This is a genomic window from Paenibacillus cellulosilyticus, assembly GCF_003182255.1.
In the GTDB taxonomy this organism is placed as follows: Bacteria; Bacillota; Bacilli; order Paenibacillales; family Paenibacillaceae; genus Paenibacillus_T; species Paenibacillus_T cellulosilyticus.
Genome location: NZ_QGTQ01000042.1, coordinates 1 through 40,662 on the forward strand (window position 1 = coordinate 1; position 40,662 = coordinate 40,662).

General features: G+C 50.6%; 31 protein-coding genes and 3 pseudogenes. 12 read left to right on the forward strand and 22 right to left on the reverse strand.

Translation table 11 applies throughout. The features are described 5' to 3' along the window. Positions 1-579 precede the first annotated feature (579 nt). Complete coding sequence (locus DFQ01_RS28730) at positions 580-4,407, reverse strand: DNA polymerase III subunit alpha (RefSeq protein WP_110047375.1); 3,828 nt, start codon at positions 4,405-4,407, stop codon at positions 580-582. Between the two features lie 318 nt (positions 4,408-4,725). Here DFQ01_RS28730 and DFQ01_RS28735 point away from each other — a divergent pair, with 318 nt between their 5' ends. Both DFQ01_RS28735 and DFQ01_RS28740 read left to right on the forward strand, forming a co-directional pair. Next, positions 4,726-5,055 (forward strand): YtrH family sporulation protein, encoded by a 330-nt coding sequence (locus tag DFQ01_RS28735; protein WP_245946923.1) that lies wholly within the window; start codon positions 4,726-4,728, stop codon positions 5,053-5,055. 1 nt (position 5,056) lies between these two features. Further along, positions 5,057-5,554 carry a sporulation membrane protein YtrI gene (locus tag DFQ01_RS28740; RefSeq protein ID WP_110047376.1) on the forward strand — a complete coding sequence of 166 codons (498 nt, stop codon included), beginning with the start codon at positions 5,057-5,059 and terminating at the stop codon, positions 5,552-5,554. 338 nt (positions 5,555-5,892) lie between these two features. Here DFQ01_RS28740 and fabF read toward each other — a convergent pair whose 3' ends face one another. Further along, positions 5,893-7,131, reverse strand: coding sequence for a beta-ketoacyl-ACP synthase II (fabF, locus tag DFQ01_RS28745; protein WP_110047377.1), 1,239 nt, complete (start codon positions 7,129-7,131; stop codon positions 5,893-5,895). A 175-nt stretch (positions 7,132-7,306) separates the two neighbouring features. Between fabF and DFQ01_RS28750 the strand changes: the two genes are divergently transcribed. Both DFQ01_RS28750 and DFQ01_RS28755 read left to right on the forward strand, forming a co-directional pair. After that, positions 7,307-8,164 (forward strand): helix-turn-helix transcriptional regulator, encoded by an 858-nt coding sequence (locus DFQ01_RS28750; RefSeq protein WP_110047378.1) that lies wholly within the window; start codon positions 7,307-7,309, stop codon positions 8,162-8,164. Between the two features lie 133 nt (positions 8,165-8,297). After that, positions 8,298-8,597 (forward strand): YtpI family protein, encoded by a 300-nt coding sequence (locus tag DFQ01_RS28755; protein ID WP_110047379.1) that lies wholly within the window; start codon positions 8,298-8,300, stop codon positions 8,595-8,597. 343 nt (positions 8,598-8,940) lie between these two features. Here DFQ01_RS28755 and DFQ01_RS28760 read toward each other — a convergent pair whose 3' ends face one another. The 4 genes from DFQ01_RS28760 to DFQ01_RS28775 all read right to left on the reverse strand — a co-directional run bounded on the left by DFQ01_RS28760 (position 8,941) and on the right by DFQ01_RS28775 (position 12,003). Continuing rightward, complete coding sequence (locus DFQ01_RS28760; RefSeq protein ID WP_245946924.1) at positions 8,941-9,714, reverse strand: class I SAM-dependent methyltransferase; 774 nt, start codon at positions 9,712-9,714, stop codon at positions 8,941-8,943. A gap of 64 nt (positions 9,715-9,778) precedes the next feature. Continuing rightward, positions 9,779-11,143 carry a DRTGG domain-containing protein gene (locus tag DFQ01_RS28765; RefSeq protein WP_110047380.1) on the reverse strand — a complete coding sequence of 455 codons (1,365 nt, stop codon included), beginning with the start codon at positions 11,141-11,143 and terminating at the stop codon, positions 9,779-9,781. A gap of 94 nt (positions 11,144-11,237) precedes the next feature. Further along, entirely contained in the window at positions 11,238-11,531 is a 294-nt protein-coding gene (locus tag DFQ01_RS28770; RefSeq protein ID WP_110047381.1) for a hypothetical protein, read from the reverse strand. A gap of 136 nt (positions 11,532-11,667) precedes the next feature. Further along, complete coding sequence (locus tag DFQ01_RS28775; RefSeq protein ID WP_110047382.1) at positions 11,668-12,003, reverse strand: YlbF family regulator; 336 nt, start codon at positions 12,001-12,003, stop codon at positions 11,668-11,670. 429 nt (positions 12,004-12,432) lie between these two features. Between DFQ01_RS28775 and DFQ01_RS28780 the strand changes: the two genes are divergently transcribed. Genes DFQ01_RS28780 through DFQ01_RS28805 form a run of 6 tightly spaced genes read left to right on the forward strand, consistent with a single transcriptional unit; the run spans position 12,433 to position 19,198 of the window. Further along, positions 12,433-13,797, forward strand: a complete 1,365-nt coding sequence (locus tag DFQ01_RS28780; protein WP_110047383.1) for a YheC/YheD family endospore coat-associated protein — start codon at positions 12,433-12,435, stop codon at positions 13,795-13,797. A 14-nt stretch (positions 13,798-13,811) separates the two neighbouring features. Further along, on the forward strand, positions 13,812-15,026 hold the full coding sequence (locus tag DFQ01_RS28785) for a YheC/YheD family endospore coat-associated protein (protein WP_110047384.1): 1,215 nt from the start codon (positions 13,812-13,814) through the stop codon (positions 15,024-15,026). Beyond that, positions 15,023-16,399, forward strand: coding sequence for a YheC/YheD family endospore coat-associated protein (locus tag DFQ01_RS28790; RefSeq protein ID WP_110047385.1), 1,377 nt, complete (start codon positions 15,023-15,025; stop codon positions 16,397-16,399). The genes DFQ01_RS28785 and DFQ01_RS28790 overlap by 4 nt, the downstream gene beginning before the upstream one ends. After that, on the forward strand, positions 16,389-17,543 hold the full coding sequence (locus tag DFQ01_RS28795) for a YheC/YheD family endospore coat-associated protein (RefSeq protein ID WP_110047386.1): 1,155 nt from the start codon (positions 16,389-16,391) through the stop codon (positions 17,541-17,543). Before DFQ01_RS28790 ends, DFQ01_RS28795 begins: the two co-directional genes overlap by 11 nt. Next, complete coding sequence (locus DFQ01_RS28800) at positions 17,544-18,062, forward strand: GNAT family N-acetyltransferase (protein ID WP_110047387.1); 519 nt, start codon at positions 17,544-17,546, stop codon at positions 18,060-18,062. It begins immediately after the preceding gene. Next, on the forward strand, positions 18,044-19,198 hold the full coding sequence (locus DFQ01_RS28805) for a YheC/YheD family endospore coat-associated protein (RefSeq protein WP_110047388.1): 1,155 nt from the start codon (positions 18,044-18,046) through the stop codon (positions 19,196-19,198). The genes DFQ01_RS28800 and DFQ01_RS28805 overlap by 19 nt, the downstream gene beginning before the upstream one ends. Positions 19,199-19,539: 341 nt before the next feature. On the opposite strand, the gene DFQ01_RS28810 is transcribed toward DFQ01_RS28805, so the two are convergent. The 3 genes from DFQ01_RS28810 to DFQ01_RS28820 form a co-directional block, all read right to left on the reverse strand. After that, the gene (locus DFQ01_RS28810; RefSeq protein ID WP_245946925.1) at positions 19,540-20,850 is read right to left on the reverse strand and encodes a D-alanyl-D-alanine carboxypeptidase family protein; all 1,311 of its coding nucleotides are present in this window, start codon (positions 20,848-20,850) and stop codon (positions 19,540-19,542) included. 93 nt (positions 20,851-20,943) lie between these two features. Beyond that, positions 20,944-21,294: a hypothetical protein gene (locus tag DFQ01_RS28815; protein ID WP_174812769.1), complete on the reverse strand. Its 351-nt coding sequence runs from the start codon at positions 21,292-21,294 to the stop codon at positions 20,944-20,946. Positions 21,295-21,615: 321 nt separating this feature from the next. Continuing rightward, on the reverse strand, positions 21,616-22,590 hold the full coding sequence (locus DFQ01_RS28820) for an aldo/keto reductase family protein (RefSeq protein WP_110047390.1): 975 nt from the start codon (positions 22,588-22,590) through the stop codon (positions 21,616-21,618). 204 nt (positions 22,591-22,794) lie between these two features. On the opposite strand from DFQ01_RS28820, the gene DFQ01_RS28825 reads away from it, so the two are divergent. Continuing rightward, a complete protein-coding gene (locus tag DFQ01_RS28825; protein ID WP_110047405.1) occupies positions 22,795-23,217 on the forward strand; it encodes a GNAT family N-acetyltransferase in 423 nt (140 codons plus the stop codon). A 99-nt stretch (positions 23,218-23,316) separates the two neighbouring features. Here the strand turns inward: DFQ01_RS28825 and odhB are convergent, their stop codons facing one another. The 8 genes and pseudogenes from odhB to DFQ01_RS28865 all read right to left on the reverse strand — a co-directional run. Then, positions 23,317-24,564 carry a 2-oxoglutarate dehydrogenase complex dihydrolipoyllysine-residue succinyltransferase gene (odhB, locus tag DFQ01_RS28830; protein WP_110047391.1) on the reverse strand — a complete coding sequence of 416 codons (1,248 nt, stop codon included), beginning with the start codon at positions 24,562-24,564 and terminating at the stop codon, positions 23,317-23,319. A gap of 5 nt (positions 24,565-24,569) precedes the next feature. Then, positions 24,570-27,437, reverse strand: coding sequence for a 2-oxoglutarate dehydrogenase E1 component (locus DFQ01_RS28835; protein WP_110047392.1), 2,868 nt, complete (start codon positions 27,435-27,437; stop codon positions 24,570-24,572). A gap of 319 nt (positions 27,438-27,756) precedes the next feature. Then, complete coding sequence (locus DFQ01_RS28840; protein ID WP_110047393.1) at positions 27,757-28,785, reverse strand: Gfo/Idh/MocA family protein; 1,029 nt, start codon at positions 28,783-28,785, stop codon at positions 27,757-27,759. Further along, positions 28,785-29,567 (reverse strand): sugar phosphate isomerase/epimerase family protein, encoded by a 783-nt coding sequence (locus DFQ01_RS28845; protein WP_110047394.1) that lies wholly within the window; start codon positions 29,565-29,567, stop codon positions 28,785-28,787. Before DFQ01_RS28845 ends, DFQ01_RS28840 begins: the two co-directional genes overlap by 1 nt. Positions 29,568-29,748: 181 nt before the next feature. Then, a complete protein-coding gene (locus DFQ01_RS28850; RefSeq protein ID WP_174812770.1) occupies positions 29,749-30,648 on the reverse strand; it encodes a hypothetical protein in 900 nt (299 codons plus the stop codon). A gap of 89 nt (positions 30,649-30,737) precedes the next feature. Then, positions 30,738-32,048, reverse strand: a complete 1,311-nt coding sequence (locus DFQ01_RS28855; protein WP_110047396.1) for a hypothetical protein — start codon at positions 32,046-32,048, stop codon at positions 30,738-30,740. A 117-nt stretch (positions 32,049-32,165) separates the two neighbouring features. Next, positions 32,166-32,984, reverse strand: coding sequence for a DUF2935 domain-containing protein (locus DFQ01_RS28860; RefSeq protein WP_110047397.1), 819 nt, complete (start codon positions 32,982-32,984; stop codon positions 32,166-32,168). 69 nt (positions 32,985-33,053) lie between these two features. Next, positions 33,054-33,440 (reverse strand): annotated as a pseudogene (locus tag DFQ01_RS28865) (manganese catalase family protein); the annotation flags it as partial. A 345-nt stretch (positions 33,441-33,785) separates the two neighbouring features. Here DFQ01_RS28865 and DFQ01_RS28870 point away from each other — a divergent pair. Then, entirely contained in the window at positions 33,786-34,877 is a 1,092-nt protein-coding gene (locus tag DFQ01_RS28870) for a DUF3800 domain-containing protein (protein WP_174812771.1), read from the forward strand. A gap of 119 nt (positions 34,878-34,996) precedes the next feature. On the opposite strand, the gene DFQ01_RS28875 is transcribed toward DFQ01_RS28870, so the two are convergent. The 5 genes and pseudogenes from DFQ01_RS28875 to DFQ01_RS28895 form a co-directional block, all read right to left on the reverse strand. Then, positions 34,997-35,383, reverse strand: coding sequence for a recombinase family protein (locus DFQ01_RS28875; RefSeq protein WP_174812772.1), 387 nt, complete (start codon positions 35,381-35,383; stop codon positions 34,997-34,999). A gap of 85 nt (positions 35,384-35,468) precedes the next feature. After that, entirely contained in the window at positions 35,469-36,359 is an 891-nt protein-coding gene (locus DFQ01_RS28880; protein WP_110047400.1) for a hypothetical protein, read from the reverse strand. 1,076 nt (positions 36,360-37,435) lie between these two features. Next, entirely contained in the window at positions 37,436-38,788 is a 1,353-nt protein-coding gene (locus DFQ01_RS28885) for an IS4 family transposase (RefSeq protein WP_110047401.1), read from the reverse strand. A gap of 282 nt (positions 38,789-39,070) precedes the next feature. Next, positions 39,071-39,529 (reverse strand): annotated as a pseudogene (locus tag DFQ01_RS28890) (transposase domain-containing protein); the annotation flags it as partial. Positions 39,530-39,628: 99 nt separating this feature from the next. Further along, positions 39,629-39,890, reverse strand: a pseudogene (locus DFQ01_RS28895) (IS66 family transposase); the annotation flags it as partial. Positions 39,891-40,662 lie beyond the last annotated feature (772 nt).

Sequence of the window (40,662 nt, forward strand, 5' to 3'; positions counted from 1 at the left end):
CGCCTAATTGCTCGGCGGCTTTCTTTGGTCCAATCTCATCACTTAATCTTACTGCTTCTTCTTTAAATACTTTGTCGTACCGTTTCATTGTCTCCCGTCCCCTCGTCAGCTTTCATTTTATTTCATACGAGGGTGTTTTTCGACTGCATTTTTATCGTAGCACTCCAAAATAAGTAATGTTAAACTGCGCTTATTTCACTTCCAGGTGCATTTTTCTGTACCAAATGCTGCAATAGGTGCGGTTTTGCTGCACTTATTGGCTAGTAATGACACGAATACCATGAATAAGCGTGGATTCAGTACACTTACTTTGCTCGTACTTTGAACTACAAAAAAAACAGTAAGCTGTGCCCTGAAAGGGCACGCGAGTCTCAGCAGGCAGTCACTCACCTGCGCCTCTTACAATCCCACGTTTACCCTTCCGGGGTCCTGGGGTACAGGTTTCCGTAAGGAAACCACATCGGAAGCATACGCTTAGTCCCCGGGGGTCCTCCCTAGCAGGGAGGATTTAGGTGGGTAGAACTCTAGAAATTTTAAATATTGAAAAAGAAAACGGGGTCAATAGAGGCGAGAGCGCCCCTATTTGACCGCGATGGCGCCTTTTCCCAGCAGGTCCTCTACGGCGCTGAACAGCTCCGGCGATGGCTTGACGCTGTACTGCTCGCTAAGCGCCAGCATACGCTGGTCGCGCTCGTAGAACAAGACCGTGGCCAGCGGCCCGGGATGCGAGACGAGCAGCTGTTTGAGCTTTTCCAGCACGGACGAATGCTCGCGTCCGGCTGCGATCTTGACGTACACCCGCTGCGCACGCTTAGCGGGTGGCGCCTGGCGGGGCTGCACAGCCGCCCCGCCTTCGGCCCCCTGCGGGGGCCGCTCGCCTGCGGGCTTCGCCCCCGCAGGCGGTGCCGCCGCTTCGCGGCGTGGCGCGGCTGCCGAAGGCTGCCGCGCAGCGCTGGCGCTGCTGCCGCCGCCGCTTCGCGGAGCGGCGGCGGCTGTGCCAGCGCCAGCCGGCCCCGGCGCGGCGACGCCTGCGCGCGCCGGGGCCTCGGCAGCGGCGCGCGGCGATCGCACGCGCGCCTGCTGCCGCAGGCGGCGTACCTGACCCGCAAGATTCGGGTCAGGGCCGCCTAGCGGGACGACGTCTTCGAGCAGCAGCTTGAAGTCGTCTTCCTGATGCTGCACGGCGGCAAGCGCAAGCACGATGCCGCCTTTCTCGAGCTTGTCCGCGTGCCGCTTCCAGAAGTTCGGGAACGCTACCGCTTCGACGCGCATGATGCGGTCCTCGACCTCAAGGAACGCCATCGCCTGGCCTTTGCGCGTTGTCATGGGCTTCATCGAGACAACCATCACAGGCAGCACAGCCAGCGTGCCATCCGGCTGCTCAGCTAGATCAACGAGTCGATCGACACCATGCGCCTCAAGCGCTTCCTCCGCTGCGTCGATGGGATGACCCGACAAGTACAAGCCAAGCAGCTCGCGCTCCAGCTCCAGCTTCTGACCCGTCGTATACGGTCGCACTTCTGGCAGCTCGACCTCCCAGTTAATGACTTCCTCGAAGCCAAACAGGTCCAGCTGCAGCTCCTCCCGATCCTTCCGCCATTTGGCAGCCGCTTCCACAATTTCATCAAGCGCACCAAGCAGCTGTGCCCGATGTCCAGGCAGCGAATCCGCAGCTCCTGACATGACGAGCGACTCCATGACGCGTTTGTTCACGACACGCAGATCAACGCGCCGGCACAGATCAGCCAAGCTGTCATACGGGCTTTCTGCCCGTTCCTTCATAATAGATTCAATCGCCTGCGTACCAACGTTCTTCACCGCAGCGAGGCCGAACCGGATCGCGCCTGCCGATCCATCGTTCTCGTGCCCCGATCCTGCCTGTGGCGCCCCCACCGTATCCGCAACATCAGTGCCATTCACAGACTCTTTCCCAACAATTCCAGCCGTCCCTTTCACCGGCGTGAACGTCACACCGCTCTCATTAACATCTGGCGGTAGAACGGGAATGCCCATCCGTCTGCATTCGTCCACATATTCCGCCGTCTTACGCTGGTTGCCCGTTACTGAGGCCAGCATCGATGCCATGAACGGGATCGGATAATGCGCCTTCAAATAAGCGGTTTGGAACGCAAGCACACCGTAAGCAGCCGCATGCGCACGCGGGAAACCGTAATCCGCGAACCGAACGATCATATCGTAGACATGGTTGGCGTCGTCTGCCGAATACCCCTGCTTCAAGCTGCCCGCTACAAAATGCGCCCGCTCCTCATCCAGCACCTCGCGCTTTTTCTTCGAAACAGCACGTCGGAGAAGGTCCGCTTCACCAAGCGAGAAGCCAGCCATCGAAGACGCGATCTGCATAATCTGCTCCTGGTAGACGATGATGCCATACGTATCGGCCAGAATCGGTTCCAGCGAAGGATGCGGATAGCTCACTTCTACAAGACCATGCTTGCCTTGTATATATTTAGGAATAAACTCCATCGGACCCGGACGATACAGCGCAAGCACCGAAATGATATCCTCGAATGCCGAAGGCTTCATCTCCTTCAGCACGCGGCGGACACCAGCCGACTCCAGCTGGAAAATGCCCGTCGTTTCGCCACGTCCAAGCATCGCGTAAGTTAACGGATCATCGTCGCGAACATGGCGAAAATCAATGTCTCGGCCGTACAATTCTTTCACCCAACGCAGCGTACGCTCGACGATTGACAATGTACGGAGGCCGAGAAAATCCATTTTCAACAAACCGACCGCTTCCAAATTTTCCATCGAATACTGCGTGAGCGCTGTCCGCTCAGTCCCTGTCTGCAGCGGCACGTAATGCGTCAGCGGCTCCTGCGAAATGACGACACCCGCGGCGTGTGTAGACGCATGGCGCGGCATCCCTTCGACCTTCATCGCCATCTTCAGCAGCGCATCCGTTCGCGGCTGCTTCGCGCAAGCATCCCGCAGCTCCGTGCTTATCCGAAGCGCTTCTTCAAGCGTAATTCCCAATTGGTTCGGAATAAGCTTCGCAGCACGGTCAACTTCGCCGTACGGCACATTCATCGCACGACCAACGTCGCGAACCGCAGCCTTTGCGGCCATCGTACCGAACGTTATAATTTGCGCGACATGCTCTTCGCCATATTTGGCGCTCACATAGGCAATGACCTCATCGCGGCGCTCATCGTTGAAATCGATATCGATATCGGGCATTGATATCCGCTCCGGGTTCAGGAAGCGCTCGAAGAGCAGCTTATATTTCAGAGGATCAACGTCGGTTATATGCAGCACATACGCAACGAGACTGCCTGCAGACGAACCCCGGCCCGGACCCGTCCGGATACCGCGTTCATGCGAGAATCGAATGAAATCCCACACGATGAGAAAATAATCGCTGTACCCCATCCGTTCAATGACTGACAGCTCGTAGTGCAGACGCTCTTTGGCAGCCTCGCTAGGTGCACCCTCGTAACGCTCTTCCAGTCCACTGAGGCACAGCTCCGCTAAGTAATCGGCGCTCGACATGCCTTCCGGCACTGGCCGGAACGTTGGCAGCGCAGCTCTTCCAAGCGTCAGCTCCAAGCGGCATTTGTCCGCGATTTCGAGCGTGTTCGTAATCGCCTCCGGCACATGACGGAACAGCGCAGCCATCTCGTCGGCGCTCTTCAGATAAAGCTGGTCCGTAGCTATTTTGAGCCGATCCTCGTCCTCAACGGTCTTGCCTGTCCCGATACAGATGAGCACGTCCTGCATTGCAGCATCTTCTGGCTGCAAGTAGTGGGAATCGTTCGTCGCCACCAGCTTGATCCCTAGCTTACGTGCTAATGTGATCAGTTCCGGCATCACTTTACGCTGCTCCAGCAGACCATGATCCTGAAGCTCAATATAATAATCGTCGCCGAAAATCGCTTGATATCGCTGCGCAGCAGCTTTCGCTTCCTCGTTTCTGCCGTGGAGAAGATGCTGCGGAACCTCCCCGCCAAGGCAGGAGCTTAAGCAAATAATCCCTTCCGCATGGTTCGCCAGCGACTCCATGTCAATGCGCGGCTTGTAATGCATCCCTTCCAGCTGGCCGATCGAGACGAGCTTCATCAAGTTGCGATACCCTGTCTCGTTCTTCGCCAGCAGAATCAGATGATAGATCGGATTCTCTTTCCTCGTCCCTTTATCGAAACGCGACCCTGCCGTCATATAAACCTCGCAGCCGATTATCGGCCGGATCCCGTGATCTCGGCACGCTTTATAGAACGGTATGGCGCCATACATGACCCCGTGGTCGGTGAGCGCAAGCGCATCCATCCCAAGCTCCGCCGCCCTTGCTGCCAGCTCGCGAATGCGTGCTGCGCCATCTAGCAGGCTGTATTCGCTATGTACGTGCAAATGCACGAATCGATTTCGTCCTTGTTCTGTAGCGTTCATGACGTCTCTGACCTCCCATGCCGTGCAATAGCTCGAATATGACTATTTTACCACATAAGAATTTATAGAGGTTGTTCAAAAAATCCGCTTTAGATCACGAATATGTACAGAAAGTAAAATGACTTCGAATCTTGCATCCACCCTTGATAACCGGTACTCCCGTGAAGTTAGCGCTGCCGCTCATCTTCGAACATTCCGATAAAAGTTTCTCATCATATTGACCCCCTATGGGCCCATACAATATAGCAATGGCCGGACAGGCCAAAGAGAGCCGTCCCTTCAAGAATGGCGGCTGCGGGGAACAGGAGGAAGCACTTGATGCTGAATGGCGTTCTAGCTAAGGCTATTGTTGATATGATGATCGCTTTCGGAGTCGTAGTTGGCGGTTCCATGCTGGCGGGAATAGGCTCTGTATTTGTACTAGCTCCCCCGGCAGTTTACATGATAGAGACAGCTACTAAGCTCAAAATATGGGCGATCGTCGCCGCGGTCGGCGGCTCTATTGATCCGATGCGCGTCATTGAGAGCAACATGCTTGCAGGTAATTTGTCGCCAGTTGCCGTCCAAATCTTTTATATCATCTGTTCATTCCTAGGAGCGCATATGGGAACAGAGCTTATCAAGGCGATATGCAAAGGGGCCTACTAACATGCGTGTCCCCCCATTCGAACGATATTACCGATATGTCCGATACAGCGTCGTTCTGCTGCTCGGCAGCGTCATCGGCGCAGCGGTCTATCATTCCATCTTCATGAACAATTTCAATACGGTCGTCCGATTGAACGGGCAGTTGAAAGAACAGCTGGAGCAAAGCGGACGCGATATCGATGATCTTAAGAAGCTGCAGCACCAGCACACTGTAATTAAGAGCATCGTCCCCTACATTGAAGATGAAGACAAACCGCTCAACGTGCTCGTAGAGACTGAGCTGAAGAAGCGGCTGAAAGAAGATTTGTCTGTTTTCATCGGCAAAAGCATCTACTCCATCGACGAGAATGCCGATATGGCGCGCACACTGTTGAAAAACAAACTGTACGCCGGCATTCGTGGTGCCGACTACAGGGTTAGCATCCTAACCGTGCTCGTCGTCGACAACGTGCTGCAAGTATGGGCGCGCGCAACTGTATATGAACGGCCTCCGGCTTGATCGATCGGCATCAACCTGCGAAAGCCAGCTAACAAGCCAAAACGGAGCATCCTTTTCCTGTCGTAAATTTTGTGCTGAATTGGATGATCGAGATCGTACACAAATAAGAGCGGCTCAGCCGCTCTTATTTGTTCAGGTCACATTCACTAGCCTATTTAAGAGCGGCATAACCACTCCTAATCTCTTAAATCGCCTCGCAAACTAATCACGGATCATCGGTAAGCGCAGTTTTCCCACACTTATCGGTGACAATGACCATGTATATCAATCATTCGTGTGGATTTACCACCCTTACGCGAATCGATTCCGAGCGCTGCACGCCAGCTCACATCTCTCGATTATTCCTCATATCGTTTCGCCACGATAACCGCATTATGTCCCCCGAAGCCAAATGAATTGGACAAGCCGATGTTCAGCGGCTGCTTGACCACCTGATTCGGAACATTCGTCAGCCCACATGAAGCATCCAGCTGCTCCAGATTGGCTGTTGGAGGCACGATGCCCTCACGGAGGCTCTGGATGAGCGCAACCGCTTCTACGCCGCCTGCCGCACCGAGCATATGGCCAAGCATCGATTTATTCGCTGTGACTGGAATACGCCCTGCTTGTTCCCCGAACAAACGGCCGATCGCCTGCCCCTCCGAACGGTCACCAACCCCTGTGCTTGTTGCATGAGCGCTAATCACGTCCACATCATCAGGTGTAATGCCAGCATCCGCTAATGCATGTCGCATCGCGAGCTGCGCGCCTGCCCCTTCAGGATGCGAGGCAACAATATGGTAAGCATCCGAGCTTGCACCATAGCCTGTTATTTCACCATAAATGTGAGCTTCCCGGCGCTTCGCATGCGATAACGACTCAAGTACGATAATGCCCGCTCCCTCTGACATGACAAAGCCATCTCGCTGCTCATCGAACGGGCGGCTTGCCTTCATCGGCTCGTCATTACGCGTCGATAGTGCCGTCGCATTGCCAAAGCTCGCTAGGGACAGCTCGGTAATCGCTGCTTCTGCTCCTCCTGCAATGACAACATCAACAAGACCAAGGCGAATAAGCCGCAGCGCTTCACCAATCGCTGTATTGCCAATGGAGCATGCTGTAACTGGCGACAATGTCGGTCCGAGCGCACCGTACCGGATGCTGATCGTCGCTGCCGCCATGTTCGAGATCATCATGGGGACAAGCAGCGGAGATACCCGCTCAGGGCCACGCTCCCTTAAAGTGCCGTCCTGTTCCAGCAGCGTGTTGAGACCGCCGATGCCAGAGCCGACATAAACGCCTACTCGCTCAAGATCAACCCGCTCCATATTGAGTCCAGAGTCCGTTATCGCTTGCTCTGCCGCCGCTAATGCAAATTGAACAAAGCGGTCCATCTTGCGCGCTTCCTTCCGTCCGAATCGACCTTCCGCATCGAAGCCACTCACAACACCTGCAATTCGGCTGCGCAGCCGGCTCGTATCCATCCCTTCGATAACACGAATACCCGACTCACCTTTCATTAATCGGGTCCACATCGATGCCGTATCATGACCCAAAGGTGTAATAACTCCCATACCCGTTACAACTGCTCGTTCCATTCGAATCATCTCCTTCGTTTCGTTCCGGTTGACTTAGTACCTGGTATTAAGTATCATGTCACAGGGGTTATCCTATTACAAGTTGCTGGTTATCCTAGTATAATGAGTACTATTACTACCTCTACCTACTTAGCGTAACGAATGACGAATTCATAGATGAAAGGCGGAGCGAACGATGAATCATGCTGCACGTCTGGCCGCTTTATCCGCTTTTTTGAAAACTCAGCGCTCGAAGTTGTCACCCGAATCCGTTGGTCTTCCTGTTGGCACACGCAGACGAACAGCAGGGCTGAGGAGAGAGGAAGTTGCTCAGCTAGCTGGCGTGAGCACAACTTGGTATACGTGGCTGGAACAAGGGCGAGATATTCAAGCTTCTCCTCAGGTGCTTGATGCGGTGGCAGGCGCGCTGCAGTTAACGCGAGATGAACGCAGTTATTTGTTCTCGTTGGCGTTTGACGCCGGGAGTGGAGTGAACACAATCTCCACTGCTCGGACTGAGCCAGTGCCAGAGCTGTCTCCTTCCCTGCTGCACATTCTGAAGGAGCTGCGTTATTGCCCCACTATCGTATCCGACAGGCGATGTCGGATTGTTGGGTGGAATGAAGCGGCAGCACATGTGTTTCTCGACTTCGGACTCGTTCCAGTAGAGGAACGGAATATGATCTCGCTGCTATTCTCCCGCCCGGAGTTGAAACGGCTTGCGATTAACTGGGAGCACTTCGCCAGCGGGTATCTCGCGATCTTCCGCTCCTATTACGGACAATACGTCGAAGATAGCTGGTACGAACAGTTTCTACGTGAAATGTCCGCGCAGCATCCCGACTTTCAACCGCTATGGGAACGCAGCCGTGTCAGTACGGCGCCTGAAGTTATTATTGAATTTCGCCATGCGAAGGCGGGCAAAATGCAGTTCCAGCTAAGCTCGCTGCAGCAGCATGGCGAAACCGACCTGCGACTGAGCGTCTACACGCCCGCACCTGCTTCGCCAACGGAGGACAAGCTGCGCAAGCTGATTAATGCGCCCGTGATTTAATCTTGCTGATCATTGCATGCAAGCCGCGTGCGCTGCTGTAAAATACCGCCCTATATTCCCTTGTGCGGTCATTGCGGGGCCTGCCCCCTTTTATGCTACAATAAGGCTATTAAGTACGAAGGAGCTGCACACCATGTACATCCTGCACTGGCTGTTGACCATAGCCGTTATCGTATCCTCGGTCGTTTCTGTTGTTTACAGCTTCAAATCCAGACGTTCGACCGATCCGCTCGTCCGCGGGCTCTACGCTGCACGCATGAATATTAGCATGGGCGCGATGCTCATTATGATCGCTCTCTTCCAGATGCTCGCCTTTTCCGGATCTACATTGAAGGTCGTTATCGGCGCAGTTCTGCTCGTGCTTGGCGTGTTCAATATTTTCGCAGGCTTGCGCAATCAGAGTACATACCGGCAGCTTGTTAAGCGTGGATAGGGGATATAGGGGCTTCGCCCCTTTGACCCCGTTACATTCCTAACCATTCAAGCGTTCTAGCCCACCTAAATCGGGAGTTCTACCCACCTAAATCAGGAGTTCTACCCACCTAAATCCTCCCTGCTAGGGAGGACCCCCGGGGTTTCCCAACCCCGGGACCCCGGAAGGGTAAACGTTGGAGTAGCAGAGACGCGGAAAAGTTACTGCCTGCCGGGAGACGCGTGCCCCTGTGGGGCACAACTTTCGTTCGAGCATGCTAATGTGTTGAATAAAAAAGGGTTGAGCAGCGTATTACTTCTGCTCAACCCTTTTTTTAAACCTCCAGTTTGTGCTGAATGACTCCTTACAGCTCGCCCCAATAAATTTCCGTCTCATATTCGAATGGGACGAGTCCGTCCTGCTCGTTCTGGTCGAAGATCGCCCGCAGCTCCTTCATCATCGGTTCAAAATTAGGATGGTCTGGTGTAGGGGCATAGGAGGATGAGTGCAGGCGGCCGCTTAGTCCATCGAAGTCGAACGATTGGCCGTAAATGAATCTTGCCTCTGCCATCGGCTTTGGTGCATAGAATGCAGCGAGGTCAGTAGGCGAAATATTTTTGTGCATCAGCTTCGCATAGTCGATGCCGTACGTATGGAGAAGACGGTCATAGGACTCGCGGAATGGCGTACCGCTAATGATGCGCGAGTTCCAGATCAAGACAACTTGTCCGCCCGGCTTCAGGATGCGGGCAAACTCCTGCCGTGCAGCAATGCGATCAAACCAGTGGAAGGCTTGCGCGCATACGACAAAATCGACGGACTGATCCGGAAGCCCGGTCTCTTCTGCAGAACCGGACACCGCTTGGAAGTGTGGATTCGCTCCAAGCTTCTGTAACGCGGCCTCGCGCATCTCGTTATTTGGTTCAACGGCAATGACATGGCTGCCTTGCGACAAGAGCAGCTCGGAGAATTTGCCTGTACCCGCACCTACGTCAGCGATAATACTGTCTTTACCGAAGCCAATCGTATCGTAAAGGTGTGCAATTGCTTCTGGCGGATAGCTTGGTCGATATTTCACATACGCGTCTACCCGATTCGAGAACCGTTCTTTACTGTTTATTTCCGCTCCTGATGCCATTACAATCGCCTCCGCTCTTATTCTCTTCCACGCCACGCTAAGCAACGTGTATATAGAGATAACCTTATGGCTCAATCGTCTGTACAGTCAGCATAGCCTTCGCCGCTAGCCCGCGGCTGTCTGCGACCTCAACCTCCACCTTGGACAGCTTGCGTCCAATCTCGAGCGCTCGAGGTGTAATGCTAATATCACTATCGATCTGAACGGGGCGCATGAAATAGGTCGTCAAGCTCTCAATGACATAATCATGCTTGCCGACGATACGAACGAACCGTCTTGCCGCCTCTATCATGAGCGCAGACAATACACCTTCGGAAACCGTTCCGAGCGGACCCGACATCTGCGGCATGATTTTGCCCGTATAGCGGTACTCGTACTGATCGACGCCTTCCTCGACTTCCTCCTGGACGAACCCTTCCCACATCAGATCGTCGAACGTCTGTCCTGTCTCCCGATGCTTGCCCGCATAGCGCATCGCATCCAAGACGTCCTTGCGGCTCACAACGCCAAGCAGCTTCCGATGGCGGTCGACGACAGGCAACAGATCGATGCCTTCGTTCGCCATCGTATGAGCAGCCGAGATGACTGCAATATTCGGAGCGATCGTGATGGGATGCCTTGTCATCAGCTTATCAACGGTCTGATCATCTGACGAACCAACCGCATCCTTGCTTGCCATCATGCCGATGACACGCCCACGTTCGTCGATAACCGGGAAGCGGAAAATGCCTGAATCGGAAGCAAGCCTATGGTAGTCGGCAGCCGTGTCGGTCGGCCGGAGCACCTGTGCTGGCTTGCTCATCGCAACGATGTCTTCGACCAGCATAATTTTACGCTTAATGAGCCGGTCATACATGGCCCGGTTAATCATCGAAGCGACGGTGAACGTATCATAGCGAGATACGATGATTGGCAGCTCCAGCTCGTCCGCCAGCCGCTTCATCTCTTCGCCAGGGGCAAAACCGCCGGTAACAAGCACGCCTGCTCCCTGTTCAAGAGCGACACGGTGTGCGTTCTCGCGGTTACCGACGATGAGCAGGCTGCCCTCGTCGATATAGCGGAGCATCGCGTCGAGCTCCATTGCGCCGATGGCGAATTTGTTCAGCGTTTTGTCGAGACCATTCTCGCCGCCATGAACACGTCCTTCGACCATCTCCGCAACCTCGCGGAACGTCAGCTGAATCGAGTTGCCTCTGCTGCGCTTCTCGATACGAACGGTACCGATGCGCTCCCGCGTGCTGACGATGCCGGAAGCCTCCGCCTCCTTGATTGCTTTGTAGGCGGTGCCTTCACTTACGCCAAGCGATTTGGCAATGGCACGTACTGATATTTTGGAGCCGACCTCCAGCTGTTCAATTGCTGCTAATATTTGCTCGTGCTTCGTCAGAGCGGCATCGCTGTCGATGCCCGTTCCTCCGTTCTTCGTCATGCTGACAGCCCCCTGTTATGATCCTATCCTGCTGCTCATGCGAACGCATCATACACAACAAAAGCCCGGCACCCACCGGGCATCGGGCCTTGACTCATTGTTTGGAACGACGGTAGCGCATTTGCGCTTGAATAGGCTGCTGCAGGCGACGTTCCCACATCGCAGCCCTTTCGCGCTTAATTTGCGCCAACCGCCGCTTCGTCGCTTCTTTCACGCCGAACAATTGATACAGCTGTGCGCTGATCACAATGAGTGCAAAGCCAAGCCACACAATTCCGAATACCGTACTAAGCGTCCAGCTCTGCCCAAACTCTATACGAGGCAGCGCGTACAGCACCATCGCGATCGCGACAGCCAAATAAATTACGTTGCGGATTGTTCCGGTCATTGGAATCCTCCTCGCATTCGCCTAGTAGGCGTTAGCGGCAACTTCTATTACCTTGTTCGGCATAGAGGCGCGCTTGTCCCTACTAACGTATGCGGTCGAATGATGCAATAGACCGTTCGTCCACATCCACCGGCAACTAATCCAACAGTGACTTCAAACCTTCGCCAAGAATTCGATTGACATCCTCAAACAGAACAGCGAATCGACGCTCCGCTTCAAAATACTGGCTGATCAGCGGATTAAGCGTCAACAACTCATACAGCTTGTTCATCTGCTCCAGCTCGCCTGGGGACGGCTCTTCGCCACTCATCATCTGGTGCTGCAGCATATGCTGCCGTTCCATAAAGCCCTCCAGCGAACGCTTGGCATCCGGATCACCATCTACAGACCGCTTAGCAGCTTGAAGCGCTTGTGCTTCAGCCGATTCACGCAGTGACTTCGCCAACTCATAAGCCTTATCGTATACGTTCATCTTCATCCACTCCTAATGACCGCAAGTTGCATCATGCTTATTCGATCATACCACTGTGTACACCACTCAGCCAAGATATTGTAATCAAATGTTTATGACGTACTTTGTGAACGCGCAATTTAGCAAAACGTTGGGCTCATAATCGGTCTTCTTTCTTAGAAAGTCGCAATGTGGCCAATCACCAAGGGATAGATGTCCTCATATGATGAAGTAATTCGTGTGATAAAAGCCTCTATCGAGGACGTTCGAAGATGAGCGACCTACGGCTTTGCGGAGCAAGGCCGCTTCGTAAGCATGAGGTCGTTTTTATCGCCAATCAGAATTTGTTTTTCCCCTGTACAATCTGAAACTTATATGGAAATTCGTATGCGGTAAAACACCTATGCCCTTCTAATCAACGTCATGCTCCCGCTTGGAAGGAGATTTACGATGCTCAAATCCAAAGTCGCCGTCCATGCGGTCAGTTTCGGCCTTCTGCCGGACGATGCGATCATGCTGGGTGAATCTTACCTGAAGCAGTGGAAAATCCCAACAGCCCAGCCGATCACCCTTCGGCTTGGCGCTTATCGCCAGCCGATCAAGGTCGTATCTGTCGCTCGCTATGACGGCATGCGCATCAATCAAAGCCTTGCCCGGCGAATCGGTCTCGCAAGCAGCACTACGCTGCGAATGCATTATTCCGAGAAAACGTCTACCCTTTCGCTAGGTCCGATTATCGGTGTATTGATCAGTCGCGATTATCCGAATTTGCCGGATCGGCCGTTCGGCTCCATTACGATGTTTTGCAAGGAACTGGTTGACGGCTGTGCGGATGAGGGCGCGCACGTGTTTTTTTTCACACCAAACGGGATATCCGACAGCTCAGATACGGTAGAGGGCTGGGTATTCAACAATGCATGGAAACGAATATCGCTGCCGTACCCTGATATCGTCAACAATCGGCTCACCTCACGTAAGCTCGAGAACAAACCAAATGTGCAGCAGTTCATAAAAGAAATCAAGATGCGCTACTCCGCTCAAGTATTCAACGAGAAGTTTCTCGACAAGCATGAGGTGTTCGATGCGCTCAAGGGTGACCATAAGCTCATCCGTTACTTGCCCGAATCCCATCTGCTGCGTAACTACACGATGCTGAAGGCGATGTGCTCCAAATACGAATCGGTTTTCCTCAAACCGGTTCGCGGCAGCCTCGGCAAAGGCATCATCAAAATTACGCGCACCGATGGTGGAGGCTACCAAGCGATGTTCACTACAACGGCCGGTACACGAAAGCAGCAGTTCGCTTCTCTCGTGAAGCTGTTCTCCTCCATTAATGTGAAGATGAAAACCGTTCGTTACCAGGTCCAGCAAGGGCTGCAGCTCATCGATATTGCGAAGCGTCCCGTAGATTTTCGTGCATTGGTGCAAAAAAATGCTTCCGGCAAATGGATGATTACGTCCATTGTGGCCCGAACAGCAGGCGGCGCACACTTCGTTTCAAATCTTGCCCGCGGCGGCACGCTCAGCACAGTGAAGGAAGCGATCGGCAAATCGAATCTTCTCATTGCCCGGCAAGAAGCGCCTGAGCGCTTGCAGCGAGCCGCACTCGAAATTGCTGAAGGCGTCGACCAGCATATCCCTGCCCACTTTGGAGAGCTGGGTATCGACCTTGCCGTCGATACGTCCGGCCGCGTATGGCTGCTCGAAGTGAACTCGAAGCCTTCTAAGAATGATAATACGCCGCTGACCGAGCAAAAAATTCGTCCATCAGTATTAAGAATGATTCAATACAGCCGGTATTTATCTGGCTTTTAATTCGGAGGTAGACTATGGATCGGTTATGGCTGCTGCTGGCCGTCTTCATTACACGCCTTCCCGCTTCGCTCATCGGCATACGCTCCAAGGATGCCGAATCCACAGCTCGCAGCCGAATGCCAGAGGATCGGCTTCTCCGAATGCTCACTGCTGCTGGCGCACAGCAGCGCATTCGAGTTGTTGTGATCGATGCCAACTATGACGCCGCGCACAATGGAGTTATTCAAGGCTTCGAGCGAAAGAACGGACGGTGGGTAACCTGCACCTGTCCACTGCCTGATCTCGTCTATGACCGCAGCTTCCCGAGCAGCGCAGAAGAGCGAATCCGTATTCGGCAAGCGCTGCGATCGTTAATTCAAGCAGGCGTTCAGCCGCTCAGCAGTGAGCTTCCCGACAAGCTGCGCGTGCAGGAGGCGCTCCAGAGCCATCCAGAACTCGCACCGCTTCTACCGCCTTCATGGACCTATCGAGGCAAGGAGCAGCTATTATCGCTGCTGAAGCGTCATCCGGAAGGCTTATTCTTGAAACCCGCAGCTGGTTCGCAAGGACGCGGAGCGCTGCGCGTTCAACAAGTCAATGGTGAAACGATCGTAGAAGGACGTACGAGAGCTAATCAGTCGTTCTCCTTTCGATATACCGATGCACAAGAGGCAGCCGCTCGCCTGGAACGGTTCGTCGGCTCAAGCCGCTTTATCGTACAGCCGCTGCTTCCGCTAGTAGATAGCGATAATCAACCACACGACGTCAGACTTCTCATGCAGAAAGATGATCGAGGCCATTGGCGCAGCACCTGTGCGGTGAGCCGAGTTGGCCAGATCGGCGGCGTTACCTCGAACCTGCATGGGGGCGGCTCCGCAGAGGATGCAGAGCAGAGGCTCTCCCGACTGTTCGGCAGCAATAAGGCTCAAGCTCTGCTGCAGCAGATTGGTACAGCAGGACAACAAGCGGCGCCGCTCATTGAACAGCACTACGGTCGGTTCGCTGAATTCGGATTTGACTTCGGACTGTCGCAGAATGGCAGGCTATGGCTGCTGGAAGCCAACTCGAAGCCAGGTCGACAATCGTTAAAGCTGACCGACAATACGCAAGCAGAGCGATTATCGGCCAGTCGTCTCCTGTCTTACGCACGTAAGCTTGCCGAAGGAAAGCGGCTCAAATCAAGAGCTTCCAACGGTCATGACCACTATGCCCTGTTTCCATCGGACTACGTTCAGGAGGTTCATCCATGAGTTTGACATTATGTAACGTGCAATTCTCGGAACAATCCGACCGTGTCGTCTATTTATCGAATCCGGTGCTGAAGAGCCTTGATGGCCAAAAAACGGTGCACATCAAGCTCGGCAAAGAATCGATCACAGCAAAGGTCAAACCGTTAAAACGTTCGGGCAATTATATGTATCTATCTGCAGGCGTTCGCCAATCGATTCGCGTGCCAAAGTCGGGCAACGTCTATTTGCTGCAAGGCAGCGGCAATGAGCTGCAGCTTGGTCCTTTGGTCGGCGTCTTGTGCGATTCGGGCTTCCGATCCGATACGATGCCGTTTGGTTCCCGTACCAGCTACATCCGTCAGCTGCTTCGTGCAGGCGAGAAGAAAGCTTATTTGTTCGCCTTCACTCCGCGGGATGTAAACTGGCAGCAGGAGACGATCAACGGCTACTTCTTGAATGGATCGGGCGGCTGGATTCGCAGAGTCGTACCCCTGCCGGACGTCGTATACAATCGCCTGCCTAGCAGACGTGCGGAGACGACAGCTGCAATCGTAAATTTCCGCGAACGGTTCATTAAACGCAATATCCCGTTCTTTAACTGGACGTTCTTCAATAAATCTGATGTGTACAAATTGCTCGATAACGATGTTGAGGCACTCAAACATCTTCCGGATTCGGTGTCACGGCCAACGCCAGAGAAAATCAAAGAAATGCTTGAGAAGCATCAATTCCTATACTTTAAGCCAACAGGAGGAAGCCTTGGCATCGGCATTTACCGTCTTACGTATCATCCCAAGCGCGGCTATTTCGCCCGCTATCGCAAAGGCGGCAGCAACGTGCTGCTCCGTTTCTCGAACTTCAACTCGATGATGCGAATGCTGCAGGGCAATCATGGCGTATCGCTTAGCAATTACGTCAGCCAGCAGGGTATCCGCCTGATCGAGATTGACGGGTGTCCAATCGACTTCCGCTTCCATATGCACAAGAACATTAACAACGAGTGGGTGCCTGCAGGCATCGGAGCGAAGAAGGCTGGACGCGGCAGCGTCACGACGCATGTTAAAAACGGCGGATCGCTGATGACACCTGAGCAGGCGCTGTCCCGCGTATTCGGCGATCGTGCCGACGACGTTTTGGAAAAAGCAAAGCGTGTTGCTATAAAGCTGTCCGAAGCAATCGAACGGAATTATACGCATCGACTCGGTGAGCTGGGTCTCGATCTTGGCATCGATAAAGATGGCGAGGTTTGGATGTTCGAAGCGAACTCAAAGCCCGGTCGTTCGATATTCAAGCATCCGGCATTGAAGGAGCAAGGCCGCGCCTCCCTCGCTTATATTTTGGACCACTGCCTGTACCTGAGCCGGTTCCAGGGAGGGAAAGCAGATGGATCATGATTCCAAGCAAGAGGATAAAGCAGCGGAGGTTCAAGCTCGTCGACCTGTAATGGCCATCCTTACCATTGAGGACGACATATTGCTCTTTCGCGGCAACCGAGAGAACTTCGCTGACATTATCAACACCGGGCGCGACATGGGGTTCATCGTCTACGTCTTAACCGTCAAAAACTTGAACCTGTCGAAGAGCCAGCTTGTCGGTTACTCTTACAACGAACGTGATGATCTCTGGTATAATCAGCACTTCCCATTCCCCGACGTTATCTATAATCGGATTCCGCTGCGCGAAGATGAGCTGCTCCCTTCTGTACGCGGCAAAATCAATGCATGCATGAAGCACCCGAGAACCCAGCTGTTTAACCCGACCTTCTTCAACAAATGGAGCCTGTTCGAGTGGCTCCGTTTGTCGAAGACGACAAAGCCCTTCATCCCAACGACGAAGCGAATGCTCTCTCAGACTGGGTTGACTCAGCTCATGCGGCGGTACAACTATTTGTATCTGAAGCCTGTCAGTGGTAAAGCCGGCAAAGGCATTATGACGATAAAGGTACTTCCCGAGAAAAGTTTACCTTACCGGCTTCGGATTCAAATGGATAAAAAGAGCGTCACGTACAACTGCGCGACGATTCCGAAGCTGTGGACGCGAATTCGGAAGCAGAGCATGGGAGACGCCTATATCATTCAACAGGGCATTTCGCTTGCGACAGTGAACGAACGGCGATTCGATCTGCGTGCGCTGATTCAGAAAAATCAACGCGGACAATGGGACATTACCGGTGTAGGCGCTCGTGTCGCTGGCACAACGAGCATTACGACACATGTGCCAAGAGGCGGCAGCATAGAGGATCCCGAGAAGTTGCTCGTGCAGTCGTTTGGTGAAGATGAAGCGCGTAAAATTATGATCAAAGCGAAAAATACTTCTCTCTTGATCGCCAAGCAGATCGAGCGCGGCTCCGGTCAAGAGCTCGGCGAGATGTCGATGGATCTTGGCGTTGATCATACGGGCAATGTATGGTTCTTCGAAGCAAACGCGAAGCCGATGAAATTCGATGAACCGCATATTCGGAAAAAGTCACTGGAGCGTATATTCCATTACGGCCTGTATTTGTACGGCAGAAAAAAGACGAAGATCGGAGGGGCGTAAATGGACATTGTGCGGTTAAAGCCATCGCAATGGCTGCAATGGCGCAGCCGCCTCGTTTCATTCGCCAAACGTTTCGGTGACCGCCGGCTTACGGCCGGCGGTCTTCACGCCCTGCAGCATGCAGGCGATCCCCTTCAAGGGGTCGCCTCTTCGACGATTACCGTCGCGATTGCACATGAAGCAGGTAAGCTCATTGGCTTTGCCTTCGCGAAGGAAGCCGGCGAGGCCGCTTGTGTAATCGCTGTCCGGCCGGAGGCACGCGGACACGGAGTTGGCCGTAAGTTGATCGCGGAGTTAATCGAGGCATGCGATGGCAGCTTATGCTGTTTCGTTGCCTGCGATAACGCGGCGAGCATGCAATTATTTTTCCGGGCAGGCTTGAAAGCAGTTGGTCTTCATACGGGACCAACCGGTAAGCCTACTCTTCGATTCGAGACGGATGGATTCAAGAAAAATCCAGATGTTCAGCAGCCTTCCCTGCCTGTAAAGGAGGCAAACGCATGGCAAAGCCCGTGCTAGGTATTTTGACCTTATATTTGAACGACAGCGGTGCGCTCGAAGAGCGTCCGATCTATCAGCGTATGACCACCGCGGCGAAGAAACTCGGATTAGACGTATTCGTGTTCACTCCGCGCGATGTTAATTATAAAACGAATCGGATCAACGCTCAGTTCTATGATTCGGAAACGAAGAAGTGGTCGAAGCGATGGACTTCTTTCCCTAACATGATCTACGATCGGTGCCGTATCCAGAAATCGAGCCGATTCGATGAGCTGCGTCGTTTCCGTCAGCAGTACGGCCATCTGACATTCCTTAATCGGCCGCTGCGGAACAAAATGACCGTGCACCGCACGTTATCGCGCGACAAGCGGTTTTCGAGTAATTTGCCAAGCTCCCGCATGTATGAATCGATCGCCGATCTGAATGCGATGCTTCGCAAACATTCGCTCATCTACTTAAAGCCGATTAATGGGACGGGCGGACGCGGCATCCTGCGAATCGAGCGGATCGACAACGACAAAGTGCTGCTGCAAGGACGTGACCAGCAGCGCCGCATCGTCGAACCTCAGCGAATTGCCATTTCGGAACTGTCATCCAAGCTGTCCTCGTGGAGCTTAAAGGAGAAACGCTACCTCGTGCAGCAAGGCATTCCGATCAAGCTGCCCAATGGCCGCGTGCACGATTATCGGATGCTCGTGCAGAAGGATGGCGAAGGCGTGTGGCGTGTAACAGGCTGTGCGGGACGTATCGGGGCACAGAATAGCGTCACATCTAATCTGCATGGCGGCGGCCATGCGGCAACCATGGACACCTTATTGAAGCGGTGGATCAAGAACGAGTCGAAGATCGATAGCGTAAAGAATGACGCGGAACAATTCGGAGTGCAGGTCGCTCAGTATCTCGAGCAGTCGTTTGGGCGGCTGTGCGAGCTTGCGCTGGACCTTGCAATCGATAAGCAAGGACGCGTCTGGCTGCTTGAGGTGAATCCGAAGCCAGCACGTGAAGTGTTTATTGAGGCTGGCGACAATAAGACGTATCAACGTGCGATTACGCGTCCTCTGGAGTATGCGCTGCATCTGTACGAGACGGAGAAGAAGAAAAAGACGGAAGTGAAAACGTCAAGTCTTGAAGATGAGCTGCGGTGGTACGACTAGGAGCTTCGCAGAAATGCAAAAGTGCGTGGCTTCGCCAATAGCGCGGCCGACTCTCCGCAGGTGAATGTTTCTTCCGATCGCTGTTGTGTCCAGATTGTTCTGATTAGAGTAGATCAGAATAGGTAACAATCCGGACACAAAGGCGAGCACTTCGTTTCTCCAGAAATCATTCACCTGCTCCGTTCCGTCGCGCGCTCTTCGTCGCTTCGCGACAATATTTAGGGGATATCGGCTGAACAGGTTTAGATTTTCCTGTTCGGCCCCTGTTGTTTAAAGAAGATACAAAAAGGCTGAACAGGTATTAGACTTTCCTGTTCAGCCTTTAGTGTTATAGTTACTTATTACTTATAGAAACGGTATTGGGTTGTGTCGTTGCGCTTGCGTATGCGGTAGACCATGGTGCCGCCGGCAAGGATGCCGATGAGGCAGGTGCCTGCAAGGGTCCACGTACGGCCTGCTGTGCCGCCGTCTTTCTCGACTGCTGTTGTTGCGTCAGAAGTCGAGGAGGATGCTGCGAGCATCTTCACCTCGTCGCCGTTATGTGATACGAGGAAATGCCCAGCTATTGTAGCTCCTTGCGATGTGTGCACATGTATTTCACCCGTTGTATCGACGAGTATATCCGGCTCCTCGCCTTTGGGCACAACCGTCCAAATCGCTTTCTCTGCCGTGTATTCAACGTTCGGCATGCCTTCCATATGGTACGATTCATTCTCGTCGAACAACATCTTTGGTTCAAATGCAGCAAATCCGTAGTCGAGCATGCTGCGCATGTCATTATACAGCTGATCGCTCGAAGGCGACTTCAGCACGACGCCGATGAGCTCCATGTCGCCCCGCTTAGCGGATGCAACGAGCGTCTGGCCTGCTGCAGTCGTATAACCGTTCTTAATGCCCGTGGCGCCTTCGTAGGTGCCTAGCAGCTTGTTATGGTTGATGAGCGTTGTCTGCCACGTCTCACCTGTCCAATTGACTTTCTTCGTACCCACCAGCTCGCGGAACTTTTCATTTTGCATCGCGTAACGGGCGATCTTCGCCATATCCTCTGCCGTCGTGTAGTGCTCATCATCAGGCAGACCATGTGGATTTCGAAATTGGCTGTTCATCGCTCCCGCTTTATCACGCACGAATGCATTCATCCGTTCAGCGAATTTCTCCTTCGAGCCGTCGATATGATCCGCAATTGCCGTCGCCGCATCATTGCCTGAGTTGACCATCATCCCGAGCAGCAGCTGCCACATGGACATCTGCTCGCCTTCCTCCAAATATACGCGCGTTCCTTCTTCCCACCGCGCATCTTTGGAAACGGTTACAGTATCAGAAACATCGGCAGACTCAAGCGCGACGATAGCCGTTACGATCTTTGTGATACTCGCGGGATACATCTGCTCCGTTGCATTCTTCGAATACAAGACCATTCCCGTCCGTCCGTCGATCAGAATCGCTGACTCCCCTACAACATCTGGCTTCGACACGGCTTCGACTGCCGGTTCCGATGGCTGGTCACCTACAGCTTCAGAAGCAGTAGGCGCAGCCGCCACAACAGCAGCAGCTGGTGTCTGCATGCCGATAAGCATGACAAGTACGGCTGCGAATGCGAGCCGTATCCAGCTTGCCTTATATCGAATCTTAGCGCCTATGTGAATTGCCACGCCTATCTCTCCTGTCTCCTCCGTTTTACCGCAGATGCCTAATTACAGTACAGTATACGCGTCTCCATCCCGTGCAAGCACTAAATGATGCAACTATAAGCCTGTCTCCATCTCTTCACGCTTCGCAACACTAAATCCCAGTTCAATCGCTTCCGTCAGCCACAACATTGCAATGAGACCAACGAGCGAAGCAGCGACCGATACCGGCAGCGACCAAATGACCTTCGGATGGGTGAAAAACGGGATGAATGAGATCGCCATAATTGGCGGTGCGTTCCACTTCATCTTCGTAATCAAACCAATCATCACAAGTGCGTTAATGAAGAACATCAGCGGGCCATGGTCAATCGTATAAAGCGTCGTTCCGATGCAGGCACCGATTATAGCGCCAATTGTAATGTTTATTTGTGCCTTGCGCTCTTGTGAACGCATCATGAATAACAAACAAAATGCTCCGAGTGTGGGGAAAAACAAAGTATGTACATCCGGAAACTGAGTTGAAGCCCAATAAATAAACATCATGTACAAACTAGCCATAATTGCTCGAATCTTAGACATAACTCAACCTTTCTTTACAACTATTAAAGCCGTAACCATTTAGATGGGTCTTATTAACTAGAATCTATTGTAAAAGACTGGACTGGATATCGTCAATGACTAACGATTGGCAGAGCTGAGACACAACGGTCTTGACACACCATTATGCGCTGCAAAAAAAACGCATCGGGCCGCTGCCCCAATGCGTTTATATACCCCGTATTAAGTTTATCTAAGCGGTGCAAAATGTGCTACTTGGCCGAGCAAGCGATCGATTTCTGCCAAGACAGCATCCTCAAGCTTCACACCTACCGCCTTCACATTCTCTGCGATCTGCTGCGGACGAGTCGCGCCGATAATCGCCGAGCTAACGTTCGGCTGACGCAAAATCCATGCCAGCGCAAGCTGCGACAGCTTCAAGTCGAGCGAGCCTGCCAGCTCTTCCAGCTGTGCAACAACACCAAGCACTTCATCATTCATGTAGCTGTTGATGACGAAGTTAACCGACGAGTCCGACGCACGAGTACCTGCTGGAATTGGTTGTCCTGGCTTGTATTTGCCCGTCAATACCCCCTGTGCCAGCGGCGAGAAGACCACTTGTCCAAGCCCTTCGCGTTCACTCAGCGGAATAACTTCACGCTCGATATAGCGCTCGAACATATTGTAGATTGGCTGGTTCGCAATTTGTGGACGGAGATTTAAACGACGTCCGATCTCTACTGCTTGTCCAATCTGCGCTGCGGACCATTCGCTGACTGCCGAATACAAAATTTTACCCTGAGCCGTCAGATCATCCAGTGCCCGCAGCGTCTCCTCTACAGGTACCGTATCATCATAACGGTGACAGAAGTAAATATCGATGTAATCCACGCCGAGACGGCGCAGACTCGCATCACACTGCTCCATGATGTGCTTGCGGGACAGTCCGCGCTCGTTCACATCGTCGCCCATCGCGAAAAATACTTTGGTCGACAGCACATAGCTGCTTCTCGAATAAGGTTTCAGCGCAGCGCCCATTGCCTCTTCGCCTGCGCCGCGGTTGTATGCGTTTGCTGTGTCAAAAAAGTTAATGCCATTATCAAATGCTGCTCGAATACATTTGTCGGCCGCATCGCGTTCCGCTGCCGTACCATACGTCAGCCAGCTGCCAAGACCGATCTCACTTACTTTCAAACCGCTGTTTCCAAGACGTCTATATTGCATCATACTATCCCCTTTCTTCTATGCTATTGTAGCGAATCAAAGAGCTGCATGTAAGACGTGAAATGTTGTTGCGTAATTGACAGAAAGGATAGCTGCTATACTTGAGGTAACTAGTCCAAGGCAATTTGCATTCAGTGATCCAAAATGGTACAACTACCCTAGCCAAGCAATACGATAAACAACGAGAGGATAAGGATAACCATGATCGAAGTCAATCGTGTACAGTCCGATCAAGAATTGAATGAAGTATACAGCATCCGCAAAAAAGTATTCGTCGACGAGCAAGGGGTGTCGGAAGAGGAAGAGTACGACGAGCACGAGCAATCCGCAGCTCATGTGCTGGCTACTTATAACGGCCAGCCTGCAGGAGCAGGACGCGTTCGCCTCTTAGATAACGTTGCTAAGCTCGAGAGAATATGTGTCCTGCCGGAGTACCGCAAATTTGGCGTTGGAGCTGCCGTTACAACCGCGCTGGAGGTAGAGGGCAAACGTCTAGGCGCCCAGAAGGCCAAGCTGCATGGTCAGACACAGGCTGCGCCATTTTACACGAAGCTGGGGTATGAGACCGTCTCGGATATATTCCACGAAGCTGGCATCCCACACGTGGTCATGACGAAGAAGCTTTAACTGTAACATCGATATGAAGTAAAGATATGAAGCAAAGAAGCCATCCGCTCAAGTGAGCAGATGGCTTCTTCTATATTGCAATGCCGAGAGCTAATCAGATTAGCCTTCGAGCAGCAGTGTTTCTGGATCTTCGAGCAGTTCCTTCACCTTCACGAGGAAGCTTACAGCGCCTGCGCCGTCTACGATACGGTGGTCGTAGGACAATGCGATGTACATCATCGGACGGTTTTCCATGCGCTCTGCGTCGATTGCAACCGGACGGATTTGAATTTTGTGCATACCGAGAATGCCGACTTGCGGAGCATTCAGGATTGGCGTCGACAGCAGGGAGCCGAATACGCCGCCGTTCGTAATCGTGAACGTGCCGCCTTGCAGCTCGGACAGGCTCAGCGAGTTGTTGCGTGCTTTCACAGCGAGGTCAACGATGCTGCGCTCGATCTCAGCAAAGCCGAGACGGTCTGCATCACGAACTACTGGAACAACAAGGCCTTCTGGAGCCGATACCGCAATACCGATATCATAGTAGTGCTTCTCGATGATGTCGTCGCCGTCGATTTCTGCGTTAAGCAGCGGGAACGCTTTGAGCGCGCCTACGACAGCTTTCGTGAAGAAGGACATGAAGCCGAGGTTCACGTCATGCTTCTCTTTGAACTTGTCCTTACGACGTTTACGAACGTCCAGGATCGCCGTCATGTCGACTTCGTTGAACGTCGTCAGCATTGCTGCGTTGTGTTGTGCTTCAACCAGACGTTTCGCAATCGTCTGGCGGCGGCGCGACATACGCTTGCGCTCTGCTGGCTTGCCGGCTACTGCTGCAGCCGGAGCTGCTGGTGCAGGTGCTGCCGAAGGAGCCGGAGCAGCCGGTTTGTTCGATGCGGATTTCACGTCATCGGAGTATACACGGCCGATTGGATCACGCGTAGGAACGGCATTCAGATCGATACCCTTCTCACGTGCCAGCTTGCGTGCTGCCGGCGATGCATTCACTTGCGATGGTTCTGCAACCGCTACAGCCGCTGCTGGTGCACTTGCAGGAGCTGCTGCTGGAGCAGAAGCCGCAGGAGCTGGTGCCGCCGCCGCTGCAGGTGCTGCTGGAGCAGCCGCTGCGCCGGAACCTGCACCGATCGTACCGATAACTTCACCGATTGCGACCGTGTCGCCTTCTTGCTTCAGAATGCTAGTTACAACACCGTCAGCCTCTGCACCGATCTCGATGTTTACTTTATCCGTTTCAAGCTCGAGGAGTACGTCACCTTGACGAACTTGTGCTCCTTCTTGAACGACCCATTTGGAAATCGTTCCTTCTGTGATCGATTCTCCCATTGCTGGTACGATAATATCACTCACTGCTGCTACCTCCCATTGCTATATGTCAAGCTTGGTTTTTGATCAAACGTCAATGTAATAATTTGCTGCTGCTCGAATGCGTGTACATGCTGGAAGCCTGTTGCTGGGCTCGAACGATCTGGACGGCCGATGTAGCTGACGCTCGCATCTTTCGGAGCTACAGCACGCAGACGAGGTTCCATGTAGAACCAAGCGCCCATGTTTTGCGGCTCTTCTTGTACCCAGATCAGCTGCTTCGCATTCGGGTAACGCGCAATGATCGCTTCGATCTCTTGCTGCGGGAATGGATACAACTGCTCGATGCGCACGATGTGCAGCCAGTCGTTGTCTTTATCTTCCGATTTATCCAATGCATCTTCCAGATCGATTGCCATCTTGCCTGTGCAGAACACGATGCGCTTCACATGCTCTGGTTTGCCGCCAAGGCCTGGCTGTTCGATTACCGTACGGAACTCTGTTCCTTCAGCGAACTCCGATGCCGACGAAGCGACACGCGGGTTACGGATCAAGCTCTTAGGCGACATCATAACGAGTGGACGCGATGCTTCCGTGCCTGCGATTGCCGCTTGACGGCGAAGCAGGTGGAAGTACTGCGACGCGCTGGACAGGTAAGCTACTGTCCAGTTCTCTTCACCAGACAGCTGCAGGAAACGTTCCAGACGTGCACTGGAGTGCTCTGGACCTTGCCCTTCGAAGCCGTGTGGCAGCAGCATGATCAGGTTCGACTTCTGCGACCACTTCGAACGGCCAGCCGAGATGAACTGGTCGATCAGTACTTGTGCCGTATTCGCAAAGTCGCCGAACTGCGCTTCCCAGATCGACATCGTCTCTGGCGAGTGAACATTGTAACCATATTCGAAACCAAGAACCGCCGATTCAGACAGCGGGCTGTTATGGATAGCGAACGATGCTTTCGCTTCTGGCAGCTTGTGCAGCGGGCAGAACGTTTCGCCTGTTACCGCATCATGAAGCACGAGGTTACGGTGTGCGAACGTTGCGCGTTCTGCGTCTTGACCCGTAATCCGAATTGGCTTGCCTTCCGACAGAATCGTTGCGAATGCAAGCGTCTCTGCATGGGACCAATCGATTTTCTCGCCTTCATTGAAGGCCGTACCACGGCGCTCCAGAATACGCTGCAGCTTCGGATAAACCTTGAAGTCGCTAGGCCATTGCAGCAGATTCGTATTGATCTGACGCAGCTGATCGAGCTTAACGCCCGTTGCGATGCGGCCGATTTGGCGAGCAGCGCGAACGTCCGTGTTCTGATGAACTTGTTCCTGCGTCTCGTTAGCTTTCATTTCATCGTACGCTGCTTTGAGAACGGATAGGACATCCTCACGAATAGCGTTGATCTCATCTGCCGTAACGATGCCGCGTGCGACGAGCTTGGCGCCATAAATATGGCTGACCGATGGATGAGCCTTAACCTTCGCATAAATCGTAGGCTGCGTTGTTTCTGGATCATCCGTTTCATTATGACCATAACGACGATAGCCGATCAAGTCGATCAAGAAATCCTTCTTGAACTTCGAGCGATAGCCCGTTGCGATACGAGCTGCCAGAATAGCCGCTTCTGGATCGTCAGCGTTCACGTGGATGACCGGAATTTCAAACCCTTTAGCAGGGTCACTCGAGTAATGCGTGGAACGCGAGTCACCGCTTTCCGTTGTAAAGCCGATTTTGTTATTCACGATTACGTGGATGGAACCGCCATTGTTATAGCCATTCAGCTGTCCAAGGTTGAGCGTCTCCGTTACGATGCCTTCGCCAGGGAATGCAGCGTCACCGTGCAGAACGATCGCGCCCGCAACTGTCTGATCTTGCACCGGATAGCCTGGCTGCGTGCGATTGTCTTGAGCAGCACGAGTGAAGCCGTGTACGACAGGGTTGACGTATTCCAAGTGGCTCGGGTTGTTCGCCAGCGTAATACGCGTTTGAACCGTCTCGTTCATCTTCAGCTCATGATTCGCGCCCAAGTGATATTTTACGTCGCCGGACCAACCATAGTTGATCCCCATCGAACCTTCAGATGGAACCAAGTTACGGTTTGGCGCGTGATGGAACTCGGAGAAAATCTTCGAGTAAGGCTTGCCAAGCACGTGAGCCAGTACGTTCAAGCGGCCGCGGTGAGCCATACCGAGAAGGATGTCCTTCGCACCGTTGTTAGCCAGCTGCTTGACCAACTCGTTGACGAGTGGAACCGTTGATTCATTGCCTTCAACGGAGAAGCGTTTCTGACCAACGAATGTGCGGTGCAGGAAGTCTTCGAATGCTTCTGCTTCAATCAGGCCGCGGAGCAATTCCTTGCTCTCGCCGCTGGACAGCTTGAAGGATGGAGCGATACGTTCTGCCTGCGCATGCAGCCAATCCCGTTCTTCCTGTACATGAACATGGCTGAATTCGTAAGCAATCGTGCCCGTGTAGGCATTGCGAAGCATACGAATAGCATCGGCGCCCGTGACGGCCGATGCAGGCGCGTTGTACCATACGAGCTCGCCAGGAATATTCGTGAGATCAGATTCTTTGAGATTGTACTTCGCAAGGCTGCTCATGCCAGAGTCAGCTGCTGGTCCAATGTTAAGCGGATCGATGTTAGCTGCAAGATGGCCATGTGCACGAATATTCGCCACCAGCTTACCTGCTGCAACCGCTTTCTTAACCAAATTCATATCTATCGTCGTGCCAGCACCTGTTGCACTCGCCTGTGGCGTTTCTGCTGCAGGCGGCTGACCCCAGCGCTCAAACATTGATCGCGTTTCGGCATCGACTGATGCAGGATCGTTCACATAGCGCTCGTACTGCTCTTGCGCGTAACCAAGGTTCGGACCATAAAAACCTTCCCAAGAGCGTTCTTTGTTATTGTCCGTCGACATGGATGTTAGACCTCCGTCTAGGATTTTGATATTCATTGTGGAGGAAAATCATATTTCATTCCTGTAAACATTATAATATAGCCATGCGGTAAGACTGAAATAACACTTTTGTATGATATCAATCTCACATAGAGATGAATCGGCACACGAGCATCATTTTGTTACCACATCTTAAAAGTTTATAAGCTTTTGTCACATAAACCGTTCAAATTCAGTGATAAAACTGTCTTTTTATTGTGATCATAGCCTGCATTGGTTATTCCTTCTTATGTACGTAAAAATAGCTGCGCAGGTTTCACAATCCTGCACAGCTATCCGCTCAAGATTCAACAGCAACCACTTTGCCTGTCTCCTGCGATTCGAACGCCGCTAGAATGACCTTCAGCGACCTCAATCCCTCTTCTCCGGAAATCGTCGGCTGCTTATGATTCACGATACAATCGACGAACTCTTCGATGACAAAGCTCGGCAGCTGCTTCTCGTTCGTCGAAATCGCTCCCGCTTCAATGTTCTCCCATGTGCCATCACGCAGCTCAAGAATAACCTGCCGATCCGGATCGGTGCCGATCTTCAGTACGCCATTCTCGCACCATAGAATCGTCGAGTTATCTTCCCCGCGATAATACGTCCAGCTCGCAACAAGCGTCCCAATCGCACCGCTCTTCATGCGCAGAATACAAGTCGCATTGTCATCGACCGCCGTGTTCTCCTTATGAAGCGTTCCAACGAATGCAGCTACGTCTGCAACCTCGTCGTTAAGAAGCCAGCGAATAAGGTCGGACTTATGCACGCCCAGATCGCCCATCGCCCCCATAACCGCTTCATCCTTGCGGAAAAACCAGCTGTCGCGTCCATCCAGACTCCAGCCCTCAGGTCCCGGATGGCCAAATGAGGTGCGGAATGAAAGCACCCTTCCCAATCTACCCGACTCCAGCACTTCCTTCGCCTTCACATGCGGAGGCATGAGACGCTGATTATGACCAACCATCAGCAGTACGCCATTGTCCTGTGCAGCCTTAATCATCGCAAGCGCTTCCTGCTCATTCGTCGCCATCGGTTTCTCTACAAGCACATGCGCACCAGCATTCGCTGCCGCAATCGCAGCATCCGCATGCAGATGGTTCGGTGTACATACACTTACAGCATCTACTTCTATCTCTGCGAGCATCGTCTTGTAATCACTAAAGGCACGTGCGCCAAAACGTGCCGCTTGCTCTTCTGCCCGCTCCAGCCTTGGATCGGCAAAAGCAACAAGCTTCACGTTCGGATGATCTGCATACTCCGGAATATGACGGCGGACTGCGATTGCACCGCAGCCGATTACAGCTACTTTAATGGGCTCAGTCATTAAGAAACGCCTACTTTCGTCAGATAATGGTCCTTCAGCCATTGCATACTTGCTTCAATACTATCAAACGGAGGATTCTGGCATACGTCCTGCTCGACGATCAGCCACTCGACTCCCGCACGGCTAGCTTCCTCTAGCACAGCCGGAAGATTCACTTTTCCTTGCCCTAGTTGAAGCGTAACCATGCTATTATCGTCACCGTGCTGGAAATCTTTCAAATGCAGCAGCGGCAGTCTGCCGGCATAACGGCGAATGTAAGCAAGCGGATCTTCGCTGGCATACTGTACCCAGCATACGTCTAGCTCCGACTTCATCGCCTGCTCGCTGATCTGGCTGAACAATTGATCATACACGCTCATGCCGTCCAGCTTCGTCTCGAACTCAAATTCGTGATTATGATAGCAAAATTGAAGACCTTGCTTATTTACTTCATCTGCCGTCGTCTTAAAATATTCAATCAGACCGCGCCAATCGTCAGCGCTCTGCCGATCTTGTGGTTCGATATACGAGCAGGGCATATAACGGGCTCCTATTGCTTTAGCATATGCAACTTCGCCTAGAAGGTCATTCCGAAGCCGAGTCAAACCAACATGTGTGCTGAAGGCTTGCAAACGAAGCTCGTCCAGCCATGCGCGCATTTGCTCCGCCGGCACATCAAAGTAACCCGCGAATTCCACTCCTTCATAGCCGAGTTCCTTTACTTTGCGAAGTGTCCCCAGCACGTCCTTCTCCATCTCATCGCGCAGCGTATACAGCTGCACGCCAATTCCCATTCGTCGCATGCCAGCACCCTTCTTTCATCTTGTAACGTTATGTATGTCTGATCCTTATGGATTGTAGAATCCGATAGACTTCTGAACAGCATTATTTATTGTCGCCGGGTATCTATGGAAACATACGAGGGGCCGCCTCAAAAAAAGTCTCTCGACCTTCTGAAGCAGCCCCTATGAACATGTCAGTGACTCAGTTATTCATTTCTTTCTTGTGTTCGTGGACGACACCTAAGATATGTTTATTGCTGCATGCATAGGGGTCTGCTAGGAAAGGCATATTGTCACGCTCCGAATAGGCCTCTCTTGCTGCCTGCACGATCCGTTCGCCGTTGTAATAAAAATCGTAGCTCCACACTGTTTCTCGATTGAATCCGTTCGACTCATGTCCTTGGATTGCTGTATTGTACTGCTGCTGCAGCTTACGAGCGAATTCCGCTTGCTGCTCTGTGAGACTGGATAAGCTTGCCTCAAACTCATTCTTCTCGTCGCGGAAATTCACGCAAAGCAGCGGCCCGCCGGCGAGTACGGCACGGTCCGTCTCTACCGAGCCGAACTGTCGCGACTGCTCGAACAAATTCCAGCATGCCGCATGATAGCCTGGATGCCGTACAACCACGGAATCGAACAGAACAGGAACGAGATCCAGCCATTGATCACGATTAAGCTTATCTGCCCACCAGAACAGGAATTGATGTGCGCCCTCATTGCGCCTTGCTCCAATGAAACCGCCGTTGAAGGTCCCCGCATGGAGAAATTGGAGCTCTCGATCATAAGAGGAAGTATAATTGGGCTCGCACAAGCGTGGCGTTAACACAATCGAATGACGTTCGAGCGCTTCGACTGCTTCGCGCAGCGGCCCATACAGCTTCATCGTATGATCGAGGTAAATAACCGTATCAGCATGCGTTTCGTAAGAGAGCAAATAAGCAATGAATGAACTTTTGACCGCTTGATGGGCTTGCGAAGCCGACAGCTTGAATATAAACGCTCTGAAGTCAGGAATGCCGATGTCCTTCATCAGAATGACGCGATCTAGCCAAGGGGAATGCGCAACCGTCTCCGGTACCCAATCTTCTATAAGTCCCAGCACGAACTTCGCCTCCGGGTGATAGGTCCGTACCGATTGAGAGAGCTCCAATACATGCGAAAGTCGTGCTAAAGTTGCTGTTGTACAAACAATCATCGGGATTTCACGCTCCCTCGGTACAGCGCTGTTAAGTTCCCGAATGGTCTAGCGTGCTTATGACTAACCGTATAAGACCTGCTTATGATTTTTTTCGAAGCGCCGGATCTTCTAGCTCTAGCATGCAGCAGTTTGACTGTCGCAGTTGATGCCATCCGGCTGTGTTTGTTTCGGTTATGCAGCCTTACTTTCTTTTCTCTCTTAATCATGGAGCGGCTCTGAGGCTTCTTCCTACGCTGCCTAACTAAAGAAGGCCGAATGGCAGATTGATCGAGACTCGGCTCCGGCTCAGCCATCACTGCTGGCGGTTCTTCACCGAATATACCCCATTCGAAAAACTCGTTACTGAGCTTATAGGGATCCGGGTATTTCTGCTCCAGAAACAGATTGTTTCGGTAGATCAATCGAATGGAGGAATTGATGGGTTCACCACTGTTGTAAAACTGATAGCTCCATGGCGCTGAATAGCTGCGATCCCAGCCGAATCCATCCAATCGAGCTGTGTACTGCTTAATCAGCGTTGCAAGCGCAGGATGCTGCTTCGCATATTCCGGGTCATTTGCATTCCTCTCTTGTTCGCCGATCCGATCAAAATGCTTGATATAAAGCGTCTCTCCATTCGCACGAAAATGGCTGTACCCAGCTTGCGTAATTTCGCGCTCATCGTAATTCCCGCTAGCCACGTTATAGCCAGGATGCTTCAATACCTCGACGCCTTCGAATAGTCCTGGAACAAGGTCCAGCCATTTGGGTTCGACAGGTGTCTGCGGCGCACGATCGTTCTCCATGAAGCTGTATCGTTCCAGCCGCTTGATCCACCACTGAACAAAGCCTAATCCTGACGTTGTCCGACTGACGGCGATAAGACCAGAATGGTAGGCGCCGTTTCCGACATCATGACTTTCAGCACCCGTATAGAGATGCTGAGGGGTTAACAGCACGGAGCATTGTTCCAGCCTCGACCTCAAATCACGCAGTGGGGCGAGAACCTCCATACCGTGATCGAGATACAGCACTTGCTGTTCATTCGGATAATGGGTAAAGATGTAGTCGATCAGCAGCGCCTTGGCGAAACAAGAAGCCTCTCGGGCCGAATATTTGAATATGACCTGATCAAAATTGCCCTGCCACGTCTTACTTGCAAGAACGACCTTATCGAAGAAAGGATATTCGGTATGATCCTGGTCGGTGTACCGCTCCAGCAAGCTGACGACGAACCTCACATCGGGATTGAATCGTTTGATGGACTGTGCCAGCACTTTCGCTTGGGCAAGATTGTTCTTGGTTACAACAGTACCTATTATCACAGACTCACCCCACTCCTTTTACCATCGCTCCTCATCCAGCTTATGTGCGTTTGTAATGGAGGTATAGGCAAAGTAAGCAGTAACGAATGCCTGTTTTGCAGGATAGGAAACTATTCGCTACCCTTCGACCCGCGGCTTTGCCGGGTCGCAGTTCGGCGGAGGCACGACACCGGTCGCCGCCAGCTTCGTCAAATAGTAGCATTCTTCTCTAGCCATATGATCCGGCATGAGCGGTGTAATGGTATCAAGTACGGCCGCAGAGAGCTCCAATTCCTCAAGCTCCAGCAGAAACTTCGTGAATAGACGCATCTCCAGATCAATTTCGGCATGAAACCGGCGGAATGCAGGAAAGTCACGAAGACCCGTACGCATATACCCGGCCATCTCGACCGCCTTCAAAAACAATGCATTAAAGTGTCTCTCTAATGACGTATATCGTTCAATAAGCGAACGCTCCACCCGATCAAGCTCCATTAAGATAGAACCAGCATGACCCGATGCATCGGGAAGCCAGACCATATCGTAATGAAGCGGCTCATACAGCGGCACCGGTTTTCCCGCTAACAGCACTTGCAGAATGCGAGCGTATTCGTCCAGCTCATTAACCATATGGTTGAAAAAGGTCGGAGGCAGACCCACTGTCACTTTGCCTAGCAGCAGCCTTTCAAGCAGCGACAGCTTAAACGCCTTAAGCTGCATAGCCGCTTCATAGGCCTGCTTGGAAAGCTCCCCTAGTGTCGTTCCTCCTGACGGATTACGTGCCTGAGACAATAACGTATCGAATACGATGATCCAATGCTGAGCCTGCTGCACGTCATTCGTTTCTTTCGGAGACAATGCATTGAGAATGAATCGACTATGATCCCCCAATATTTGCAGCCAGAATCGGTGCTCGAACCAGGCAGCCGCTTGTTGTGCATCGACAGCGATGTTCATTCGAATCCCTCCTGTTATCATAACGAAAGCCGCAGAGTACTCTCTGCGGCCCATTTTATAACGATCGAATCAAAATATTTTCTTTTGTTCCCGATCCGCCTTGATAATCTCAACGGCTTCCCTGAAGCGCAGCGAATGGACAATCTCGCGTTCGCGCAGAAACTTCAAGCTGTCCTGCAGATCGACGTCATCGGTCATGTCGATCAGCCATTGATACGTTGCTCTAGCCTTCTCTTCAGCAGCGATATCCTCGTAGAGGTCCGCGATCGGGTCGCCTTTGGCTTGGATGTAGGAAGCTGTCCACGGTACGCCCGACGAGTTCGCATAGAACAAGGCATGATCCCGCTGCGCATAATTGTCGCCAAGTCCGGCTGCCTTCAGCTGCTCCACAGTAGCGTCCTTCGTCAGCTTGTAGACCATCGTCGCAATCATCTCTAGGTGGGCGAATTCTTTGGTACATCATTGTTATATGTAATTTCTTAAGTACTGTATCTCAAGCCACGTTTTCGGATATGAAAAAACAGACACCACCTTGAACTGGTAGCCTGAATGCGGTACTAATTGTTAACAGCTCATCATGTAAGAGTGGTTTCTCTGCAATTTATCCTCTGTAGCCCGTAGCGCATTTGCTGCCTTAAGCTCCGGTATCATCCTCCTCGATATCTCCCAATACTACTACGCGTTCTATTATTGACCAATAGTTTCACTTCCAGTAATAATGAATAGATGTACCAAGGGAATTGACTGGTTTATTACCCAAGTGCAATAATATAAAACTCTTACTTTACAAGGGGGATTAGTGTGGAACTGTCAAGTGTGGAGCAGTCACCGGAAAATAAGAAACTTATTAAAATTGAAAATGAAAAGAACAGTCTCCTCCAACAACTAGAAGACGGTGACCTGCGAACATTAACTGCTCGGGTTGCTTTAATCTTAAATCATTATCCAGAAACACGGGATTCAGACCGTCTTCTCACATTACAATATTGGGAAGTATTTCAGAACGAGCTCTATAACAAAGGAGTTATAACAAAAGAGGCGTTTCTAAAACTTGAACAACAGAGTGATATTAAACGGGCACGCGCGAAAATCCAAAACGATTTTGGCTTTTGTCAAGCAAGTGATCTCATTCGTGGGCGAAGAGCTGCTAGAGAAGAGCAGTACAGAAACTCTCAAGTTGAACTTAGTGAAGATGCTACGCCTATCACATACATCTTTTGTGATGAGGCCGGAAAAACACAAGACTATATTATTGTAGGGAGTATGTGGGGGCATGGTTCTTCCTTAGATACACTTCGCATAAAAATCAAAGATTTAAAAACTCGCATTAACTGGACGATTAAAGATGAATTTCATTTCATTAAAGTAGACAAGAAAAACATCTCCATTTACAAAGAGCTAATAGATTTAGTTGCTGATCATTCTGAAACAATTGGTTTTAAAGCAATATGCTTTAAACAAGTCGGATCGGCTTTAAAACCTGACGATATTGTTACAAAACTATATACCGCAGGAATATGCGACGGCCTTCAACACGAAGTCGAGACCGGACGAATTGCCTTACCTCGAACACTTAATATTATGAAGGATGAAGAAGGTGGAAAGGATAAGTTGTTAATGGAAACTCAGCGTATTGAGCTAAGAACTCATGTCGGCGTACAATTTAATAACGCAGTGAATTTAGGGTACTTCAATTCAGCTCCATCCACATCTAGCCACTTCCTACAACTTGCAGATTTATTCACTAGCTGTCTAGGGAGAAGAATGAATGTATCCAATGGTACAAATGCAAAGGATGAGCTCGCTAAATATTTTTTCGAAAAGTTTGGAATTGATTCCGAAACATTTACTACTGATAAATACGATTTTATAAACATCCGATTCTTAAACTAAGTAGCAGTTTGTCTGCAGTTATTAATAGTCTTCTACTATACAAAAACCGGACCTCATACGGCCGGTTTTTGTATAGTAGAAAGCTAGCTATCATCCCACCCAAAGAACAATGATTCATTCTACATTGGACTTCTTTGAAGTGCCCGATCAAGAAGATTTATCCCCTCGTACATAACAGACAGCATTGGATTATTACTATCAATGCCACCATCCAAACTAATTACATGGCTCTCTGAAGCCTTTACAAAAGAAAAGAATTCCGCTAATTCAGTTACACTTCTATATATTCTATCTGGACTGACTACTACCAGAGTTACTTTGCCGCTAGATAATTTTTGAATGACCCTATCAAATTCTGGACGATGTTGACTTGTGCTAAATCCATTATCAATGTAGATCCCTGAAAACTCATACTCCCGTTCAATAGCGAACTTATTTAGCAATGTAAGTTGATGCAAATCAGATTGTTCAATACTACCAGTCCGTACATACCCAATGAACTCCACACAACCCACCTTCTTTCCACTTAATGAAAACGGAAGTCGTTGACTTATGGCAACAGCTAGTAGCAGTTACTCTTCGTTTGATTAATCAATTTTTATGTGTAAAAAAATATACAAAGTTAATATATACTCTACTAACCACTTCTGTTTCCTCGAAGAACCAGGGAATTACAAAGAGCTTTTGAAGTTTATAGTCATCACTCTCAGATTGAGGAACATGGCTTCCAGAAATATGCATACTTCTATTACGCAATTCGTGATAAGTGCTCGCGATATCTCCGAGCCGTCGATAGTCATTACCTATTGCCTGAAGGATAGGGAGCGTTGCTGGTGAAGTCTGTTTAGTAAGCTTATTCATTTTTAGTTCAAAGGTATCTGTAGAATGTACAAATATACCGTCATTCTTTAGTAACCTCTTTATATGCGTAAATATATCCTTAAGCACTCTATCCGTAAGAAAATTCACCTCTTGCAGAAATTCTCCAATACCGCTATCTATTCTTGGTGAATAATTAGACGTGAAAGTTGGCCCTAAGAGTTGTGTAGCGTAATTACATCCCATAATAAAATCAAACTGTTCTTCTATTTTTGCCAGACCTGATTTCGGTTGCAGACTTCTCATCAATGCAGCAGCCTTATTTTCTGACATATTCTTCAAATCAGGAATTTTGGAATATAAGCCCGTTAAATCAATTACTACCTTACTAAATTTTTTACTTTGTCTAGTTTTGCTTAAAAAACATTCAAGGGCTTCTGAATCGATATCTACCAAAACAATTTCATCAAATGCCGCTTCCAAATAATCTATATCCACATCGTTACCATTTCCTGCTCCTAATAATAATGCCTTGCCACCAAGAGGTTTATATATTTCTGAAATTCGATTAAAGATCCCTCTATATGTACGTCGAAGGCTAGACCAGTCATTCCAACAATCTCTTGTATCCGCGTTAGCGTTAACATGTGCTGTTGATAACATTATATACACCTCTCTCTAAATAATAATATCATTTATTTATACCATAACTTTACATCACCCTCCTAGTTATTATCAATTGTCAAAAAGCATGCTTATGCGCACAATCCCCGAATTTATTTATTTATAAGCCAATAAACCCTTATAACTGTTTTGACATGTGCCCATTTTGATTTAATGATTTATGACACAATATAAGGGAGTGTGACTTCATTGAAAATCGGTTATGGTCGAGTTTCGGCTAAAGACCAAAATCCAGAAAGGTAGCTCGTAAAGTTCCACGATTTAGGCATCGGCGATCGTTACATCTTTGTCGATAAGATAAGCGGTAAAGATTTTAATCGTCCACGCTACCAGGCAATGATTCTTGTGCTTCGGGAAGGGGAATTGCTATATCTTGACGCCTTGGCCGTAACTACGACGGCATCATCGAGCAATGGAAGTACATTACCCGCGATTTAAAGCAGATATCGTCTGTCTGGATAATGAGGTATTGTTCGACAGCCGTAGATTCCGAACAATGGGTGGTTTTAGTAAAGTAATGAAAGATCAATTTCTGAGCCTCCTCGCCTACGTAGTAGAGCCAGACCACTAGAATAACCGGAAATGACAATCCGAAGGAATCGCTGTGGCCAAAGCTGCAGGCCAAACATTCGGTCGTCCTAAGAAAGCTATCGCTCCCGTCTTCAATCAAGTCTATCAGGAGTGGAAAGCCGGCCAACTAACAGCGGTTCAAACGCTTCATGGCTGCTACACATAGAAGGGGCTGTCCCAAAAGTAGGTCAACTCACTGATAAGCTAGCTCAATTTATTGAAAAAAGTAAAAAAGGCGGTTCAGGGGGTCATCCCTGAATCGCCTTTTCGATTCTTCTATCAACTGCCACCTTCTTGAGCAAATTATGGGCAAACGAAAGCCAACTTCAGCAACAGGCACAATCTCAGTTGCAAGCCCAGCAAGGATTTGAAGCCCAAGCTCAAGCCCTAGCACCAGTGGAATTTACAAATGCAAGCCGCAGTACAGACCCAAAACGAAAAGATAATTTTGAACGTTGGGAATATGACCGTTGCAGATTATTGACTCAACTTTCGCAGCTTAAATTACCGAACAAACCCCTGATGTACAAGAGTAAATCGGCAATCCACTCCTGTAGTTGACACAATACATTCTGTTTACTAGCCTTGTTCGTTGCTCCTGCCAAGTTTAAAAATAACGTCATCAGCTGTTGGAGTGCGCTCTGGTAGTCCAAGTCACGAACTTCATCCGCATACAAGAAAAACAGCCCACCAAGCGTTCGTGTATCTCCGGCTTGCCGTCGCTCAAATTCCATCACCAGGTAGCGACTAAACACGATGGTCGTATGGCTGATCAGCATATCATAGGAACGGCCTTGAAACTCGGTTCCTAGTTTCAAATAGCTTTTGGTTACTTTAAAGAACGTCTCAATGCTCCACCGCATGCCATAAATGCGAACAATCTCGTTCGGTTCTAAATTAAGATCTGTGCTGAGAATGGCCAGCCATTCTCGCCGCTTATTACGATTTTGAACGAAGACAAGTTTAATAGGCATACCGCAAGAAGAATGGACAATGACAGAGCTCCAAATGGACGTTTGCTTGTTCTTGGGCAGGGTCCGGTAAAGTTCACTTAACGTCAGTCGATGTCCCTGGTACATGTAGCGTTGTTTCATTTCCTTGACCATGCCAATCGTAGCGAGACCCTCAGCTGCGAGTCCTCGAATAAGTGGCATTTGAGTAAACCAACTGTCCATCAGTACGTAATCCGCATGGAAACCAGCTTTTAGAGCACGTCCAATCATGCCAAGGGCAGCATCCGGCTTACGCGTAAGCGCCTCGACACGACGCTTGTACCCATGACAGCGTTTCGTAATCGTTGTCGTCATCTCTGTTAGACGATTCAAAAGTTTGGAAGATGAGAGCATGACAAAATCAATCGGAGCAAAGCTGAAGCCGTCGGACCAGCCAAGCGTGAGCAAGGTGTATCCTTTGGTAAATCGGCCTGTTGTATGGTCGAACACACGAGCAAGCAGTTCTGCCTTCTTACTGCGATTGCGTTGAAGCGTGGAATCGTCCAAAATAAACACTTTTACACGCTTGGCTGACGTAAGCACGGTAAACTGCTTCACCACCGTCAAACTGAGTGAATGAAGAAAGGCCCGCCATGCAAAGCGTGGATGATTCAAGAAACGGTAGACCACATCTTTGCCTGGCAAAGATGCAGCACGGCTGCTCTCTAGCAGTCGAAACCAATTTTTACCCTCGAACACAAGTGAGAACAGCAATTGAAAGACAGCGAGCGCAGAAAGACCAAATGACTTGCGGATACCCGCTTGACGAAGCAGATTGCCGATTTTCAAAGTATGAAAAACAGACGAAAAGCGAGACTGGTCAGACAGGGAACGATGGTGTACCATGGAGTTACACACCTTTCTTTGTTTGCATGGTTGCTAGTCACTTCCATGATACCAAACGAAGAAGGTGTTTTTTTTGTCAATCCAATGAGAAAGTATGGTTCAATCCTTACAGCCACAAGGTATTCAAGCTAATTTGTAGGTGCGAAAGTTGAGTTAATTATCGAACACCTTCAAGTTTTGCAGCCAGTCGTTGGAGAGTAATCGGCGACTGGTTATTTGTCGTGTAAGCGTAAAATATATCCCACACCTAGTAATCAGGATGTGGGCTTTGCTATGCTTAAGTTAGCTTTTAAAGACACGGCAGGTCAGCGGAATCTTCTGCGACCACGGCATGAGATCGTCCAGCGCCTGCGGATTCTTCGGATCTTCAAAGAACAGGCACTTCAAATATTGAAACGGGTTTAACCCGTTCTCCTTCGCCGTTTCAATCACGCTGTAAATCGTCACGCTCGCCTTTGCACCGCGAGGCGTGTTGGCGAACAGCCAGTTCTTCCGCCCAATCACAAACGGCTTGATCGACCGTTCACTTCGGTTGTTGTAAATCTCCAGTCGTCCATCCTTCAGGAATGCCGTCAACTTCTCCCACTGGTTTAAGCTGTATGTAATCACCTCACCCAGCTTGCTCTTGGATAGCACTTTCCCTCGCTGCTGAAGCAGCCATCTTGAATAGGCCTCCAGCACTGGTCGGCTTTGCTCCTGTCGGGCAGCATGGCGTTTTTCCTCTTTCAGCTCACGCTCGATCGGTAAGCGTCAATAGCCCCCACCTTGTCATTCAAGTTGAGGGCTGTTTTCATGTAAAGGCTAAGATTTCAATACGCGGCAGGCCAGTGGCAGCGTCGGTCACCACTGGAGCAAGCTGTTCAAGGCAGCGGGGTCAGTCGGATCGGGAAGCTACGGGAAGTTGCTGGAACAGATACCTCAAGTATTGGAAGGGGTTTAACCCATTTTCTTTCGCGGTCTCGATCACGCTGTAGATATTAGCGCTTGCTTTCGCTCAGCGCTGCGTGTTCACAAAGAGCCAGTTTTTGCGACCGATGACGAACGGCTTAATCGACCGTTCACTCCGGTTGTTATCGATCTTAAGCCTTTCATCCTTCAGCCATCATCCCACCCAAAGAACAATGATTCATTCTAAAATGGATTTCTTTGAAGTGCCCGATCAAGAAGATTTATCCCCTCGTACATAACAGACAGAATTGGATTATTACTATCAATGCCACCATCCAAACTAATTACATGGCTCTCCGAAGCCTTTACAATGCGAATACGTGGCATAACTCGACCCAACCGCCTTCCATGCTAGTTTCCTCACTGTTTATTTGTCACCCGTCAATAGTTTATAGATCAATGATCTGTATAACATATTCTTTCCCTGCAGTTTCACTCCATCGTATAAAACTTTTCTGGGAATGTGACATTGTTTTGTCCCGCATGAATTATGAGTCGTAGCTTATGATTATGAATGCATTCCAACCGATAACAAAAGAGCCGGGGATGCTTTCCCACAGGCTCTCATCATTAAATTACCACACTTCTATATTATTATCCATAAATATAATGATTTTAAATAAATACCAGCTTTAAAAACAGAGTATCTATAAGACCGGTTTAATACATTGCTCTGACCACAAATGGATCTGTTTTACTCTATACATTATTTGTGATACATGCTTATTCATGCAGATTATGTATGCGTGTTATAATAAGATCTATAGAGTCTTATTGAATATCACTAGCGTTGCATTAATGTTCTCTGAATCTTCATAACTTTCAGTCTTGTCTAAATCAGCGCATAAAAAAATCCTTTACAATAGATATGGTAGGTAGCCCTGTCCATAATCCAATGAAAGGATTAGTCGCATGGACAAGAATAC

Excerpts from the sequence above, each read along its gene's own strand:
- DFQ01_RS28730 (WP_110047375.1), bottom strand. The coding sequence starts at position 4,407 with ATGAACGCTACAGAACAAGGACGAAATCGATTCGTGCATTTGCACGTA.
- DFQ01_RS28735 (WP_245946923.1), top strand. The coding sequence starts at position 4,726 with ATGCTGAATGGCGTTCTAGCTAAGGCTATTGTTGATATGATGATCGCT.
- DFQ01_RS28740 (WP_110047376.1), top strand. The coding sequence starts at position 5,057 with ATGCGTGTCCCCCCATTCGAACGATATTACCGATATGTCCGATACAGC.
- fabF (WP_110047377.1), bottom strand. The coding sequence starts at position 7,131 with ATGGAACGAGCAGTTGTAACGGGTATGGGAGTTATTACACCTTTGGGT.
- DFQ01_RS28750 (WP_110047378.1), top strand. The coding sequence starts at position 7,307 with ATGAATCATGCTGCACGTCTGGCCGCTTTATCCGCTTTTTTGAAAACT.
- DFQ01_RS28755 (WP_110047379.1), top strand. The coding sequence starts at position 8,298 with ATGTACATCCTGCACTGGCTGTTGACCATAGCCGTTATCGTATCCTCG.
- DFQ01_RS28760 (WP_245946924.1), bottom strand. The coding sequence starts at position 9,714 with ATGGCATCAGGAGCGGAAATAAACAGTAAAGAACGGTTCTCGAATCGG.
- DFQ01_RS28765 (WP_110047380.1), bottom strand. The coding sequence starts at position 11,143 with ATGACGAAGAACGGAGGAACGGGCATCGACAGCGATGCCGCTCTGACG.
- DFQ01_RS28770 (WP_110047381.1), bottom strand. The coding sequence starts at position 11,531 with ATGACCGGAACAATCCGCAACGTAATTTATTTGGCTGTCGCGATCGCG.
- DFQ01_RS28775 (WP_110047382.1), bottom strand. The coding sequence starts at position 12,003 with ATGAACGTATACGATAAGGCTTATGAGTTGGCGAAGTCACTGCGTGAA.
- DFQ01_RS28780 (WP_110047383.1), top strand. The coding sequence starts at position 12,433 with ATGCTCAAATCCAAAGTCGCCGTCCATGCGGTCAGTTTCGGCCTTCTG.
- DFQ01_RS28785 (WP_110047384.1), top strand. The coding sequence starts at position 13,812 with ATGGATCGGTTATGGCTGCTGCTGGCCGTCTTCATTACACGCCTTCCC.
- DFQ01_RS28790 (WP_110047385.1), top strand. The coding sequence starts at position 15,023 with ATGAGTTTGACATTATGTAACGTGCAATTCTCGGAACAATCCGACCGT.
- DFQ01_RS28795 (WP_110047386.1), top strand. The coding sequence starts at position 16,389 with ATGGATCATGATTCCAAGCAAGAGGATAAAGCAGCGGAGGTTCAAGCT.
- DFQ01_RS28800 (WP_110047387.1), top strand. The coding sequence starts at position 17,544 with ATGGACATTGTGCGGTTAAAGCCATCGCAATGGCTGCAATGGCGCAGC.
- DFQ01_RS28805 (WP_110047388.1), top strand. The coding sequence starts at position 18,044 with ATGGCAAAGCCCGTGCTAGGTATTTTGACCTTATATTTGAACGACAGC.
- DFQ01_RS28820 (WP_110047390.1), bottom strand. The coding sequence starts at position 22,590 with ATGCAATATAGACGTCTTGGAAACAGCGGTTTGAAAGTAAGTGAGATC.
- DFQ01_RS28835 (WP_110047392.1), bottom strand. The coding sequence starts at position 27,437 with ATGTCGACGGACAATAACAAAGAACGCTCTTGGGAAGGTTTTTATGGT.
- DFQ01_RS28840 (WP_110047393.1), bottom strand. The coding sequence starts at position 28,785 with ATGACTGAGCCCATTAAAGTAGCTGTAATCGGCTGCGGTGCAATCGCA.
- DFQ01_RS28845 (WP_110047394.1), bottom strand. The coding sequence starts at position 29,567 with ATGCGACGAATGGGAATTGGCGTGCAGCTGTATACGCTGCGCGATGAG.
- DFQ01_RS28860 (WP_110047397.1), bottom strand. The coding sequence starts at position 32,984 with ATGAACATCGCTGTCGATGCACAACAAGCGGCTGCCTGGTTCGAGCAC.
- DFQ01_RS28880 (WP_110047400.1), bottom strand. The coding sequence starts at position 36,359 with ATGTTATCAACAGCACATGTTAACGCTAACGCGGATACAAGAGATTGT.
- DFQ01_RS28885 (WP_110047401.1), bottom strand. The coding sequence starts at position 38,788 with ATGGTACACCATCGTTCCCTGTCTGACCAGTCTCGCTTTTCGTCTGTT.